The organism is Gemmatimonadota bacterium (assembly GCA_021295815.1).
GTDB lineage: Bacteria > Gemmatimonadota > Gemmatimonadetes > Longimicrobiales > Gaopeijiaceae > JAGWBQ01.
The window spans coordinates 586-58256 of sequence record JAGWBQ010000006.1 but is presented as its reverse complement, the minus strand read 5'-3'; the positions used below and the strand labels follow the sequence as shown (position 1 = coordinate 58256).

General features: G+C 66.0%; 48 protein-coding genes, 2 tRNA genes and 2 rRNA genes (2 of these 52 only partly in view). 7 read left to right on the top strand and 45 right to left on the bottom strand.

All coding sequences use genetic code 11. The features are described 5' to 3' along the window. A protein-coding gene (locus J4G12_03400) for an NAD(P)H-dependent oxidoreductase subunit E (GenBank protein ID MCE2454851.1) crosses the window boundary here: on the bottom strand, positions 1–1654 show its 5' portion. The gene continues 95 nt to the left of window position 1, outside the view; the window shows 1654 of its 1749 coding nt (coding positions 1–1654); the start codon lies at positions 1652–1654; the stop codon falls past the left edge of the window. A gap of 813 nt (positions 1655–2467) precedes the next feature. Continuing rightward, positions 2468–2617 (bottom strand): hypothetical protein, encoded by a 150-nt coding sequence (locus J4G12_03395; protein ID MCE2454850.1) that lies wholly within the window; start codon positions 2615–2617, stop codon positions 2468–2470. Positions 2618–2917: 300 nt separating this feature from the next. Here J4G12_03395 and J4G12_03390 point away from each other — a divergent pair, with 300 nt between their 5' ends. The 4 genes from J4G12_03390 to J4G12_03375 all read left to right on the top strand — a co-directional run bounded on the left by J4G12_03390 (position 2918) and on the right by J4G12_03375 (position 5975). Then, positions 2918–3568, top strand: a complete 651-nt coding sequence (locus tag J4G12_03390) for a hypothetical protein (protein ID MCE2454849.1) — start codon at positions 2918–2920, stop codon at positions 3566–3568. A 147-nt stretch (positions 3569–3715) separates the two neighbouring features. Further along, the gene (locus tag J4G12_03385; protein MCE2454848.1) at positions 3716–4624 is read left to right on the top strand and encodes a formate dehydrogenase accessory sulfurtransferase FdhD; all 909 of its coding nucleotides are present in this window, start codon (positions 3716–3718) and stop codon (positions 4622–4624) included. After that, positions 4621–5370 carry a polyprenol monophosphomannose synthase gene (locus J4G12_03380; protein MCE2454847.1) on the top strand — a complete coding sequence of 250 codons (750 nt, stop codon included), beginning with the start codon at positions 4621–4623 and terminating at the stop codon, positions 5368–5370. The genes J4G12_03385 and J4G12_03380 overlap by 4 nt, the downstream gene beginning before the upstream one ends. After that, positions 5367–5975: a hypothetical protein gene (locus tag J4G12_03375; protein ID MCE2454846.1), complete on the top strand. Its 609-nt coding sequence runs from the start codon at positions 5367–5369 to the stop codon at positions 5973–5975. The genes J4G12_03380 and J4G12_03375 overlap by 4 nt, the downstream gene beginning before the upstream one ends. Positions 5976–6029: 54 nt before the next feature. On the opposite strand, the gene J4G12_03370 is transcribed toward J4G12_03375, so the two are convergent. The 3 genes from J4G12_03370 to J4G12_03360 all read right to left on the bottom strand — a co-directional run bounded on the left by J4G12_03370 (position 6030) and on the right by J4G12_03360 (position 9634). Continuing rightward, positions 6030–7697, bottom strand: a complete 1668-nt coding sequence (locus J4G12_03370) for a formate--tetrahydrofolate ligase (protein MCE2454845.1) — start codon at positions 7695–7697, stop codon at positions 6030–6032. Positions 7698–8421: 724 nt separating this feature from the next. After that, a complete protein-coding gene (locus tag J4G12_03365; protein MCE2454844.1) occupies positions 8422–8706 on the bottom strand; it encodes a TM2 domain-containing protein in 285 nt (94 codons plus the stop codon). Positions 8707–8935: 229 nt separating this feature from the next. Further along, complete coding sequence (locus J4G12_03360; GenBank protein ID MCE2454843.1) at positions 8936–9634, bottom strand: tetratricopeptide repeat protein; 699 nt, start codon at positions 9632–9634, stop codon at positions 8936–8938. 157 nt (positions 9635–9791) lie between these two features. Here J4G12_03360 and J4G12_03355 point away from each other — a divergent pair, with 157 nt between their 5' ends. After that, positions 9792–11780, top strand: coding sequence for an Ig-like domain-containing protein (locus J4G12_03355; protein MCE2454842.1), 1989 nt, complete (start codon positions 9792–9794; stop codon positions 11778–11780). A gap of 5 nt (positions 11781–11785) precedes the next feature. Here J4G12_03355 and J4G12_03350 read toward each other — a convergent pair whose 3' ends face one another. The 3 genes from J4G12_03350 to J4G12_03340 all read right to left on the bottom strand — a co-directional run bounded on the left by J4G12_03350 (position 11786) and on the right by J4G12_03340 (position 16481). Continuing rightward, positions 11786–14095, bottom strand: coding sequence for a HAMP domain-containing protein (locus J4G12_03350; protein ID MCE2454841.1), 2310 nt, complete (start codon positions 14093–14095; stop codon positions 11786–11788). After that, positions 14092–15216 carry an ABC transporter substrate-binding protein gene (locus J4G12_03345; GenBank protein ID MCE2454840.1) on the bottom strand — a complete coding sequence of 375 codons (1125 nt, stop codon included), beginning with the start codon at positions 15214–15216 and terminating at the stop codon, positions 14092–14094. The genes J4G12_03350 and J4G12_03345 overlap by 4 nt, the downstream gene beginning before the upstream one ends. A gap of 113 nt (positions 15217–15329) precedes the next feature. Further along, complete coding sequence (locus J4G12_03340) at positions 15330–16481, bottom strand: SpoIIE family protein phosphatase (GenBank protein MCE2454839.1); 1152 nt, start codon at positions 16479–16481, stop codon at positions 15330–15332. 354 nt (positions 16482–16835) lie between these two features. Here J4G12_03340 and J4G12_03335 point away from each other — a divergent pair, with 354 nt between their 5' ends. Further along, positions 16836–17171, top strand: coding sequence for an STAS domain-containing protein (locus J4G12_03335; GenBank protein MCE2454838.1), 336 nt, complete (start codon positions 16836–16838; stop codon positions 17169–17171). A gap of 45 nt (positions 17172–17216) precedes the next feature. Here the strand turns inward: J4G12_03335 and J4G12_03330 are convergent, their stop codons facing one another. The 11 genes from J4G12_03330 to J4G12_03280 form a co-directional block, all read right to left on the bottom strand. Further along, a complete protein-coding gene (locus J4G12_03330) occupies positions 17217–18317 on the bottom strand; it encodes a hypothetical protein (GenBank protein MCE2454837.1) in 1101 nt (366 codons plus the stop codon). A gap of 35 nt (positions 18318–18352) precedes the next feature. Then, positions 18353–18426: transfer RNA gene (locus J4G12_03325), tRNA-Arg, on the bottom strand. 30 nt (positions 18427–18456) lie between these two features. Continuing rightward, positions 18457–19893: an ammonium transporter gene (locus tag J4G12_03320; protein MCE2454836.1), complete on the bottom strand. Its 1437-nt coding sequence runs from the start codon at positions 19891–19893 to the stop codon at positions 18457–18459. Between the two features lie 25 nt (positions 19894–19918). Continuing rightward, positions 19919–20449 (bottom strand): DedA family protein, encoded by a 531-nt coding sequence (locus tag J4G12_03315; GenBank protein MCE2454835.1) that lies wholly within the window; start codon positions 20447–20449, stop codon positions 19919–19921. Between the two features lie 101 nt (positions 20450–20550). After that, on the bottom strand, positions 20551–21219 hold the full coding sequence (locus J4G12_03310; protein MCE2454834.1) for a protein-L-isoaspartate(D-aspartate) O-methyltransferase: 669 nt from the start codon (positions 21217–21219) through the stop codon (positions 20551–20553). Beyond that, a complete protein-coding gene (surE, locus tag J4G12_03305; protein MCE2454833.1) occupies positions 21201–21959 on the bottom strand; it encodes a 5'/3'-nucleotidase SurE in 759 nt (252 codons plus the stop codon). Before surE ends, J4G12_03310 begins: the two co-directional genes overlap by 19 nt. A gap of 11 nt (positions 21960–21970) precedes the next feature. Further along, positions 21971–22321, bottom strand: coding sequence for a MerR family transcriptional regulator (locus J4G12_03300; protein ID MCE2454832.1), 351 nt, complete (start codon positions 22319–22321; stop codon positions 21971–21973). 3 nt (positions 22322–22324) lie between these two features. Then, a complete protein-coding gene (locus J4G12_03295; GenBank protein MCE2454831.1) occupies positions 22325–23332 on the bottom strand; it encodes an NAD(P)-dependent glycerol-3-phosphate dehydrogenase in 1008 nt (335 codons plus the stop codon). Beyond that, positions 23329–23985 (bottom strand): glycerol-3-phosphate 1-O-acyltransferase PlsY, encoded by a 657-nt coding sequence (gene plsY, locus J4G12_03290; protein MCE2454830.1) that lies wholly within the window; start codon positions 23983–23985, stop codon positions 23329–23331. Before plsY ends, J4G12_03295 begins: the two co-directional genes overlap by 4 nt. A 5-nt stretch (positions 23986–23990) precedes the next feature. After that, positions 23991–25367 carry a ribosome biogenesis GTPase Der gene (der, locus tag J4G12_03285; protein MCE2454829.1) on the bottom strand — a complete coding sequence of 459 codons (1377 nt, stop codon included), beginning with the start codon at positions 25365–25367 and terminating at the stop codon, positions 23991–23993. Beyond that, the gene (locus J4G12_03280) at positions 25367–26671 is read right to left on the bottom strand and encodes a DUF512 domain-containing protein (protein MCE2454828.1); all 1305 of its coding nucleotides are present in this window, start codon (positions 26669–26671) and stop codon (positions 25367–25369) included. The genes der and J4G12_03280 overlap by 1 nt, the downstream gene beginning before the upstream one ends. 100 nt (positions 26672–26771) lie before the next feature. Between J4G12_03280 and J4G12_03275 the strand changes: the two genes are divergently transcribed. After that, on the top strand, positions 26772–27986 hold the full coding sequence (locus tag J4G12_03275; GenBank protein ID MCE2454827.1) for a M23 family metallopeptidase: 1215 nt from the start codon (positions 26772–26774) through the stop codon (positions 27984–27986). A gap of 66 nt (positions 27987–28052) precedes the next feature. Here J4G12_03275 and J4G12_03270 read toward each other — a convergent pair. The 26 genes from J4G12_03270 to J4G12_03145 all read right to left on the bottom strand — a co-directional run. After that, positions 28053–28125: transfer RNA gene (locus J4G12_03270), tRNA-Gly, on the bottom strand. A 70-nt stretch (positions 28126–28195) separates the two neighbouring features. Beyond that, positions 28196–29596, bottom strand: coding sequence for a hypothetical protein (locus tag J4G12_03265; GenBank protein ID MCE2454826.1), 1401 nt, complete (start codon positions 29594–29596; stop codon positions 28196–28198). Positions 29597–29775: 179 nt separating this feature from the next. Then, positions 29776–31245: a glutamate--tRNA ligase gene (locus tag J4G12_03260; protein ID MCE2454825.1), complete on the bottom strand. Its 1470-nt coding sequence runs from the start codon at positions 31243–31245 to the stop codon at positions 29776–29778. A 6-nt stretch (positions 31246–31251) separates the two neighbouring features. Continuing rightward, positions 31252–33087, bottom strand: coding sequence for an excinuclease ABC subunit UvrC (gene uvrC / locus J4G12_03255; GenBank protein ID MCE2454824.1), 1836 nt, complete (start codon positions 33085–33087; stop codon positions 31252–31254). Continuing rightward, positions 33084–34784: a murein biosynthesis integral membrane protein MurJ gene (gene murJ, locus J4G12_03250; protein ID MCE2454823.1), complete on the bottom strand. Its 1701-nt coding sequence runs from the start codon at positions 34782–34784 to the stop codon at positions 33084–33086. The genes uvrC and murJ overlap by 4 nt, the downstream gene beginning before the upstream one ends. Before the next feature lie 107 nt (positions 34785–34891). Next, positions 34892–35152, bottom strand: coding sequence for a hypothetical protein (locus tag J4G12_03245; GenBank protein ID MCE2454822.1), 261 nt, complete (start codon positions 35150–35152; stop codon positions 34892–34894). A gap of 98 nt (positions 35153–35250) precedes the next feature. Beyond that, entirely contained in the window at positions 35251–36855 is a 1605-nt protein-coding gene (gene bshC / locus J4G12_03240; GenBank protein MCE2454821.1) for a bacillithiol biosynthesis cysteine-adding enzyme BshC, read from the bottom strand. After that, a complete protein-coding gene (locus tag J4G12_03235; GenBank protein MCE2454820.1) occupies positions 36852–37328 on the bottom strand; it encodes a 23S rRNA (pseudouridine(1915)-N(3))-methyltransferase RlmH in 477 nt (158 codons plus the stop codon). Before J4G12_03235 ends, bshC begins: the two co-directional genes overlap by 4 nt. Continuing rightward, positions 37325–38434 carry a tetraacyldisaccharide 4'-kinase gene (gene lpxK / locus J4G12_03230; protein MCE2454819.1) on the bottom strand — a complete coding sequence of 370 codons (1110 nt, stop codon included), beginning with the start codon at positions 38432–38434 and terminating at the stop codon, positions 37325–37327. Before lpxK ends, J4G12_03235 begins: the two co-directional genes overlap by 4 nt. Next, positions 38427–39056, bottom strand: coding sequence for a lysophospholipid acyltransferase family protein (locus tag J4G12_03225; GenBank protein MCE2454818.1), 630 nt, complete (start codon positions 39054–39056; stop codon positions 38427–38429). The genes lpxK and J4G12_03225 overlap by 8 nt, the downstream gene beginning before the upstream one ends. Then, a complete protein-coding gene (gene lpxB / locus J4G12_03220; GenBank protein ID MCE2454817.1) occupies positions 39053–40198 on the bottom strand; it encodes a lipid-A-disaccharide synthase in 1146 nt (381 codons plus the stop codon). The genes J4G12_03225 and lpxB overlap by 4 nt, the downstream gene beginning before the upstream one ends. 280 nt (positions 40199–40478) lie before the next feature. After that, complete coding sequence (gene lpxA / locus J4G12_03215) at positions 40479–41243, bottom strand: acyl-ACP--UDP-N-acetylglucosamine O-acyltransferase (GenBank protein MCE2454816.1); 765 nt, start codon at positions 41241–41243, stop codon at positions 40479–40481. A gap of 32 nt (positions 41244–41275) precedes the next feature. Next, entirely contained in the window at positions 41276–42553 is a 1278-nt protein-coding gene (gene lpxC, locus J4G12_03210; protein MCE2454815.1) for a UDP-3-O-[3-hydroxymyristoyl] N-acetylglucosamine deacetylase, read from the bottom strand. After that, complete coding sequence (lpxD, locus tag J4G12_03205) at positions 42546–43643, bottom strand: UDP-3-O-(3-hydroxymyristoyl)glucosamine N-acyltransferase (GenBank protein ID MCE2454814.1); 1098 nt, start codon at positions 43641–43643, stop codon at positions 42546–42548. The genes lpxC and lpxD overlap by 8 nt, the downstream gene beginning before the upstream one ends. A 98-nt stretch (positions 43644–43741) precedes the next feature. After that, positions 43742–44356 (bottom strand): OmpH family outer membrane protein, encoded by a 615-nt coding sequence (locus tag J4G12_03200; GenBank protein MCE2454813.1) that lies wholly within the window; start codon positions 44354–44356, stop codon positions 43742–43744. A 73-nt stretch (positions 44357–44429) separates the two neighbouring features. Further along, positions 44430–46880: an outer membrane protein assembly factor BamA gene (gene bamA / locus J4G12_03195; GenBank protein MCE2454812.1), complete on the bottom strand. Its 2451-nt coding sequence runs from the start codon at positions 46878–46880 to the stop codon at positions 44430–44432. A 1-nt stretch (position 46881) separates the two neighbouring features. Then, positions 46882–49362, bottom strand: a complete 2481-nt coding sequence (locus J4G12_03190) for an ATP-dependent Clp protease ATP-binding subunit (protein MCE2454811.1) — start codon at positions 49360–49362, stop codon at positions 46882–46884. Continuing rightward, positions 49359–50474, bottom strand: a complete 1116-nt coding sequence (locus tag J4G12_03185; GenBank protein ID MCE2454810.1) for a protein arginine kinase — start codon at positions 50472–50474, stop codon at positions 49359–49361. Before J4G12_03185 ends, J4G12_03190 begins: the two co-directional genes overlap by 4 nt. Continuing rightward, the gene (locus J4G12_03180) at positions 50471–50914 is read right to left on the bottom strand and encodes a UvrB/UvrC motif-containing protein (GenBank protein ID MCE2454809.1); all 444 of its coding nucleotides are present in this window, start codon (positions 50912–50914) and stop codon (positions 50471–50473) included. The genes J4G12_03185 and J4G12_03180 overlap by 4 nt, the downstream gene beginning before the upstream one ends. A 98-nt stretch (positions 50915–51012) precedes the next feature. Continuing rightward, complete coding sequence (locus J4G12_03175) at positions 51013–51771, bottom strand: ABC transporter ATP-binding protein (protein ID MCE2454808.1); 759 nt, start codon at positions 51769–51771, stop codon at positions 51013–51015. Continuing rightward, a complete protein-coding gene (locus J4G12_03170; protein MCE2454807.1) occupies positions 51764–53026 on the bottom strand; it encodes an ABC transporter permease in 1263 nt (420 codons plus the stop codon). Before J4G12_03170 ends, J4G12_03175 begins: the two co-directional genes overlap by 8 nt. 10 nt (positions 53027–53036) lie before the next feature. Beyond that, the gene (gene lysS / locus J4G12_03165) at positions 53037–54665 is read right to left on the bottom strand and encodes a lysine--tRNA ligase (GenBank protein MCE2454806.1); all 1629 of its coding nucleotides are present in this window, start codon (positions 54663–54665) and stop codon (positions 53037–53039) included. After that, positions 54658–55771, bottom strand: a protein-coding gene (gene prfB / locus J4G12_03160) for a peptide chain release factor 2 (protein ID MCE2454805.1) whose coding sequence is annotated in 2 segments (ribosomal slippage) — positions 54658–55710 and positions 55712–55771 — 1113 coding nt in all. Because the reading frame shifts where the segments join, the coding sequence is not laid out codon by codon here. The genes lysS and prfB overlap by 8 nt, the downstream gene beginning before the upstream one ends. Positions 55772–55856: 85 nt before the next feature. Further along, positions 55857–56969, bottom strand: coding sequence for a hypothetical protein (locus J4G12_03155; protein ID MCE2454804.1), 1113 nt, complete (start codon positions 56967–56969; stop codon positions 55857–55859). Positions 56970–57090: 121 nt separating this feature from the next. Then, a 5S ribosomal RNA gene (gene rrf, locus J4G12_03150) occupies positions 57091–57207 on the bottom strand. A gap of 114 nt (positions 57208–57321) precedes the next feature. Beyond that, a 23S ribosomal RNA gene (locus J4G12_03145) occupies positions 57322–57671 on the bottom strand; its annotated part runs 585 nt beyond the window's last position; the annotation flags it as partial.

Sequence of the window (57671 nt, the reverse complement as noted above, 5' to 3'; positions counted from 1 at the left end):
CGGCCTGGCCTAGCCCGCAGGCGCTCGTTTCCTTCATAGTCCGATTCAGATCGTCCACCTCTTCGAGCCAGGCGGCGAGGTCGTCGGGCCCGTCGTCGGACAGCCTCTCGACCAGACGCACGGTGCCTATTCTGCAAGGGAAGCACTTGCCGCACGATTCCTCCGCGAAGAACTCCATCGCCCCCCGCGTGACCTCGATCATGTCCCGGGAGTCGTCGAAGAGCATTATGCCGCCGGCGCCCAGAAAGCTACCCTTCGCTCGGATGGAGGGCTCGTCGAGCGTGACCTCCTCGATCTCGTCCCGGGAGAGGAAGCCGCCCGAGAGCCCGGCCATGGTCGCCGCCTGGAACGAACGTCCGGCGGGCGGGCCGCCTGCCTCCTCCAGCAACCGGGCCAGCGGATAGCCGAGCGGAATCTCGTAGTTGCCGGGACGTCGGATGTCGCCCGACAGGCTGATCACCTTCGTGCCGGCATTTCCCGCCCGGCCGAGAGCCCGATACCAAGCGGCGCCGTCGGAGCGCGCGAGGATGGGAGGAACGGAAGCCAGGGTCTCGACGTTGTTCACCACCGTGGGCAGGTCGTTGTAGCCGTGGGTGACGGGGAAGGGAGGACGCTCGCGAGGGAAGGGGCGTTTGCCCTCTATCGAGTTGAGCATGGAGGTCTCTTCGCCGCAGATGTAGGCTCCGGCTCCGCGCCTGACCTCTATGTTGAATCCGCCGCTCCCGGGCGGGCCGGCGTCGCCAGCCGGCGAATCCACCACGGGCGCGCGGCTCAGATAGCCTGCCTCCCGCGCCTCTTCTAGCGCCCGTTCCAGCGTCCCCAAGGTGTCCGGGTATTCGTAGCGCAGGTAGATGATGCCGATGAGGGCGCCGGTGGCGCGGGCCGCTATGGCCATGCCTTCGATGACGGCGTGAGGGTCGAGATCGAGAAGAGCCCGGTCCTTGAAGCAGCCGGGTTCGCCTTCGTCGGCGTTGCAGATCACCGACTTCGGATGTCCCGGCGCATCGGCAACCGCACGCCACTTGCGCCCGGTCGGGAAGCCCGCGCCACCGCGCCCGGCCAGGCCGCTCGAGTCGACGGCGGCGATGATCTCATCCCCCGACATCCCGGATCCGACCCTCTCCAACGCCCGGTAGCCGCCGCTTTCCCGGTATCCGGCAAGGGTCGCGCGTCCCGGTCTTCGGATCTCGGCGAAGACGCACTCGGTCACGCCCTCGACCGGAGGCGGAGGCAGCGGTGAAGGGGAGGGATCTAGCCCGGTCCCGGGCCGACCCTCGAACACCGAGTCTCCTCGAAGCACCGGAACCGGCAGGTCGCACCGGCCCGGACACGCCATCGCCGTCGGACGCTCGTCTCGGGCACGGAGCTCGGTGATGACCCCTTCGGCTCCTCGAAGCGCGCAAACCGGTCCCGTGCACACCCTGGGGCGTGCGTGGCCGCCCGGCTCGCGAGCGAAGTGGTGATAGAAGGTGACGGTGCCGTACAGCTCGGCGATGGGGATTTTCAGCCCCTCGGAGACGGCGGAGAGCGCCGATTCGGACAGATGGCCGTCCCGCGCGTGGAATTCGTGAAGCAGCGGCAGGAGCGGTCCGCTTCTTCCCCTCCAGCGTTCGATCAGCTCGAGATCAGTCGGTCGCGACGGGAGGCTCTGCATCTGGTGGGCGGAGGGGTTCGCGGGTGGAACGGAGGCGCGGTTGCCTAATCTATCTTACATCCATCCCTTCCCGTGCGAAATTCGGGACCGAGCCGGGCCGGGCCAGCTCGAAGGCGGCGTGCTCGGTGGCTTGGTCCCCGTGATCGTCGATGCAGCAACGGGAAAATGGAAGAGCTTGACCCAAGACGTGTGCAACGTCGTACTTCCCGCATTGCGAGGGACGGACTGGAACGCAGACAAGACCGTCACCAAGGATCCACGGTGACCTGACACGCCTCCCCCCTTGGGAGACCGAGAACCCAAGAATCGCCAAGCCAACCATCGCGCCTCGGTGATCGAGCCAACCGGGAAACGGTTCGTGACCACGAGGCCCGCCGCCTAATGAAGGGGCGTGGCTCGATCTGGCAAGACGGAGTTTTCAGGTAAGTGGGGCGAGGCCGGACGGGGCCGTGGTGACAACGTTTTACGACTCAGGCGACATGCGACTCACCTGCGAAGCGACTTCCTAGCTCGATGGCTTATTCCACGATTTCAGACGCCGTGGGCTGTCGTGGATTCCGATTCGTATCAGACTTTGGTGCGGGAGAAGGGGCTTGACCGTTCGCTGGCCGCTTGGGTTGGAAATCGCCTAGGTTTCCAGTCGTGATCCGACTCGGGCGGTTCGTACCTTGTGCGTTGGTGCTGTGGTTCGGGACGACGCTTGCCGCACAGGAACCGGCGCGGGGGCTGCAGATCGTCCGATCCCTCTCGACGGATTCGAGGAATTGTGGCGGGTCGGGGGAACTGTCGGCGACCGGATGGGACGCGTTCGGCTCAGTCAGGACCGTGGCCTTTACTCCCCACGGCGGGGTCGTCGTTCACGACCGCCGAGCCAAGCGGGTCGTCGTCGTGGGCCCCGGCGGCGAGCTGGTCCATGAACTTGCCGACGAAGGCGACGGGCCGGGCGAGTTCCGGTTCATTCATACGGTCCTCGTCGGACATGACGGCGGGCTCACCGTCTACGACGGGTCTCACCAGGCATTCAAGCTGTTCACCGGTACAGGGCAATTTCGGACTGCCGTTCGGGTTGGTGTGGACGCGTCCGCACCATGGATTCGACCGCCCCTGACACCGTCGAATCGTTCGGACGCGGCATTCCTGGCCGTGCCTACCGACTCGGGTCGAACGCGGATGATCGAACGTGTCGTGTTCGAGGACAACTCGGTTAGGACCGAACCATTCTACCAAGCATGGCGGTCGGCGGAGCAAGGGCTTCGCGATGGTGTGACATTCAAGATCACCTATTCCACCATGACCGGCCAGCCGGAGACTGCCGAAGCGTTTTTTCCGCAGTTGCAGATGGACCGGCTGCCGGGCGGGGGTTTGCTCGTCGTGGATTCCTCCGCATACGAGGTCAAGATCCTCGATCCGGCCGGGAGCGTAACCGGAGTCGTGTGCCGTCCGATCGCACCGGTCGTCGTTGACGCACCGATTCGCCGAGAGATGCAGGAACAGCGGCGGAAGAAGGCAGAGGAGGACTTCGGTGGGTCGGAGTTGGTGTTGGACCCGTTAATGAAGGCTATCGAAGACATGAGGTTTTTCGCGGAGGTGCCGGTAGTCACGGACGTCCGGGCCGGTTGGAACGGCGAGATCTGGGTGCGCCGTCACGGCGAGGAGCCCGTGCAGGAGGATGGACCGATCGACGTCTTCTCGTCTGACGGCACGTATGTGGGCACCTTTGACGAAGCCGAGTTTCATTGGCCTGGCGCTCTGGGACCGGATGGACTCGCGGCGTTCATCGAGCGGGACGAGCTTGGCGTACAGGCCGTGTTCGTGGCTCGCCTGCTATCCGCTCTTCGCCGCGCGACGCCCTCTCCCGGTCCCGCGCCCCAGGCGCGCCAGGGTCGCGACAGCTCCTGCTCAGGGCGCCGGTAGCCGACTCACAAAGTCCGAGCGGTGCCGCGAACCTGCGGGAACGTGTCTGCCTGACCTGCAGGGAAGGTGTCTGCCTGACCTATATTTCCTGCGTAGGTTTCCAGGCACCACATCCCAGACCCCTAACGGCGGGCAAGCGGAGACGACATGAAACCAGGGCGGTCCAGACGCGTGCGCGTGAACCGGGTGGAGGAGGGAGCGGTCAGGACGCCGGAGGATCGGGTAGCGACCGAGGAGCCCATGGAGATCAGGCTCGAATGGAGGGAGGGATCGGGCGTGGAGCGCGAAACCCCCGTCGCGGTCACCATGCGCACTCCCGGGGACGACTTCGATCTCGCCGCCGGCTTTCTCCTCACCGAGGGCGTGGTTTCGAGCGCCGCCGCCATAGGGGGCGTACGCTACTGCGCGAAGGTATCGCCCCAGGAGTACAACGTGGTGTCGGTCACGCTCAGCGACCCGGGCGCGTTCGACCCGAGTTCGCTCGCTCGCAATTTCTACATCACCTCTTCGTGCGGCGTCTGCGGCAAGGCGTCGCTGGAAGCGGTCCAGAATCTCGGCTGCGAGAACCTGGACGGCATCGAATTCGACCTGCCCGCCCGGGTCGTCTCCGCTCTGCCCGCCGATCTGCGCGCCTCCCAGCCCGTCTTCCAGGCGACCGGAGGCATCCACGCCGCCGCCGCCTTCGACGCCGACGGAAGGATCCTCGTATCCCGAGAGGACGTGGGCAGACACAACGCTGTGGACAAGGTTGTCGGGGCTCTGGCGATGAGGGGTGACATCGACCTCGCCGAACCGAACAGCTCCACCGGCCTCCGGGAAGGTCCGAACCGACGAAGACCGGTCTTGGGGATCGTCGTCTCCGGCAGGGCCTCGTTCGAAATCATGCAGAAGGCGGCGATGGCGCGCATGCCCGCGGTCGTTGCGGTCGGCGCTCCGTCGAGCCTCGCCGTGGAGTTCGCCAGGGAGTTCGGCATGACCCTCGCCGGATTCACCACCGATCGCTCCTTCAACACCTACTCCCGCCCAGATCGCATCAGCCTTTCGGAGGTTACGTGAGCGCCACCGCCACGCCGCGAAGAGGACCCGCGCGCATACTGATCGTCATCCCTACCTACGACGAGCGCGACAACGTACCGCGCAAGGTGCCGCTCGTTCTGGCTCAGGATCCGCGCATCGACATCCTGGTGGTGGACGATTCGTCGCCGGACGGCACGGGCGAGATCGCCGAGGAAATGGCGGCGGCGGAGCCTAGGCTCAACGTCCTCCACCGGCTCGGCAAGGAAGGGATCGGCAAGGCCTATCTGGCCGGTTTCAAGTGGGGGCTGGCACGCGACTACGACGCGATTTTCGAGATGGACGCGGACATCTCCCACCCGCCGGACTCCCTTCCGGGAATGATCCGTGCGCTTACGGACCACGACTTCGTGGTCGGTTCCCGCTACGCGGAAGGCCGAGTCACCGTCTCCAACTGGCCCATGAGCCGCCTGCTCATCTCGTTCTTCGGCTCGCTCTACGCCCGCACCATCACCGGACTGCCTATCCGCGACGCCACGGGCGGATTCAACGCCTGGAACCGGCGCGTGCTGGAATCCGTGGAGCTCGATCGGGTCCGTTCCAACGGGTATTCGTTCCAGATCGAGCTCAAGTTCCGAGCCTGGCGCAGGGGCTTCACCTGGATCGAAATTCCCATTCTCTTCACGGAGCGGGATTCCGGGGAGTCCAAGCTCTCCAAGAAGATCGTTCGCGAGGCGATATGGCGCGTCTGGTGGCTCAGACTGCGACAGCTCACCGGGCGGTTGTGAAGGCGATGGAGGCTTCGGCTCTTCCCGAGGGGATCGTAATCCGTAAAGATTCCGAAGATACGTCATCGGCCCCGGGGCGTGACGGACTCGAGATCGAGAGGCGCTTTCTCGTCCGCGTCAGCTCGGCGGCCTGGACGAGATTGGGAGAGGGAAGGCTGTTCCGACAGGGCTACGTCCGCTCGGTGGATCCCGTGGTACGCATCCGCGTCGGTGAAGAACGCGGACCGGTCGTGACCAGCAAGTCGGGTGCCGGCGTGCGGCGGACCGAGGCGGAGTCGGTCGTGAACGCTGCGGTGGCCGACGCGCTTTTCGCCGCGGCCGGCCGGGCGGTGATCGAGAAGGTGCGCTGGCGGCTCGGGCGCTGGGAACTGGACCGTTTCCTGGGTTCTCTCGACGGCCTCGAGCTGTTGGAGATCGAACTCGAGGAGGAACTGGAACCGCTTCCGCCCCCGCCGGACGGAATCAAAGTCCTTCGGGAGGTGACCGACGACGGCAGGTTCACGAGCGCGGGGATCGCCCAGATGAAAGCGAAAAAACGCCGGGCCTTCGTGCGAAAGGTCTACCGAAAGGTCAGGGGATGGAAGGACACGCGCACAAGCCGATAGGCCCCGCGGCCACCGCGCGGGAGCTCCGGGGCAGGGACGGGGAAGCCCGCGGCGCTACGCCAACCCGGTGATCTCGCCGTCCGGCGTGAGCGCCATGCGCATGGCCGAGGGCACGGCCGCAAGACCGGGCATGGTCATGACGTCTCCGGTCTTGACCACGACGAAGCCCGCTCCTGCGGACGGGGTCACCTCCCTGACGGTTATGCGGAACCCGCTCGGACGGCCGAGGAGGGCGGGGTTGTCGGAGAAGGAGTACTGCGTCTTGGCGATGCAGACCGGAGCGTCGGCCATGCCGAACGTCTCAAGCCGGTCGAGTTCGTCGGTGACCCCCGGCAGATAGTCCACGCCGTCGGCCCCGTAGACCCTTCCGGCAACGGCTTCGATTTTCGCGGTGAGCGGCTCGTCGTCGGAGTAGGGAAGGTTGAAGTCGCACTCGCCCGAGTGCGCGAGCTCGAAGGCCGCATCGGCCAGGTCCACGCAGCCCGGACCGCCACCGCCGTGGGGATTCGCCTCCACCGCGCGGATGCCGCGGTCGGCAAGCATCCCCAGAAGGGCGGCGACCTCCGCGCCGGTATCCTGGGTGAAGCGGTTCACGGCGACGACGGCGGGAATGCCGAACCGGCGAATGTTGTCCACATGGCCGAGAAGGTTTTCGGCTCCGCGGAGCAGGGCGTCGACGTTCTCGTTCCCGAGATCGGAGTAGGCGACGCCTCCTTGCATCTTCTGCGCTCGAATGGTCGCGACGATCACTGCGGCGTCAGGGACGAGGCCGCCGAGTCGGCACTTGATGTCGCAGAACTTCTCGGCGCCCAGATCGCTCCCGAACCCGGCTTCGGTCACCACCACGTCGCCAAGCTTGAGAGCCGAGCGGGTCGCCGCCAGCGAGTTGCAGCCGTGCGCGATGTTCCCGAAAGGTCCGCCGTGAATGAACGCGGGCACCCCTCCCAAGGTCTGGACCAGATTCGGATTCATCGCATCCCGGAGCAGGATCGCCATCGCGGTGTGAGCGCCGATGTCCCTCGCGTGAACCGGCGTGCGCGCTCTCGTGTACCCGACGATTATCCTGCCCAGCCTCTCCTCGAGGTCCGCCAGATTCCGCGCCAGACAGAGAATGGCCATTACCTCGGAAGCGGCCGTGATCACGAAGCTCTCTTCCCGCGGGATGCCTCCGAGCGGCCCTCCAAGACCCACGACGATCTTGCGCAGTGCGCGGTCATTCATGTCGATCGAACGGGGCCACGTGACCCGCCTGTGGTCGAGCTCGGTGGAGTTGGGACGGAAGAGGTGGTTGTCGAGCATCGCCGAAAGCAGCGAGTGCGCCGAAGTGACGGCGTGGAAGTCACCTGTGAAATGCAGGTTGATGTCCTCCATCGGAACCACCTGCGAGTAACCGCCGCCGGCCGCGCCGCCCTTGATTCCGAAGACCGGCCCCAGCGAGGGTTCGCGAATGCAGAGAACCGGATTCCGATCGCGAAGGGCGAGGGCGTCGGCGAGCCCAACCGCTATGGTCGACTTGCCTTCGCCGGCCATCGTCGGGCTCACACCGGTAACCAGTATGAGCTTGGCGTCCCGGTCGGGGCGCTCGTCCGCGACCTGGAGCGGGACCTTGGCCTTGTAATCGCCGTAGCGAAGGATCTCGTCACCGCCGAGGCCTACTTTTTCGGCGATCTCGGCGATGGGGCGGATAGCGTGGGCCTGGGCGATCTCGATGTCGGGGCGCATGAGGATTGGTGAGAGGGAACGGGGTCCGGAACGTCGCAAGGAAGTCAGGTCACCGGGTTCGTTGGCGAAGCGCTGCCGGGAGAGGGCGAAGGCAACCGGTACAAGATACCGCCGTTACGGGCAGGATATACGAAACATATCCAAACACTTCGAAATCCGACCCCGGACTCCATGACGTCCCGAGGTTCGAGGAGAGAAGCTTGGTTCGCATAAGATGCATTATGTGACTTTCTGTGTTTTTGGCTGGATCCCACGCAGGTCGGATCCCCCCTCCCCTTGAGGGCATCGCCCGTACGCTGATCCTCGACCAACACGGGGTCTGCGATCCGAACGACGACAAGGACCGTCTTCTTCTCGGCTTCAAGGACACGATGGCGAAGTTCGAGGTCCGCAGGACCAGTGCCACGGCTTGTCGGTGGCCGGAAGAGCGCGGCCGTCGTTAAGCGAGATCTGCATGTACTCGCTCACCGCAAGTTGGAGTCGAACCGGCGTGAACCGCACTTTGGCCGACCCCGGCGACCCTGGTAACCCGGTTCAGGCGTACCGGCTGGGCTCCCTGTCCCCGGCACCCGGAAACTTTTCCGGCGAGTCAGTTCGCCGGAAAACCCTCAAGACCGCCCCTGTTCCGGAGAACACCGAATTACCTTCCTGCGGGCCTGCCCAACAGGGCCTCCACCCTCTTGAACCGGGTTTCGTTGGTTCTCTCGGTTTTCAGCGGGAGCGTTCAATGTTGGGCGGCCGTTCCGCTCTCCCTGACCCACCTGGAAAGGGAAAAAACATCTATCAGCTCCCAAACACCAACTGCCGCAAGTACTGCAGCTCCCACGAAGAGAAACGGCAGGAGGCCGACGATACCTAGACCCAGCAGGACAAAGCCGCCGATACCTAGTGCCAGCATGGTCTTGGCGTGTTCCCGCTCCAGATAGAACCTGTGGCCTCCGAACAGACCCGTGAACCACCAAAGCAGGATGGCCACCCCAATAGACTTCGTGGGTTGTGTCGTAGTCATGATGGGCTCCCGGTTGAGTTTACGAGAGATGGAAAGATGGTGGGAAAGCACGAAAAAACACCTGTCGCAATGTAATACTTTCACGTGCGGTGAGAACGTCGACTTCGCATGCAGCCACCAGCTGGTCCGCACACGTTCCTCGGGGTCCCTGATGCGCGTTCACCGGCCACGCGGACATTATCGAGCTGGGGTGGGGTCCCCAAGGAAGGAGTGGGCTCGGGGGCTCCCTTCAGTTCCCCATCGCCGTCCGCAGCCCTTCCAGCCGCATCACGTAGCGGCCGCGGTCAGGGTCGTTATCCTCGAAGCTCGCCAGGATCTCCTCGTAGAGCGCCGCCGCACCGGCGAGGTCGCCGCGTCCGACTCGGAGACGGGCGGCGGCGGCGAACGCGTCGCGCTTCTGGTAAGCCAGCTCCGCGCGATCTGCGATTTCGAGATACAGGGTCTCCGCTTCATCGGGCTCGTTTTCCTGTTCGAGAGCGGCGGCGAGGAGGGCGGCCGCCTGGAGCTCGATGGGCGAACTCGGCGATCTGCCTACCGGATCGAGCACCACGACCGCCTGTTCGGAGTCGTCGGAGTTGAGGTAGAGCTCTCCCAGGACCAAACGAGCTTCCGGCGCGTGGGCGGTGCCGCCGAAGTTTTCAAGCAGCGAGACGAGACTGGCCTTCGCGCCTTCCTCGTCCGCCTGGGCCAACAGAGAGTGCGCGAGAGCGAGCTCGTCCCTGGCCAGGGCCGTTACCTGACGCTCCTGGTCGCGGAAGTAGAACACGCCCGCGACAGCCACGGCGAGTACGATCACCGCCGCCGTCGCCAGATTCTGGTGCGAGCGGATCCAGCCGACGACCGCGGAGGCTTTTTCCACGAAGACTGTGTCCGGGTCCTGCGAGTGGGTGTGCCGGACGCGGCGGGAGCCCGGGTGGCGCTTCGACATGTCGTTCCTCTCGAGGTGCAAGTGATTCCCTGCTGATGCGGTGATGGAATTTACGCCAATACCGGAGGTCGCGGAGGACCGAGACCGGAGGTTGACCGCGACGGCTGTTTCTCCGAAGTTGATCCACATGCAACCTTCAAGGAGCGACCGATACCCGATGACTCGGATCAAACCTCTGCTCTTCACCCTGGTCGGCGTCGCGTCCCTCGCCTGCTCGGGCGACACCACCGAACCGCCTCCCGAGGAGCCGACGCTGACTCGGATCACCATCTCTCCGTCGGACCTCACGCTGGAGATCGGTCAGACGCAGCAGCTCTCCGCCCAAGGCACCTATTCAGACGGCTCCACCGAGAACCTGAACCCGACCTGGTCGAGCTCGGCGGCCGACGTGGCCTCGATCTCGGTTTCCGGCCTGGTGACGGCCGTCGGCGTCGGCGTCGTCACCATCTCGGCAAGTTTCGACGGACTCACCGGCTCCGGTTCGATCACAGTGACCGGCTCTTTCTGCGAGGACCGCACCGAAGTCTCGCTCGCTCCCGGCGAGCACATGGTGACAGGTGGCGACGAATGCCTGCTCCTGCGGTCTCGGACCACCGCCGACTATTACCGCATCGCCGTCACGCGACCGATAGCGACCGAGAACGCGGCCGACGTCCACAGCGTTATCGTCGAAACCAGACGCACGGTCTCGGCGGCCGGCCCGGTCGTCGCGGCCCCGGCCGGTTCGAACCCGTCAGCACGGACGCCCCGCCGCCCGGCGGATCGGTTCGGCGACCTCGACGGCAGCGTCATCGTCGGCAACCTTCGCGTCCAGGCCGCCACTCGTCGGGCGCACATGCGCTCGATGGAGGAAGCTCAAGCGGAGTTCGGACAATGGGCGGGCCGGATCCCGACCTCGCCCGTCGGAGCGCGGACCGACCACCTCCCTGCCCCGCCCGCGCGGCGGGCGATCAACTCGACTCTTCGGTGCTCGGCGAGCTCCGAGCCTCACCTGCTCATCGGTTACAACGACCATATCTCGGTCTACCAGGACAGCGCGAGGTGGGCGGTTTCGCCCATGTCCACCGTCACCGCGAACGAGCTCACCTCCTACTACGAGTCCGCCGTCGCCCCGATGATCGCCGACAACTTCGGCGCCGTCTCCGATATCGACGGGAACGGACGCATCGTCGTGACTACGGCGTCGTCTTTGGGCGACTCGATCTCCGGACTCGTCTGGACCGGACATTTCCTCCCCAAGAGCAGTTGCGCCGGATCGAACGTCGGCGAATACATCTTTCTGAACGACAGCATCGCCAACGCCGTGGACGACAGCGATCCCGGCTGGTTCATACTTGGAACACTGGCCCACGAGGCGCAGCATATCGTGGCGCTCCATCATCGCCTGGCGTCCGGACAGGATCTGCATCCGAATTGGATCGAGGAGGGACGAGCGGAGGTCGCGGCCGAGCTCAGCTCCCGGTACCAGTGGGCTGCGGAAGGAGGGCCGGAAATCGACGCCCGAGTGGACCTCGGCATCCTTGGGGAGCATCTCTGCACACCCATGCCCTGCGAATGGAGGCGTTCGTCCTTCGCTCTCGTCAATCAGCTCGCAGGCGCCATCATCCACCTCTCGACACATCCCAACAGCCTGGTCGTAAATCCCGACGGCGCTCACCAGTGGCATAGCATTTACGCATCCGGGTGGCATGCCACGCGATTCCTGGCCGACGGCTACGGCGAGGGCAATGCGGGCGAGCTCCTCAAGCTGCTCTCCGGTCCCACTCTGGTTACGGGGATACCCGGGATCGAGGCGGCCACGGGCAGAAGATACGACGAGATGCTCACCGACCTGATCGCGGCGATGTCCTTCGACGGATCACACCCTGAGCGGCAGGCCCCTCGAATCACCTCCTACGAACTTTCGAGCATCACTCAGATCTTCGGTTCTCCCGCAGTGCTCGATCCCAGCGGAGAGTACCCCTGGCCCGTGACCGCCGGCGACACGCAGAACCACCTGGAGTTCGGAGACCGACGCATCGAAGGCCGATCCGGGCCGTCGGGATTTCGCTTCCACGACTTCCAAGCGACCGGCATCAACGACGCGATGCTGGTGCGGATCACGGCGCAGGCGCCCACGACGGTGGTGGTGGCGAGGATCAGGTAGGAAGCTTACGCCGCAGCCGGCTTCAGGTGGACCCTCGGCAGGGTGATGCGAAACTCGGTGAACTCGTCGACCTCGGTATCCACCTCCAGCTTGCCGCCGTGCTCCTGGATGATCTCATGCGTGATCGATAGCCCCAGCCCGGTTCCCTCGGTCCCCTTCTTGGTCGTGAAGAACGGATCGAAGATCTTCTCCAGAACCTCGGGAGGCATGCCGGTGCCGTTGTCGCGGATCGCCACCACGACCTCGTCGTCGCGTCCCTCCGTGCAGAGCGTGATGGTCGGCGAATAGCCACCCCCCTTCTCCTGCCGGCGCCGGGAGTCGGTCGCATGGCAGGCGTTGGTGATGATGTTGAGGAAAACCCTGCTCAGGTCGCGCGCGATCGCGGTCATTTCGCCGGCGCTATCGTCGAACTCGCGAACGAGCGTGACGTTGAACTCCGGGTTGGTGGCGCGCAGACCGTGGTAGGCCAGCTTGGCGTATTCGTCCAGAAGTTGGTTCACCTTGACCGGCTCGGGATCGGCAGTCTCCTCCCGGGAGTGGGCGAGCATGCCTTCGACGATCCGGTTCGCCCTCATGCCGTGCTCCCGGACCTTGGTCACGTTCATGGTCAGATCGCCGAAGAGCTCGTCGACATACTCCCAGTCCACCTCCGCTAGCCGTTCGGAGCTTGGAACGTTCGCCCCTTCTTCGCCATCCGTGCCCAGCTCCTCCTGCATTTCTTCGATGAGCTCCCTGGAGAGAGCCGCGAAGTTGTTGACGAAATTGAGCGGATTCCTGATCTCGTGAGCGATACCGGCCGTCAGAGCGCCCAACGAAGCCAGCTTCTCCTGGCGAACCACCTGTTCCTGGGTCTCCTCGAGGTCCAACAGCGTCTGCTCCAGTTCCTTGTTTTTCGCCTGAACCTCCTGCACCAGCTTTTCCACGAGATTCAGACGCTGGACCTCGATAGCGTGTCTGCGGAACACCTCCAGCGCCCCCGCCATGTCGGAGAGCTCGTCGTTGCCGGCAATCCGGACCTCCACATCCAGTTCACCCCCGGACATCCTGGCCATCGACCCTGAGAGGTGCCTGACCCGGTTGAGGAGACGTTCGCCGAAGAACTTCCAGCCGAAGACTATGGCGGCGACGACGGCGACCAGATTGAATGCCAGGATCGTCCAAAAGCCGGTCCGCACCACGAGAGCCGAGCTCGCGGTCGCGGCTTCGGTGGAGGCCTGAGCTTCCGAGCGCAAAGTCTCCACCTGCAGCACCAGCGAATCCGCCGCCGCCAGATTGTCGCTGGTGAGAGTCGCCACCTTCTCGATCTCTTCCAGCTCCAGGATCCGGGTCGAGTAGATGCCTCCCGGCAGAGTGTAGAGGTTGTCCAGCCTCTCCAGGTAGCCGGCCAGATCGTCGGCCAAGGGCCCATCCAGATCCGAGAGATGGCGTTCGACGTCGGCGAGTTCCGTGTTCACCCGTTCCCGGTTCGCGAGCAGATTCTCGGACGTAGGTTCGGTGGCCGCCTGCAGCATGAGGGTGACCATGCTGTTGGTCGAGGCGTCGGCGTTGAGAAGCGCGGAGTAGTTGTCGACTTCGGCCGACGACCGGCGCAGCCCCATGGAAACGGGCGCGACATCGCCGAGGCTCCGCCATCCGGTGACGATGAAGAAGTACTGCCGGTCCTTGGCGTCCTCCATGTAGGATCCGAATTCGAGCAGCTCCTGTTCCACCTCCGCGACCTTTTCCTCGAGCTGGATCCGCTGCGCCATGCGCACCTCGGTCGTCAAACCGATGGCGTCCAGGTTCATCAGGAGGTTAGCGGCCAGATCCGCGATCTTGTCGTTGCGATCCGACTCCGACCCGCTGCTCACCAGCTCGTCGATCCAGAAGCGCAGCTCGTCACCCAAAACCTGAATGTCGCTCTTGACGATGGAAAGGGCCTCCTGGTTGTCGGAGGCGGCGAATCGGGGAGAAACGCCGATCAGTTGCCGACTCAGATCTCTCACCTCGAACGCGGCGACCAGGCCGGGAACCTGGACATCCGCGATCTCCCGGTGGTGCTGGTTCACCGCGAGCATGAAGCCGAGAGCCACGACGCTCGCCGTCAAGGTCAGGAGGACGCCGAGGCCCAGTCCGGTACGCACCTGCGGGCCGATCCCGAACCGTCCGTCCGTCTGCTGCCGCAGCCGCCGTGCCAGGGGTTTGGGAAGACGGTCGAGAACCCAAGTGAACCAAACCTGCAACCGTTCGTCGAGCTTGCGCAAGTTCCGCTCGGAAAATTTCTCCCGATACCACTCCCGCCCTCGGACCACGAGAGAAAGCCGTTCTTCGCTCATCGTCTCAATCTGGAGAGAGGTACGAATCTGCCGCCGCGAATCTCGGTCAGAAACACTCGGTCGGAGCCTTGGTTGTCCTGCGGTCCGTACCTTACCTCGAAGCCGCCCAGGTCGATCGGGCTGGCGGTGCGCAGGGCTTCGACGAAATCCTCTCGCGTCGGATCGAGTCCGGACCTCCTCAGGTTTTCCACGGTGAGCAGGCCCGCCAGGTAGCCCTCGAGCGAGACGAAACCCGGGTTCGCATCCGGGTCCACCGCCGCAAGAGCCTCGTGATAGCGAGCCACCACCGGAATCGAGGTGTCCCAGGGGTAGGGTACGACCTGCGTGACCACGATCCCCTCCCCTTCCCTGCCGAGCTCCTGCAGCAGAGCGTTGCTCCCCACGAAGGAGATGTTCACGAACATCGCGTCCAACCCGACCTTCCGGGCCCATCGGATGAAATCGGCCACCGGCCGGTAGGCCCCGATGACGATGACCGCTTCAGGGTCCGACTCGTCGATCTCCAATAGGGCTCGCCGCACCGCGCTCGTGTTGCGCACGTATGTGCCCTCGCTCACGAGTTGCATGCTGCGCGAGGTCATGGCGCTCCTGACTCCCTGGAGGCCCGCGTTTCCGTAGCTGTCGTCCTGATAGAGGACGGCTATTCGTCGGACGCCGAGGTCGTCGGTGAGGCGCGCGACCATCTCTTCGGTCTCCTGGTAGTAGGAGGCGCGGACATTCACCACCCAAGGCCTGGCCTGCCGGAGAAACTCGGCGCCGGTGAACGGTCCGATGTATGGTGTTTCGGCGGCGGAAGCCATGGGCTCGGCCGCGTTGGAGGTCGGTGTCCCGACCGCGCCGATCAAGGCGAAGACGCCTTCTTCCAGGAGCGCGGCGGTGTTGGTGATCGCACGTTCGGGTTCGTAGCCGTCGTCGGCCACTCTGAGCTTCAGCAGCCTTCCGTTAACCCCCCTGCCCCGATTGGCTTCCTCAAAGGCTGCGAGCACGCCCAGGTGCATGCTCCGGCCGAGATCCCCGGCCGGCCCGCTCAAGGCGGCGGACTGCCCGAAAATGATCGAGTCGGGGAAGATGCCCCTGGTCGTCGCAACGTCCTGAGCCGCCGCCGAGGGCTCCAAGAGCACGTCGGGCGGCGTGACCTCTTCCGCTCCGGAATTCGGTTCGCCCGCACCGCACCCCGCGCCGAAGGCGACTGTCAGGAGGATGGCGGAGCCGGGACGTGTCGTTCCTCTCACCTTCAGTGCCCCAGATACTTGAGCGCCAGGCAGGTGATGTCGTCCGACTGCGGCGCATGTCCCACGTGTTCGTAGAGCTCCTTGATCACATAGCGAACGATCTCCGCCGCACCCTTGCCGGCGGCCTCGGCGAGGATGTCCTCGAGCTCCGCTTCGCCGAGAAGTTCGTCCCGGGCGTTCATTGCCTCCGTGACGCCGTCCGTGAACATGAAGACGGTGTCTCCGGGTTTCAGGTCGATGTGGCCGGTTTGGTATTCGGCCCCTTCGACGATGCCCAGAATGAGACCGGTCTCGCCCACCACCGCCTCGATCTCACCGTTCGCCCGGATGACGTAGGGGAGGTTGTGGCCGCCGTTGGCGAACCGGAACCGACCGCTGCCCTTGTCGAGGTTGGCGAAGAACATCGTGACGAACATCGATTCTTCGTTCGACTCGCAGAGGAGATCGTTCACCTCTCGCAGACAGGTACCGGGGTCGGGGTCCCCGAGCCCGGTACCCTTCACAAGCGTGCGGCTCACCATCATGAAGAGAGCGGCCGGCACTCCCTTGCCGGAGACGTCGGCGACCACCACGGCCTGGCGGCCGTCTTCGACCTCGAAGAAATCGTAGAAGTCGCCGCCCACCTCCTTGGCCGGCGTCATCCACGCGAACAGCTCGAAAGCGGGATCGACCGGGAAGGTGGTGGGCAGGATCGCCTCCTGCATCTTCGCCGCCACTCCGAGCTCCTGACGAAGAGCGACGAGCTCGTCGCGGGACTGGAGGGCGTCCCTCATCACCTGAAGGTTGTTCATGGTACGCTGGATCGTCACGTCCAGATCGTCGAAGTCGATCGGTTTGGTGACGAAGTCGAACGCCCCGCGGTTCATCGCGGTCCGAATGTTGCGCATGTCTCCGTAGGCGGTCACAATGACCGCTCGGAGATCGAGGCTCAACTGGTTGATCTGCTGAAGCAGAGTGAGACCGTCCATCTCCGGCATGTTGATGTCGGAGAGGACAATATCGACATCGGAGTTGGCCTTCAGGACTTCGAGGGCTTCGACTCCGTTACTGGCGAAAAGGAGATCGACCTCCCCCTTGCGTACCTTCCGACGGAATTTCTGACGGAGGAGGAGCTCGAGATCGGGTTCGTCGTCAACTACTAGAATCCTCGTCATGAATTCGCACTCCAAGTGCGGTTGTGATGGTGAAAACGGGCGGCGCTGGTGCGGTGGAGTCGTCGCCCCTCTCGGGAACACAAACGTGGACGAAAGTTCGTTTCTTGCGCCCGGAATGGCAAGGGAAGGACGCTTCGAACACGACAGCCTCTGTACGGAATCCGCTAGGATGGGCTATAATTGGTCGTGCCGACGTCCACCTTGTCGCGGGGCCCGGGTGGATGCCCCGTCCGGAGCGGCCTCCTCGGTCGGACCTCTTCGGTTCAGGGGGTCTGGCGCCGAGGTCGTCATCATCGTATCTTCCGCCCTATCCCTCAGCATCGGGTCCTCCGCTCAACAGAAGGAAGAACCTCCATGAAGGTTGAAGTGACAAACTCCGGCCACGTAGCCATCGTCAACGTAGAGGGTCGCGTGGACTCGAGCACCGCCGCAGCGTTCGACACGTCGTTGGCCGACGCTCTCGTAGGCGATGTCAAGTCACTGGTTCTCGAGTGCTCGCACCTGACGTACCTCAGCTCGGCCGGCCTCCGCGCGATCCTCCTCGCGGTGAAGAGGACCTCGAAGGTCGACGGGAAGGTGGCCGTTTGCGCCGTCCAGTCCCACATTCTGGAGGTTCTGGAAGTGAGCGGCTTCACCCGTCTCGTCAAGGTCGCCGGCAGCGTCACCGAAGCGCGGTCCGCGATCACCTGATCCGAGCGGGCGGGACCGGCGGCCGCATGGAGCCGGCCCCGACAATCAGAACCGGGTGAAGGCCTGGATCTTCAGCGACCAGTCGGTCCCCGGGGTGCTGCCATCGGCATCCGACATGGCGCGATAGATGTCGAGGTTGGCGGCGATCCCGTTGCGCTGGGTCGCGTAGAGCATGAGCCCGGGAGTGAAGGTCAGGCCTCCGGCGGAACGTCCGCGATCATCTTCGGTCGTGGCCCACGAGACCCGCAGCATCGGCTCGAGCGCGGCGAAGCGGCTGTCCGGCGAAAGCTCGCGGTACCAGAGCCAGAGCGCCTGGGCCGTCGTGAAGGGAGCTTCCTCCGACACCTTCCAGTTCGTGCCGCGCACCACCGAGGCGATGAAGTGGGCGCCCGAGTGCCAGCCTCCCGTCTCCCATTCCACCCCGTAGACCGGGTCGCTGGTGGAGGCTCCGTCCGCTCGCACGCGGTCGTCGAGGGAGCCGTAGACGCTGAAGCGGGATTCCCCCGCCACCGCGAAGTTGAGCTGGCTCGTCACCGTCTTGCGCCCGTTCACGTCGCGATTGCCGATGCCTTCGCCGTTGGATAGCCCGAGTCGGTACGACACCCTGTCGCCGAGGTCGCCGACGGCCACCAGCCCGGGCTCGTAGGTGTCGAGCCCGAGCGACCAGGTGAAGTTCCCGAAAGAGCAAACACCTCCGATTCCCGGACACGGATCCACTCCGGGAACTCGCGCGTCTCGCTCGATCACCGGCAGATCGAAATTGGGCACGTACCAGAAGTACGACATGCCGCGCTTGACCTGGCCGATATGCAGCCGGAAGGACTCCGAGAGATTCAGACGCAGCCAGGCTTCGAGAGCCGCGCCGCCGGCCACGTCCAACTGGACCCGGCCGTCCACGAGCTCGTTCACGGTTCCGTCGAGCGTAGCCCACACCCGTCGCAGGAAGAAGGACGAGTTGGCGTCGTCGCTGTTGGCTTCGTACTGGATCTGCACACGTGTCGCGAGTCGCAGGTCGGACCCGGCGCCGGAGGCGACCTCCTGGGCGCGCAGCGGGTCGGCGTCCGGCGAGCCGATCCCCGCAAGGCCGCCGAGCGCGAGCAGGACCACCGGTAACACCGACCTGCGTTCCATCGTGTGAAACAACATGAACTGGCTACCTCCGTGAGTACTTCGTGTTAAGGTGCCCCCGCCAGGACTCGAACCTGGGGCCTACTGCTTAGGAGGCAGTCGCTCTATCCACCTGAGCTACGGGGGCGGAAATCCTAATGGTCGTCACGAGGCGCGCTCAGTCGTCCCCCTCGTCGTCGAACTCTTCCGGATCCGCCATTATGACGAACTCCGGGTAAGCGTCGATACCGAGTTCGGCGGCGTCCTGCCCGATCTGCTCGGCCTGCCTCGACACCCTGACTCCCATGGTGAGGTCCAGGATCTTCCAGACCGCGAACGAGGTCGCGAAGACGAAGGCTCCGATGGAGAGTATGCCGATCACCTGGGCCAGGAAATCGGCTCCGCCCCAAATGGCGGCGGCGATGGTACCCCAGACGCCGGCCATCAGGTGCGCCGGGATCGCTCCGACCACGTCGTCCAGCTTCAGGATCTCGAGCAGCTTGAGACCGGCGGTACAGATCGTGGCTCCGATCGCTCCGATCAGAATGGCCCAGGTCTGGTCGGGAAGGTCGGGCGCCGCCGTGATGGAGACGAGCCCCGCAATCGCCCCATTGAGGACGGCGAAGAGGTCGAGGCGGCCGAGTATGGGGCGGGAAACCAGGATCGCCGTCAGCACGCCCGCGGCCGCCGCCAGGTTGGTGGCGACGATCACGTTGCTCATGCCCACGGCGTCCTGAACCGAGCCGAGAGCGAGCATCGAGCCGCCGTTGAAACCGAACCATCCGAGCCAGAGGATGAATACGCCCAGAGTGACCAGAGGGATGTTGGAGGGAGGGGTCACCCGGACCGAACCGTCCTTGCGGAATTTGACGTGACGGGCACCGACCACCATCACGCCGGCCAGTGCGGCCCAGCCGCCGGTGGAGTGCACGATGGTCGATCCGGCGAAGTCGCTGAACCCGGTCTCGAAGAATTCGCCGGACCCGAGCCCGGCCAACCATCCCCCGCCCCACGTCCACGAGCCGATGATCGGGTAGATGACGGTCGTGAGAACTGCGGTGAAGACGAAGAAGCTCCAGAGCTTGACTCGCTCCGCGAGCGCACCCGAGACGATCGAGGCCGTGGTGGCCACGAAAACCATCTGGAAGAACCAATTCGAGAGCTGCGACGCTCCCTGGGAGGCGACGTCGGCGACGGCTCCCTCGTCGCTTCCCAGCATCCTTTCGGCCTCCGACGGACCGTATCCGAGGCGGATGTCGCCGAGGAATCCGGGGAGGAAGTCGTTGGCGCCGTACATCAGGTTGTAGCCGAGGACGAAGTACGCGATCCCCGCGATCGAATAGAGGCCGATGTTCTTGAGGCAGATGACCGCCGCGTTCTTGGTCTTGACCGATCCCGCCTCCAGAGCGGTGAAGCCTGCGCACATCCACATCACGAGCGCCCCGAGGACGAGGAAGGAGAAGGTGTTGAAGACGAATGTGGTTTCCATGTGAGGCGCCCGAGTGGGATGAACCGGGTATGACCAGGCGAAAGCGGTTGGAAATTTGTGGCCTGGGGTCACAGTCCGCAAGACTCGGGGCTCGAGCCGAAATGTCGAACCGGATCCGGAGACCATGTACGGCTATCTCCGGGACGAGACGCTAGATCAACCGGATCGCGGCGAACCCCGCCACCAGGATGATCCCCAGCGCCCAACTGAGCGGAACGAAGTAGCGGTCGATGAAGGCCTTGATCGGTTGGCCGAAATGGAAAATGAGTATGGCGACGGCGAAGAAGCGCATCCCCCGCCCCACCAGCGAGGCGGCGACGAAGGTCGGAAGGTCGATGGCGAAGACGCCGGCCGCGATGGTGAAGACCTTGTACGGAATAGGCGTCAGGCCGGCGAAAATCACGGCCCCGAAGCTCCACCGGTCGTAGAGCGCCCGCACCCGTTCGAAGGAGTGTTCGTCGACCCCGGCCACGTGTTCGAAGAAGAAGGGGCCGAGCGCGTCCCAGAGCTGAGCGCCGATCCAGTAGCCCATGACTCCTCCGGCGACCGAGGCCAGCGTGGCGACGGCCGCGTAGGTCAAAGCCCTCCTCGACCTCCCGAGCGCGAGCGCGATCAGCAGCGGGTCGGGCGGGATGATGAAGAACGACGATTCCACGAAGGCCAGCGCAGCCAGCGCCGGCATCCCGAACCGGGTCTCCGCCCAGCCGAGAACCCAGTCGTAGAGGCGGCGCACCGCCCCGGGCCGTGGTCCCGAACCCCGCGAGTCTCCCACGTCCGGTGCGCCTACTTCTCGCGCCAGCCGAACTCGCCCTTGAGCGGGACGAAGCGGACCGCGTCCCTCACAACCTCCTCCCGTACCGCTCCGCCCGTCCGCCTCACCATCACGAGCTCCTGGCCCTGTTTGGTTCCCACCGGGATCAGCATGCGTCCGCCGTCGGCCAACTGATCCACGAGCGCCTGGGGCACCGAGGGCGAACCGGCGGAAACCACGATCACCTCGAAGGGCTCGTACTTGCGCCAGCCGATGGTGCCGTCCCCCACGATCAGAGCGGCGTTGCTCACACCGATCCGATCAAGGGCGCGACGGGCTCTTCTGGAGAGATCGCGCACCCGTTCGATGGAGTAGACCCGGTGGGCCATGCCGGCGAGGAGGGCGGTCAGGAAACCGCTGCCGGTCCCGATCTCCAGCACCTTGTCTTCCCGGCCGGGGGCGAGCAGCGAGAGGTAGAACGCCTGGAGCGAAGGCTGCGAGGCCGTCTGCCCGAAGCCGATGGGCACCGCGCTGTCGAGGTAGGCCCGCGGCCACATCGCTTCCGGAAGGAAGAGGTGGCGGGGGGTGTCGTCGAAGAGCCGGAGAATGTCGAGATCCTCGACGCCCATTGCTCGGATCCTCTCGATCAGACGCCCGCGCGCTCCGGCGAAACGGTGGTCGCCTACAGGCTCAGATCCCATCCCTTGATCTCCTCGGTGATCTCATGATCGGTCAGGCTCAGGTGGACGGGGCTCACCGAAATATACCCCTCGTCCAGGGCGCAGAAGTCCGAGGCCTCGTCGTGATCCCAGTGCAGCTCGCCTCCGCCCAACTGGTAGAGTTCGCCCCCCGACGGATCATCCAGCCGTCGGATCGAGCCCTCGTATCGGCGGCGACCGAGCTCGGTCACCCTGCACCCTCGGACTTCGGAGGGCGGGACGGGGGGGAGGTTGACATTGATGAGCGTGCCGGGGAGCTCCTCCCGGGCCACGATGGCGGCGAGCAGCCGGTAGACGATCTCCTCCCAGCCCTCCACGTCGTCGAAGAGCTCGTGACCGGTGCGGGCGCCGTGGGAGACCGCGACCGCTCTGATGTCGTTGATGGTCGCCTCCATCGCCGCCGACACCGTGCCGGAATAGAGCACGTCCTCGCCCATGTTGGGTCCCCGGTTGATCCCGGAGAGACAGAGGTCCGGCGGGCTTTCCATGAACTCGGTCATTCCTAGGATCACGCTGTCGACCGGAGTGCCGCCGACCGCCCACCAACCCGCTGCGGGCCTGCTCACCCGGATCGGTCGATGCAGGGTGAGGGCGTGGGACGTCGTGCTCTGCTCTCCGTCCGGGGCGACCACGCTGACCTCGCCCAGGCGGCTCGCCGCTCGCGCCAACGTTCGGATACCGCGCGACGTGTAGCCGTCGTCGTTGGTGACCAGGATCTTCACACCGGGGTACCCTACCGGGCGTGCGTCTGATCGAGCGCCGCAGCCAGATCTTCCCGGATCGCCTCGATCAGGCCGGATTTCACGGCGGCGCTCACCTTGGAGGCGCTCGCCGGATCCCGCGTGCCCGCTATGATCCCTCTTACATCGTCCATGGTGCGTTTTTCGGTGTAGAGAAGGCGCTTGACGAAGATCACCAGGTAAATTTCCTGCACCTTGTAAATTCGGTGCTTTTGCCGGTTCTTCATGGGACGTATCTCGGGAAACTGGGTCTCCCAGTACCGAAGAACGTGCGCCTTGACACCGACGAGCTCGCAAACCTCTCCTATCGAGTAGTAGACCTTCCGAGGCTTCGTTTCGGTCATTTCCTACCATTCCTCCGGGCGCGGGGATCGCTCCATAAGGGTATCGAGAGCCGCCGCCGGAGCCCGTCCTCGATGAGCCACCCGGTGGACCTGTTCGGAGATGGGCATCTCGACGCCCTGGCGAGCCGCCAGTTCGACGACGGCCTCCACGGTTCGTACTCCCTCGGCCACGGACTTCATCTCTGCGGTGATCGCGGCGAGCGACTCCCCTTCCCCGAGTCGTACCCCCACGCCGCGATTCCGGCTCAGCGGACCAGTGCAGGTCAGGAGCAGATCACCCATGCCGGCGAGTCCGGCAAAGGTAGCGGCATCCGCTCCCATCGACACTCCGAGCCTCGTGATCTCGGCCAGACCGCGCGATACGAGAGCGGCCATGGTATTGTGACCGTATCCGAGCCCGACGACGATCCCGGCTGCGATGGCGATCACGTTCTTGAGAGCGCCGGCCAGTTCGACACCGACGACGTCGGTGCTGGTATAGACCCGAAAGCGATTTGTCTGCATGGAACGCTGGATGCGCGCCGCGAGCTCCGTCGACTCGGAGGCGACGACCACCGCCGTGGGCGTCCCGGAGGCTACCTCGGCGGCGAAAGACGGGCCGGAGATGACGGCGAAGTCGTGCCTAGCCGGGGTGAGCGTCGACGAAAAAAGCTCGCTCATGCGAAGCTGGGTCGAGAGTTCGATGCCCTTGGACGCACCGACTATCCGGGCAGCCGGCGAGAGATGGACCGCCGCCCTCTCCAGCACGCCCCGAACGAACTGGCAAGGCACGGCGGACACAACCAGATCGGCCCCTCGAAGGGCCGGCTCGAACTCCGAAAACGCCTCCATCGCACCGAGCTCCACATCGGGCAGGTATTCGCAGGTGCGATCTCGGTTGATCGAGCGAGCCACCTCCTCCTCGTAGCACCACACGCGCACCTTGTGGCCGGAGCGAGCCATCAGGTCGGCGAGAGCCGTTCCCCAGGCTCCCGCTCCCAGCACGGTGACGCTTTCGGTGTTTGGGTTCAAGTTGCCTTCCGCTTACTGAAACGGTTCTCGGTGCCGTTGAGCAGGCGTCCGATGTTGGCCCGATGTGCCCAGGTCCCGAGGACGGCGACGAGGACGGCGAGACCTAGGGGGCCGATCAGACCGGGAGCGCCGGTCGCGGGGTCGAAGCCGCCCTCCGCCCAGTAGACGAAGAACGGAAGCGAGACGACTGCGGAGATCGATCCTGCGGAGACGTAACGGGTCGTCAGCACGAGCGCGACCCAGACCAGAGCCGCACCGCCCACGCCGAGGGGAGAGAGAGCCAGGAAGACGCCCAGGGCGGTGGCGATCCCCTTCCCGCCCCGGAATCCGACCCAGATCGAGAAGACGTGACCAAGAACGGCGGCGAGCCCGATGGCGAGGGTCCATGCCTCGGGGGTTCCTCCCCCCGACTCGACGCCGGCGATCCCGAGCAGTGAAGTCGCGAACCATGCAGGCGCGAAACCTTTGGCGATGTCGAAGAGAGCCGTGGGAATCGCCCAGGCCCAGCCGAGCACCCGAACCACGTTGGTCGCGCCGAGGTTGCCCGACCCGTGGTCCCGCAGGTCGATGCCCCGGGCGAGTCTTCCGGCGATGTAGCTGGCTGGAATCGATCCCACAAGATAGGCCAGCAGTACGATTCCGACCGGTGCGATCCAGGTCACTTCGTTCCTCGTTCCAAGGCACGTCCGCCGTGCTCGACGCCGGTTCGAGCCCGTCTGCGCCTGCCGTCACGCAGGCGGACGCGAATGGCGCTGCCTCGGAACGGCCACGCCGCTCGGAAGCCGTTCTTCAGGTAACGGACGTAGTGGTCGGGAATCGCCCCCGGGTAATTTGCGAAGACCGCGAAGGTGGGAGGCCGAATCGAAACCTGCGCCGCGTAGCGGATCTTGACGTGCCGGCCCCTGTGCACCGGCGGCGGCTGACGGCCCACGAGCACCTCCAATACCTCGTTTACCTCGCTAGTCGCGATCCGCTTGCCGCGCTCGGCATCGACCTCCAGAGCGAGATCGAGGCATCGGCGAGCGCGCTGCCCGGTCAGAGCCGAGGCGAAGACGACGGGAGCGGCTTTGAGGAAGGGGGCGCGTTCGCACATTTCCCGCTCGATTCGCGGGGCGGTCATGGTGTCCTTCTCGACGAGATCCCACTTGTTCACGATCAGGATCACGCCCTTGCCGGCGTCCCACGCCATCCGGAGCACCCGCACGTCCTGGGCGGCGAGGGGATCGGCGTCGTCGGTCATGACCACGCACACGTCCGAGTCGTGGACGACCCTTTCGGTGCGCACCGCGGAGTAGAACTCGAGATCGTCCTTCACCTTGGCCTTGCGACGGAGCCCGGCGGTGTCGACGAAGACCAGCGTACGTCCGTGGTGGCGGAAACGCGAGTCGACGGGATCCCGTGTCGTACCGGGTTTGTCCGAGACCACGGCTCTGTCCTCGCCGAGAATGCGGTTCACCAGACTGGACTTGCCGACGTTCGGACGACCGACGACGGCGATCCGTACGATTCCCTCGCCCTCCTGGGGCTCCGGAACAACCGGCAGCTCCTCCACCACCCGGTCGAGAAGGTCGCCCGAGCCCTTTCCCGAAAGAGCGCTCACTCCGACGGGTTCGCCGACTCCCAGCTCCCAGAACACCTGGTGGGAGTGATCGAAGGGGAGGTTGTCGAGCTTGTTCGCGGCCAGAATCACGGCGCGCCCGTCGCGACGCAGAATCTCGGCCACATGCGCGTCGAGGGGATGAACTCCCGCCTTGGAATCGACGACGAGTATGATCGTGTCGGCCTCTTCGACCGCCGTGAGGGCCTGGCGACGAACGTAACGCACGATCGAATCGGAGCTCGCCTCGACGATTCCGCCCGTGTCGACGAGCAGAAAGCGCTTCCCCGCCCACTCGGCGCGAGCGAAGAGGCGGTCGCGGGTAACTCCTGGCCGATCGTCGACGATCGCGAGCCGTTTCGCCAGGACCCTGTTGAAGAGGGTGGATTTGCCCACGTTGGGTCGGCCGACGATGGCTACGGTCGGGAGGTGCGCCATCAGTTTGCCGCCAGCGCCGAAGAGAGCAGCCTGCCCCGCCGGACCTCCGCCGCACCGAGTCGGGCGATGAACTCCTCGAGCGGCAGATCGTCGATGAAACGATCGGCGGCGTTGAGCGAATCGGCGGGCAGGACGACGATCTCGCGGTCCCGCACGGCGCCGGTTCGCGTAACGTCCCCGCAGCCTTCGCCGGCACCGAGAGCCTCGAGGATGTCGCGCCCTCCCAGAAGCCCGGCTATGGTCACGGTCTCGCCGAAGTAGCGATTGGCGACCTCGACCACCTCGACCTCCGCCGAGGTCGAGCGAGCCAGTACGGGAGCGCATCCCCGCAGAAACGGCGCCATCGACTTGCCGGTCACGAGCCGAAGCCGCCCGCCGCCAAGCTGCGGAAGGGCGCGCATGCGGTCGAAGTCATCTAGAAAGAGGCGGAGCGCGCCGACGCCGTTCTCTTCCAAAGGCCAGTCGTCGTAGTAGGCCGCTTCCGGGACGCCCCTTCCGGCGATGAGAAAGAGCTCGTCCGCAGCGTAGCACCAGCCGAAGCCGCGCTCGCGGATGGCGCTCTCCCTCGCAACTGAGACCCGGTCGATCGCCGCCCCCGCCTCCGCAGGCGTGAGCAGCCGCACCGGCCTGTTCAGATTGTAGCGCGTGAGCCCCACCGGCACCACGGAGAGCGAGAGGACCGACTCCCCGAGGCCCCAGAGGTCCTCGACCGTGCGCTCCAGGTGACGGCCGTCGTTCCAGCCCGGGCAGAGGACGACCTGGGCGTGCACGTCAACTCCCCCGTCGGCGAGCTCCCGAAGCTGGTTCATGATGAGCCCGGCGCGTCGATTCACCAGAAGCCTCTCGCGCACCTTGGGCTCGGTCGCGTGTACGCTCACGTAGAGCGGGGAGATACCCTGCTCCACCAGGCGACTCAGCCCCTTCGGGCCTACGTTCGTAAGGGTCACGTACGATCCGTAAGTGAACGAGAGCCGAAAGTCGTCATCCCTCAGGGAAAGAGAGCCCCTCGCGTCCGTCGGATTTCCGTCGATGAAACAGAATACGCATTCGTTCGCGCACTCGCGCACCGTGTCGGGTTGCGGCACTATGCCGAAGGATCTTCCGGCCTCGCGCACGACCTCGTGAAGCGAGAGCAGGCCACCAGGCGACTCGCTCTCGATCGCAAGTTCGGAGTCGGCGAGTAGGTAGGTCAGGTCGATGTTGTCACGGACGCGCTCGCCGTTGATCCGCACTATGCGGGAGCCGATCTCGAGCCCCAGGCCTTCGGCGGGGCTGCCAACCTCTATCTCTGCAACTCTGACCATGGCCTGGCCGTTTACCCCCGAGTCCTTTTGTTTCCCGCGAGCTCCGGGCCGGCGGACCGTGCTCGGCGTCGGGCGCAGGTCGCGGGACCGCCGAGCATCGATGACGAGAAATATAACCGTTGCGATCTCGCTTCTTGCGATATCGGGCTGCGAGTCGTTAGAGCAGGTGAGCGATTCGTTTCGAGACGCCACTCCCAGGGAGCGTTATCTCGGGTCGCTGGAAATGGCGGGATTGGCGGACGCCGCGCTGGCCAGGGACTGGAGCGACGCCGGCGAAGCGGCTCTCGAATCTCCGGTCGAGGTCACCCTTCCCTTCAGCGAGGAGACCTTCGTGATGCCGGCTGAGCCGCGAGCCGCCGCCTACCGGGTCACCCTGGAACGAGGACGCAAACTCACCGTGTCGGTGAGAACCTCCGAGAGCGACGGCGGAGAAGCCGCCCGCGTCTTCGTCGACCTCTTCCGAGTCCCAGAGAACGAAGAAGACCCGCATCGTCCGATCGAGAGCGTCGATTCGGTTCCCTGGTCGTACGAGTACGAACCCTGGAGGGGCGGCGAGTTCGTGATCCGGGTGCAGCCGGAGCTCCTGCGTGGAGGCTATTTCACCGTGGAGCTCGGTCAAGAAGCTCAGCTCGCCTTCCCCGTCGGGGGCTCGGACGTCGGATCGATCTTGAGCTTCTTCGGAGACGATAGGGACGCCGGGCGCCGGCGCCACCACGGAGTAGACATCTTCGCGCGGCGCGGAACCCCCGTTCTGGCCGCGTCCGCAGGAGAGACTTACGGAGTGCGCGAAACCGATATCGGCGGCAAGGTGGTCTGGGTCCGCGATTCGGTAAGGCAGGCCCGGGTCTACTACGCGCACCTCGACGGCTGGGCGGTCGGAAACGACGAGTGGGTTGAACCCGGAGACACCTTGGGCTTCGTAGGCAACTCCGGTAACGCGCGCACCACTCCGCCGCACCTCCACTTCGGGCTCTACCGACGAGGTCGCGGTCCGGACCGCGGTCCGACCGACCCCATGCCGTTTCTGGCACGCCCGTCGGGGGAGGTCGAGGCTCAGCCCGACCGCACCCTTCTGGGAGGCTGGGGACGAATTACCACCGACGGTATCAATCTCCGCGCGACGCCTTCCGGGCCCGTGGTGGGCACTGCGGAGGCGAACGAAATCGCTAGGGTGCTCGCCGGCGCGGCGGACCGCGGACGTTCCTCGTACCTTATCGAGCTCGGGACCGGGCTGAGGGGTTACCTGGCGGAGGATTTTCTCGAACTCGGAACGGAAGCGACCGCGCCGGTCCCGGTCGCAGGCGGTTCGGGCTGACCGACGGGGCCTGAAACGCGAAAGGGGCCCCACCGGAAACGCGAATCCGCGGGAGCCCCTCTTCTAAGCGGGAGACGGGACTCGAACCCGCGACCCTCAGCTTGGGAAGCTGATGCTCTACCGGCTGAGCTACTCCCGCATGGTCCGTTCAGCAGGAGGAGCCCGGCCGGGAAGGTCCGGGCTCTCCATATGCCTTTCGTCCCGCCGGTCTATCCTATTCGATATCCGTAGCCGGCGACCTGGTCAGCGGAGTCGAATTCGAAGATGAACGTGGACCTCCGCTCGACCGCCGCAAGCTGCACCATTTCCTCCACCTCGCCAAGCACGCCTCCGTCTTCGCCGTAGAAGGTGAAGATGAGCGTGACCGTGTCGCCCTGATTCATCGAACGGTTGCCGACCGATCCGGCTACTCGAGCTCCGCCGTCGGAGTATCTGGTCAGGCGGAGATCGGCCACGTCGAAGGGCTGTTCCTGCATCCGGTCCGCCGCGGCCCGGAGCTGATCCACCATGTCCAGAGCGTTCAGCGACTGCGCGCGGATCAGAAGCGCGACTGCGCTCTCAGGGTCGAGTTCGAGCCATCGCTCGACCGCCGGAATCACCTGCTCGTAGAGAGAGTCGGTCGCCAGCGTCCTGGACAACATCTCGAGAGCGTCCCGGTCGAAAGGGTTCATCTCGACCGTGCGTCCGAAGGCCTCGATCGCTCCGGCATTGTCGTCGCCGTTGTAGTAACCGACGCCCATGCGATAGAAATCGAGCGATTCGAGCTCGGTGTCGCTCGCCATGAGTTCGTCATAGAGCCGGAAGGCCTCCGCGTCGTTGTCGATCTCGATCAGCAGCCCTGCCAGGTTGAGGATCACCGTCTTGTTGCCGGGGTCTTCCGCGATCAGCGCCTGGTAGGCTTCCACCGCCTCCTCGTTGCGACCCGCCGTGGCCAGAACCTGCGCCCTCAAAACGGGCAGGTCCGCGATGAGCTCGTCCCAGCCGGCCTGCATCGTCGAGTCGGCGTTCATGTAGTCTTCCGTTACCGTGAAGGCTTGCGCCTCGGCGATGAGCTCGATCGACCGATCGGCTTCGGAAATCTGACCGTAGATCTGAGCGAGACGGACCATGACCTCGGGGCGCTGCTTGTAGATGGCGTGGGCGTCCTCGAAGACGGATGCGGCCTGCTCGTAGTCGCCGCTGCTTAGAAGCGGTGCGGCTTCGTTGTAGAGCTGGATCCAGAGCTGTTCCCGAAGGCCCTGATCCTCAAGGCCGTAGACCGGCCAGAGCTCGCCGGCGTGATCGAAGTGCATGCCGGCCATCTCGAAGTCACGGAGTCCGACCGCGGCCAGCGCCGCCTGACGGTGTCCGAGCGGATTCCTCCCGTCCTCGGCGATGGCCAGACCGGCGGCTTCGAACGCCTGTTGGTAGTAGTCCTGCGCGGCACCTTGGTCCTGGGCGTCTTCAGCTTGGTCGAGGAGGCGTTGCGCGGTTCTGGTGTTCTCGGTCTGACGAGGCCTCTCGCCGCCGGCACTTCCACCTATGACCGCGCTGCCGCCGCCTCCCGAGGCGCAAGCACTCGCGACGAGCATGAGAGAGAGGAGAATCGGATACTTGTAGCGAGGGATCATGGCAATCCTGGCGTTTACGTGAGAGCTGGGCGGAGACGCCACAAGCGAGCTGCGGACGATGCCGGAGCCCGGATGCCCCTAAGGTAATGCCTGCGTCGGAATGTCGCCACATCCAACGGTTTTCAAGTGTGGCGAGCATGGGCGAAGGTCGGCGTTCGTTCGCTCTTGCCGCTCGGGTGTCAACCGGGCCGCTCTGCCCGACCGGAGACAGTGCGAGCCGCCGAGGGACCGGCGACCGGCGGTGGCGCAAGCCGCTTCAGAACCTCCTTTCTGCCGAGGGCCAGAAGAAGTTTGATCACGTCGGGTCCGACCTCCCTTCCCGTCAGTCGACGGCGGATCGGATGGAAGAGTCCCGGTCCGCGAGCGCCAACCGATTTGCCGGCCGCGAGCAGCGCGGGCCGCAGCCGTTCGGGACTCCAGTCGGTCTCACTCCGCAACGCCCGGTTCACGGCCTCCACCACGGTTTCCGTCGTCGCCGCCACGCGGCGTTCCTCGCTCTCCGCCTCGGCGGCGCCCGACCCGGCAGGTTCCGTACGCCGTCCGTAGAGCGTCCCCAAGGTGCGCGTCGCGCAGGCGTAAGTCGTGAACCGAGGGCGCAGCGCATCGACTCCCGCCTTCCAGTCGCTCCCTTCCGGCAGCCCTCTCCTGTCATACCAACCCTCGAGAATCCGGGCCAGCTCATCGAGGGGCATGGCGGCGATGTGGCGCCTGGAGAGCCAAAGCATCTTCTTCGGGTCCGTGCGCACCTCGGAGCGGCCCACCCTCTTCAGGCTGATGGAGTCGATGAGTTCGCGACGGCCGAGGAACTCCCGCTGGTCCGGGTGCGACCAGCCCAGGAGCGAAAGGTAGTTGACCACGGCGTCGGCGGGGAATCCTCCAGCCTCGAGCTCGCTGACCGGGGTCGCGCCGCTTCTCTTGGAGAGCTTGCCTCCGTCGGGAGCGAGCAGCGTCGGCAGATGCGCGTACGAGGGCGGCTCCGCCGCCAGGGCCCCGAGCATCAGCGCCTGCTTGGGCGTGTTGGAGAGGTGGCCGGCACCTCTGATCACATGGGTGATATCCATGCGGGCGTCGTCGACGGCGCAGACGAAGTTGTACGTAAAGCCCCCGCGGGCGCGCCTGAGGACGAAGTCGTCGATGTCGGCGGCGGGAAAACGCGCCTCTCCGGCCGCCAGCGAGCTGTCCCGGACGACGACCGTCCCTCGCTCGGGCGAAGCGAACCTTACCGCATGGGCCTCTCCCCTTCCGATCCGCCCCTCCCGCTCCCTCGGGTCCATCTCTCGGCATCGGCCGTTGTAGCGACGATCCGTCGTCGACTCCCCGGGATCGCAGAAACAGGGAAAAGCGGACCCGGCCTCGATCAGATCGGCGAGCGCCCGGACGTAAATTCCACTCCGCTCGCTCTGCCGGTACGGGCCGAACTCCCCTCCTTCCGCCGGACCTTCGTCCGGATCGAGCCCGAGCCAGGCCAGGTCGGCCCGGATGCCATCTTCGGCGCTCTCCCGATGCCTCTCCCGATCGGTGTCTTCGATGCGCAGGATGAAGGCGCCCCCGTGTCTTCTCGCGAAGAGCCAATTGAACACGGCGACCCGGGCGTTTCCCAGATGCAGCCGCCCGGTCGGGCTGGGCGCGAAGCGCACGCGCACGGTCACCGCGGCCTACCTGCCCAGATAGGTGAGAACGCGGAGCGCGAGAGCTCTGCCGATCCCTGGAACACTGGCTATCTCCTCCGAAGTGGCTTCGCGCACGCCCTTCAGCGAACCGAACCTCCTCAGAAGTTCGCGCTGGCGGGCGGCGCCGATTCCCGGAATATCGCCCAAGTCGCTCCTGAGCGTGCGTTTGGAGCGCAGCTTGCGGTTGTAGCGGTGCGCAACCCGGTGGGCCTCGTCGCGCATGCGCTGCAGGAGATGGAGTGCGCGGTTCCTCCTGCTCAAACGAACGGGTGCGGACGTCGGACCGTAGACCAGTTCCTCGCGCTTGGCGAGGGCGAAGAGCGCGGTTTCGGTCCCTTGGGCGGCGAGCGCGTCCTCGGCGGCGCCGAGTTGTCCCGGCCCACCGTCCACCAGGATCAGGTCGGGGACTCGCGCGTCGGATTCCTTCCGATGCCGAACGAACCGGCCCGCGGCCTCCGCCATCGAGGCGAGGTCGTCGTTACCCCAGTCGCCCCGTATTCGGAAGGTTCGGTAATCAGACTTGCGCGGCTCGCCGTTCTCGAACACCACCGCGGAAGCGACGGTCTCGGTTCCCTGCGTGTGGGACACGTCGAGGCAGGCCATAAGCCGGGGCACCACCTTGAGGCCTAGAGCTTCCTGGAGCGCGAAGAGCGGCCGCTCGGCGCGCGCTCCCACTCCGGCGGTCAGCGCTATTCCGTCTTCGAGCGCCTGGCGGGCGTTCTCCTTGGCTAGCTGCACCAAGGCCAGACGTTCGCCGCGCTGCGGTCGGGAGAGTTCGACCTTCCGTCCCATTTCGGAGAGAAGGTCGGCGACGAGCTCCACGTCGTCGACGGCGGTCGGAAGGAGCACGTAGCGAGGCAGGTCGCTCCGTCCCGCGAGCCCGCGCCCGAAGTAGTAGCGGGAGACCAGAGCCGAGACCAGTTCCGATTCCTCTGCTTCGGCGACCCCCTCCAGAGCGTGCGAGCTCCTGCCGAGCAGGAGGCCCTTGCGAATCCGTAACACCACGCCGCTGCCCGCGTCGCCGTCGCGCGCCACCCCGAAGACGTCGAAGTCGCCGCCACGCGAACGGTGCACCCGCTGGCGTCCGACCAGGCCGTCGAGTCCGGCCACCGCATCGCGGAGTCGCGCCGCCTTCTCGAATTCCAGCCGCTCGGCCGCCTCGGTCATCTCGCGCTCGGCCGTCTCCCGCACCGAGAGAATGTCCCCGTCGAGGACCCGCACCACTTCTCCGATCATCGCCCGGTACTCCTCCCTGCTCTGCAGTCCGGTGCACGGCGCGCGGCATTTGCCGATGTGATAGTCGAGACAGGGACGCGCCGGCGCCTCGTAGGGAAGACGGTAGGTGCACGAGCGCACGGTGTGGAGCGAGTTGATCACCTTGAGCGCGGCGCGCATTGGCCCCACCGAGGTGTACGGACCGAAATAGCGCGATCCGTCATCGACCGTACGACGGGTGACGGTCACTCTGGGAAACGGCTCTCCCATTGAGACCCTGACGTAGGGGTAGCTCTTGTCGTCCCTGAGCAGGATGTTGAAATGGGGATGGTGTTCCTTGATGAGGTTGGCTTCCAGTATGAGCGCCTCGGCCTCGGTGTCCACCACGACGGTATCCACGGCGGAAGCCTGCGCCATGAGCTTCCGATTCTTGGCGCTGAGCGATGCGGCGCGGGATCCCACGTAGCTTCTTACGCGAGCTCGGAGCGACTTGGCCTTGCCGACGTAGAGGATCTCGCCGGCCTCGTCCTTGAAGAGGTAGACGCCCGGCCTCGCCGGTAGGGCGTTCAGCACCTCGCTTTCGAAGGGCACCGATCCTTCCGTCACGGTCCGGGTTCCTCGCCCGCGTCGCCTGCCCCGGAGGGTAGATCTTCACCGGCCCGACCGTTTCCAGGTTCCGAGGTCGGTCCGTCCCTTCGGCGTCCGAGCAACCAATCCGCTACGAGGTAGAGGACGCAGTAGGGAACCAGCGTCACCGCGCCGGCGGCCAAGGGGGGGAGAGCCCCGGTCTCGCCACCGGCGCCCTCCCCGACGAGCCACGCGCCGAGCGCTCCCACGGGTACGCCCGCCAGCGTCGGGATCCCCAGCACCACCAACGCGCACCCGAGAGCAAGCGTCGAGGCCGACAGGATCCGGCCCGGCTGCACGCGGCAGCGACCGATTCTCCTCTCCAGCGCTCTTCTGAGCATTGTCCACTCGATCCAGGCCCCGACCGAGGTCCCGAGAGCGATGCCGACCGGTCCCAGAGAGAGCTGGGCTCCGGGTTCGCCGACGAGCCGGCGGTCGAGGGGGAACATGAGGGCGACGCCGATCGCGATCGAGATCGCCACTCTTGCCAGCACGATGCGCGCAGGCGTGCGGTACTCCCGCAGCGCGTAGAAGCTGGAGGTCAGGGTCCGGGAGTTAGCCGACGCGAAGATCCCGAGGGCGTAAGCCGCGAGAGTCAGCCAGGTGACGGTGGTGGCGGTACGTCCGAAGGCTCCGGTCTGGAAAAGGGTGGCGACGACGATGTCGCCGAGAAACAGGAAACCGACGACCGCCGGGATCGTGTAACGGGTCAGCCGGCCCAGCGCGCGCTCGATCCGGAGAACGAACGTCTCCTTCTCCTCCGCCCTCATTCTGGCGAGCTCGGGAAGCTCCGCCGCCGCGATCGAGATGCCGAAGAGCGCGATGGGTATCAGATAGAGCGTCTGAGCGTACCCCATGGCCGCCGCGGCGCCCTCGGCGAGCAGCCCCACCATCACGAGTTCGAGCCAGCCGCCGATATTGGTCGCACCGCGAGCGCCCAGCACGGGGAAGAAGTTGCGCACGGCTTCCCTCACCTCGGCGATCCCCTTTCCCAGAGAGATCCGGATGCCCGGGAGCTGTCTGAGCGCGACGCTTCCCTGGATCGCGAGCTGTAGGGCTCCGCCCGCGAACGCGCCCCATCCGAGGGCGAGCAGGAGATCGTCCTGACCGAGACCGAACCTCACCCCGCCGGCCACGAGGGTGGCGATCATGACCAGGTTCCACAGGCTCGAGCCCGCGTACGAGACGAAAAAGCGGCGGTGGGAGTCGAGCACGGCCATCGCCCAGGCGGAGACGATGGTCAGTCCCACCATGGGAGTGACGACCCGGACAATCGTCGCCGTGGCTCGCTGCTTCTCGGGACTCCACAGAGGAACCACGATCTCGACGATCGCCTGAGCGAGGAACGCGGCGGTGATCGATACGGCTCCCGCGACGAGGGCAAGCAGTCCCAGCACGGCGCCGGCGAACCGGCGGGCATCGGCGTCTCTCCCTTCTTCCAGAAGCCTGGAGTAGACAGGCACCATGGCGGCGGCGAGCGTTCCTTCGCCGAGAAGGTTGCGCAGCACGTTCGGCAGCCGCATCGCCACTCGCCAGACGTCGGCATGAAAACCGGCCCCGAAGAAGTGGGCGATGGCCCGCTCGCGGGCCAGCCCGAGGAGGCGGCTCAGGAATATGCCGCTGAACACCCGCGACGCGCCGATCTTCCAGTAGCCGCGGAGCGAAGCGGGGATCACGGAGCCGGCCTCGTCTTCGTTTCCGAACGTCCCGCCACCTCGTAACCGCCGACGGCCGTCAGGGGGAGTCCGTCGTCACGCACGAAGACGCCGCATCTTCCTCACCGTCAGCGCGGCAGGTCGAGGTCTCCGCGAGCGGGGATCTCCGGCGTCGTCTCCTCCACAAGCCCGGTGAGGAATCGGTTCTGCTCGGCCAGGTCCTCGACTTCACGGCCGAGCCGGTCCACCTCGCCTTCGAGAATCCGGATGCGGTCCTCGGTCTTCGCGGGCAACTCCTCGTTCGGAGGCTGAGTCGGAGCTCTAATCCGCGCCGCCAGGGCCTGCCCCAACGGCGAACCGAGCACGATGGCGGCCAGCGGGATCAACATGAACAACATCCATATCTGCATGGCGACGCCTCAGCCGAAGGGTGAGCGAGGGAGATTGCGGCTGGTAATACGGTTACGGAGCCGCTCGGGTCCAAAATTCATCCGATCTCCGCTTCCAGCGACGCGTACAGACGGTCGATGAAGCTCTCTCCGTAACGGGCGAGATAGTAAAGCGGACTTTGCACCCTCTCCGCTGGAACCCCCTTCGGGAAGAGGTGGAGGGCCGCCTTCTCGACCTGGCCCACGGCGACGGCGTTCTGGCGCTTGACGGCGTGACCGATCTTGCGCTCGAGCTCGCGAACCGCATGGAAGATCTGAGCGCGGGCGTGTTTGACCGAGCCCGAGACCGTGGGGTCGATGGCGCGGACGGTGCGGTCGATCTCGGCCATCCCCGGTGCGACGCCCTGCCTGAACCGGCTCAGGCTGTCCCGGACCCGATCCGGAACCGCTTCGCGCACGAACTTGGCGGTCACCTCGTGGAGGGGACGGGCCAGACCGTCGATGTCGAGGTCGAACTTGTCGAGCACCTTGGCCACCTTGCCCTCCAGGGGTGTGACGCCGGCGCGCGGGTAGACGACCGGCATGGTGAGATCCAGCGAGGCGTAGTAGCTGCGAAGCTGGGCGAAATAGCTGACCTCGCCGGGACCCGCCACATAGGCCAGGGTGGGAAACACCGCGCTCTCCACCAAGGGCCTGAGCAGGACGTTGGGACTGAGGGTCCGCGGATCGGAGCGCTGGTGGGAGAGAAGTTCGTCCGACGAGTATCTGAGCCCCGAACCTCGCAGACGGAAGCTGCCTCCGTCACGGCAGATGCGCTCCCGGCCGGCCGGTCCTTCGAAGAAGAGATTGACCGCGCCTTCGAGCACCGGCACCTGAAGGGGCAGCCCGAGATCGGTAAGACGACGCCCTGTAACTCCGAGCAGCTCTTCACTTTCCATGCTTCTGCCCAACTCACGTGCCAGGAGCGGAGCGCTCGCCTCTTTCACCTGAGCGGACGCCGAATCGACGAACCGAAGGTCGAAGCGGTCCAAGAGGGATCCGAAGAAGTCGAGGCAGGCCTCGGGCAGCGTCCGCCCGGGTGTGAAGCACCGAGCCGTCAGGTCGAGGTAGTCGCGTGCGAATTCGCTAGGCGGAAGTAGATCGTCGAGCCTGGCCACGCACGCCGCGATCTCCGGCCCGAGGGGGATGCGGCCGAGCGAGGGGTTGCCTTCGCCCGGAGGTCGAGGGAGCCTGATCTCGACGAGCTCGTTCTTCGGGCTGGTGATCGAGACGTGATCCGCCTCCGCCCAGTCGTGGTCCTCCGAGGCCATCCAGTAGACCGGGATCACCGGACGCCCCAGCTCGGTTTCGAGCCTCTCGGCGAGCCTGACCGCACCCAACGCCTTCACCAGGCAGTAGAGCGGTCCTCCGAAGAGCGCCGGCTGCTGGCCGGTGGTGACCATGTAGCCTTCGCGCTCGACCCAGTCGAGCATTTCGGGGGAGAGGTCGCCGCCGGGATGGAGCGCCCGGGCCGCCCGCAGCCTCGCCTTCCGGTCGAAGCGTCGGTCCACCTCGTCGGCCTTGGCGCGGTAGGAAGAGAGGGAGCGGTAATCGTACTCGAAGAAGGGAGCGATGGACTCGGCGCCGTCCAGGTAGGCGCGGTGCAGCGCGGAGCCCAAGGCGGGACCGACCATCAGCTCGAGCGAGGAGACGTTTCCGGTCAAGTAGGGACCGCCTTGTGATAGGGTTCTTTGCGGACAATGGTGCCGGCGCGGTAGAGCTGCTCCGCGAGGACGAGGCGGGCGAGCTCGTGCGGCACGGTCAGCGCGGAAAGCGAGATCCTGCGATCCGCTCTCGCGAGCACCGACGGCGCAAGCCCGTACGCCCCTCCGATGACAAAGATCACCCCGGAGAGCGAACGGAGTGCGGCATCCGAGAGCAGACGGGCGAGCGCCGCGGAGGAGAGCTGCGCACCGGTCCTCGTGAGGGCGAGGCATTCGAAGGCGTCCGGGATGCGCCGGAGAAGGCGTTCGGCCTCGGCCTCCGTCACGCGACGGGGCGTCGCCCGTCCCTTGCAGCCCGCCTTGACCTGGACGATCTCGGTCCGCCAGTAGCGGCGGGCGCGCTTCTCGTACTCCTCGACGCCGGCCGCAAGCGGAGGGCCGACGCCGCCGACGGAGAGCGTGACCACCTTCACGGGCATGGGCTCCCGGCGGGTGAACGACCGGGCGTTCCGGCCCGACCGCGCCCATCTGGCCGACCGCCCATCTCCAGGCTACCGCGCTCGAGTCCGACCGCCACGACGGCACGGGCCAGCTCCGTCTCGCCCGTCTCCCAGACCAGTTGCTGGCCGAGCGCCCGGGCCGGGCCCAGGACGGAGCCGAACCGGCACAGCTTGACCGCGTCCTTTTCGGTGGTCACCAAGGTGCGACCGTTCAGGCGATTCCTGATGTCGAGCGCGTCGCGGCGGGTATAGCGGTGGTGGTCGGCGTAGGTGATCGAGGCTGCGGGTGGGTACCCGGCCGCCGCCAGTTGCGCCGCGAAACGATCAGGTCGAGCGATACCCGAAACCGCAAGTACCTGTCCTTCGGGCGCGGGGGCCGGAGCGCCGACGAGATCGAGCCAGGACCCGGGCTCGAAACGGAGCTGCGCCACGGGAGTCTCGGGCGCTTCGGACGCGTCCCACGCCGGGGAGGCGTCTCCCGACTTGACAAGCACGATCCGGTCCGCCCGATTCAGAGCCGAACCCGGTTCCCGTCTCGGGCCTCGGGGCAGGAGCGCGCGATTCTCCCCGGCGCTCACAAGAGCGAGATCGAGGTCGCGCGCGAGCTGCCGGTGCTGGAAACCGTCGTCGAGCACGGCGATTTCGACCCCCCGACGCGCGAGCTCCTCCACGCCCCGGAAGCGATCGCGGTCGACGACGACCGCGACAGCCGGCGTCCACCGCCTGTGAAGCAGGGCCTCGTCGTCGGGCCCGGGGCCGCCGACGCGGCCCGGACGCCCACCGGCCCTTGCGAGCACGGAGGCGACCCAGGAGGTTACCGGCGTCTTCCCGCTCCCCCCGGCGACGAGGCCGCCCACCGAGATCACCGGGATGGCCGCCGACCTCCGGCGGTCGAGCCTGCGCCGCCGATCGTAGGCGAAAAGGGCTCGGTAGCCGAAGGAAAGAGGTGCGGAAAGCTGGAACAGGACGCGAAACGCGAAGGAGGGGCGGTCGTACCACAACCGTCGTGCGAGCCGGTGGCCGCGACCGCGAGCTCCGGCGGCGACGCTCGCTCCGACTCGCCGTCTGCCCTCAGTCATCGCGAACCGCCGCCCGGTCGATCTCGTCCGAAATCCGAGCGGCCAAGGAGGCCAAAGCCGAGCGATCCGCGTCGGCCGGCACCTTCCTGGCTGGAAGATAGGTCACACGGACTCGCGAGAACGGCTTCGGGATCAGAAAACCGTCCCAGCTCGACGCCTCCCAGGCGCGATCGACCGAAACCGCGATCGGAACCACGGCCGTCCCCGAGAGCTTCGCCGCCAGGAACGCACCGGGTTTGAAGATACCTGCCGGTCCGCGGGGTCCGTCGGGGGTCACGGCCAGATCCCTGCCCTCCGAAGCCGCGGCGACCAGAGCCCGCAAGCCGCGCACTCCTCCTCGGGTGCTCGATCCGCGGGCGAGCGCGAATCCGCGTCGGGCGATGACCCGAGCGACAAGCTCTCCGTCCCGGTGCTCCGAAACGAGAACGGCGATTCCCTCGCCGCGATGGACGTGCACCAACGGCAGGAGGTGCCGATGGCGAAAGACGAAAACCGTTCCGCGTCCCTCGCGTCGACGCTGCTGGTAGTGGTGAACGCCGCGCCGCTCGATGCGCGCGGACCGCAACAGGGCCGTGACCAGCCAACCGCCCACGCGAGCCGTCGGACCGAGTGCGCGGGTCATGGCGCCGCCTGAAGCAGATCGGCCGCCATCAGCGCGACCCGTTCGGCGACCGAGGCGCCTGCCGGCGTGGCTGGCGCCTCGAGCAGCTCCCTCACCTCCTCGAATCCGACCAGCTGGGCTTCGCGCTCGGGGCTCGCATCGAGGAGGGGGCGAAGAGCGCGGGCGAACGCGGAAGGTACGCAGGCCGCCTGGATCAGTTCGGGCACGATCTCCCGCCCGGCTATGAGATTCGGGAGAGAGAAGGAGCCCACCGCGAGGCGTTTGCCGATGAAACGCCAACTGATCCTCGACACGCGGTAACCCACCACGTGCGGCAGCCCGGCGAGAGCGCACTCGAGCGTGATGGTGCCGGACTTGGCGATGGCGGCGCGCGCCGAACCGAGGAGGGTCGAGGTGTCGGCCACGAAGGCGGGCTCGATATGCTCCGCTCCAGCCTCGTCCGCCCACTCACGCCACGCCGAGCGATAGACGGCTTCCGGTAACGCCGAGCTCATGCCTACCGCGACCTCCAGTTCCGGAAGAAGCCGACGGAGCTTCGCGGCGACCGAGAGAAAGATGCCCGAGTGGGCGCCGACCTCCCGGGTGCGCGATCCCGGAAAGAGAGCGAGAAGGGGGCGGCCGTCGGCGGCCCGGTCCACGATCGGTTCGGCGCCGTCGAGCAGCGGATTGCCGACGTAGCTGGCCCGGACCCCGTCCCTCCGGAGAAGCGGTTCCTCGAAGGGAAGGATGCAGGCGACCCTGTCGGCGAGTCTGGCGAGCTCCCGGGCTCTCGCGCCCCCCCATGCCCAGGTCTTCGGCGGGATGTAGTGGAGCGTCCTCGTCCGTCGGCCGCGCGGCGAGAGCGAATCCAGCTCGCGGAGAAGGCGCAGGTTGAAACCGGAATAGTCCACGGTCATTACCAGATCGGCATCGAGAGCAAGGCGAGTCAGTCGTTGAAGGAGACCGCGCATGCGCGCAAGGTGCGGGACGATCTCCAGGAACCCCAGCATCGCCATATCTCCGGTTCCCGGGATCACCTCGACCCCGGCGTCGGCGAGACGCTCGCCGCCCGTGCCGATCAACCGTGCTTCGGGGCGGAGTCGGCGCAGCTCCCTCACCGCCGCCGCGGCATGGGCTTCGCCGGACGGGTCTCCCGTCACCACCAGGACCTGCGGCCTTCGCGGCAGGCCCTGCGGCGTCAGGCACCTCAGTAGCGGGTCAGGTACCAGATGACGGCGATCGTGAAGCCGAGCAGCACGAGAAGCCGGACCGGCCCCATCCCCTTCTGGTGGTCGATCCAGTTTCTCTTGCGCCTTCTGCGCTGTTCAATGAGGGACATGGCGTCTCCCGTCGCCGTCGCCGCCGAGCGGCGCCGCGCCGGAGCCCGCCGGCCCGGTCGCGGGCGACATAGGTTGAGTCACGGTCTGGCAGTTCACGAACACTCTAAATGGTAACGCCCCGTTCGCTCTCGCGCACGAAGTCGAGGAGACGCTCGACCTCGGGAATTCGAGGCAGTTCGGCTCTTGCGGCCCGCAAGGTGTCGGCGAGCGGCTCCTTCGAGTTGAAGACGAGGCGATAGGCCTTCTTGAGGGTGGCGCGGACCTCTGGGTCGATCTCCCTCCGAGTCAGACCGATCGAGTTGATGCCGTAGAGGCTCGGCGGATTCCCGGCCGCCCTACAGTATGGCGGCACGTCCTGGGCGATCCTCGATCCTCCGCCGACGAAGGCGTGCTCGCCGATGCGGACGAATTGGTGGATGGGCGTGATCCCGCCTATCACCGCCCAGTCGCCGATCCTGACATGGCCGCCCATGGCCACCGAGTTGGCGATGACGACGTGGTCGCCCAGACGGCAGTCGTGCGCCACATGGGCGTAGGCCATGATCAGGCAGTCGGAGCCGACGGAGGTGACGCCCTCGGCCGCCGTGCCCCGGTTCAGGGTGGCGAACTCCCTCACGACGCTGCGGTCGCCCACCGTCAGCGTGGTGTGCTCGCCCCGGTATTTCATGTCCTGAGGATCGGTCCCGAGCACCGCGCCGGGGTGAAGGCGGCACCCCCGGCCCACGACGGTGTCGCGTTCGATCAGCGCCCGGGGGCCGATCACCGTGCCGTCGCCGATGACCACCCCTGGACCTATGAACGTCCAAGGTCCGACCGTGACGCCCTCTCCCAGTTGGGCGCCGGAATCGATGATCGCGGTCGCGTGGATCCGGGTCGAAGGCTCGGTGGAGCGGGGCGAGCTCACTTGTCGACGATGCGCGCCATCAGTTCCGCCTGCGCCACCATGACGTCGTCCACGAATCCTCGACCCTTCATGCGGCAGTTGCGTCCACGCAGGCTCGTCAGTTCGAGTTCGAAGACCAGGGTGTCGCCCGGCGTCACCGGCCGACGCCATTTCACCTTGTCGAGCGACATGAAGTAGACGACCTTGTCCTGCGGATCCTCCACCTCGTCCATGAGGAGCAGACCGCCCACCTGCGCCATCGCTTCCACGATCAGGACTCCCGGCATCACCGGATGTCCGGGATAGTGGCCCTGGAAGAAAGCCTCGTTGATGGTGACGTTCTTGATCCCGGTGATCTTCCGTCCGGGCTCGTAGTCCGTGATCCGGTCGACGAGCAGCATCGGATAGCGATGCGGCAGAAACTTCATTATCGCGGTCACGTCCAGGACAGGCTTCCGGGAATCCCGGACCAGGGCGAGCCGGAGCCTGCGCGCGAACTCGACGTTGCCCTCGTGACCCGGACGTTCGGCCACGATCTTGGCGTGAAGCCGCCCGCCCAGGAGAGCAAGGTCGCCCAGGAGGTCGCCGGCCTTGTGACGGACGAACTCGTCGGGGAAGCGCAGCTCCGGGGCAGGCTCTCCCTCTTCGCCGATCACGACCGTGTTTTCCGGAGAGGCGCCGAGAGCGCGGCCGGCGGCGTTAAGTTCGGCCGCGTCGGACCTGAATCCGAAGGTGCGCGCGGGCGCTATCGCGTCCGGGAAGTCGGCGCCGGCCCTGAAGTGACCGTACTGCCGTCCGATGAGCGAGTGCGGGTACTCGATGGAAACGGCCACCTCCAGCTCCGGGGCGGGAAGCGCGGCGTAGCTGGTTCCTCCCCTGCCCCTCCAAACGACCGGAGATTCGAGCTCGAGCACGTGCGCATCGGCATCCTGCTCCTCCGACCCGGCGGCGACCACCGCCTCGTGGAAATCGGAAAAGGAGCCGTCGCGAACCGGTACTTCGGGACCGTCCACCTCCACGAGCGCGTTGTCCACCTTGGAGGAAGAGAGGGCCGCGAGCAGATGCTCCACCGTGCCCACCTCGGCGCCGTCCGACCCGAGGCTCGTTCCCCTCCGCAGATCCCGAACGTTGTCGAGGAGTGCGGGAATGGGGCGCGCGCCACCGAGATCGGTGCGCAGGAAGACGACCCCGCTGTTCGCGGGCGCCGGTCCGACCGTCACGCTCGTGGATGCGCCCGTGTGTACGCCGACCCCATCGAGCGTGAACGCCCTCGTGATCGTCCTCTGCTTAATCAAGGTGCGATTCCTCCCGATCCGAATGGTCGCTCCGCGCGTCGGGCGTCTCCTCCGGAGCGCGGGCGGGCGGCTTCGAGCCGCCCCGGAGAGCGAGAACGCGCTCGATCTTCCGCACCCGCCGTTCGAGCTTGCCCACCCGGCGCGCGCCGGCCTGCTGTCGCATCTGTCTTCGGTGGGGTCCGGCGGGATGTCCCGACACGGTGGTTCCGGCGGCCACGTTCTTCATGACCTTGCTGGCGATCGCCAGCCGCGCGCCGTCTCCAATGGTCAGGTGATCGCTCACCCCGACCTTGCCGCCCATCCAGACGTCGCGCCCCACCCTGGTGGAGCCCGCGACGCCGACCAGCGCCGCAAAGAGCGACCGCGCGCCGACGCGTACGTTGTGGGCGATGTGAACGAGGTTGTCGAGCTTCGATCCCGAACCGACCACGGTGTCGCCTATGGATCCGCGGTCCACGGTCGAGTTGGCGCCGATCTCGACGTCGTCGCCGATTATCGCCGCGCCCACCTGCGGGATCTTCCGGTGGCTTCCGTCTCGGAAGACGAAGCCGAAGCCGTCCGAACCGATGCGGACGCCCGAATGGACGATGCAGCGCTCGCCGATCCGGCAGCCGTGGTAGAGGACCACATGCGGGTGGAGCACGCTCCGGCCACCTACGCCGGCCCCCTCGCCCACGACGCAGTGCGCACCGATGCGCGCCCGGTCGCCGATCGTCGCTCCGTCCTCGATCACGGCGTACGGGCCGACGACCACGTCCTCGCCGAGTTCGACCGAACGTCCGACGACTGCGGTGGGGTGGATGCCGGGACGCGCTTCCCGGGCAGGATGAAGCCGATCGAGTACGACCCGGAGCGCAGCGTGGGGTGTCTCCACGACCACCGCGCCGGCCTCGGCCGGGATCCGGCTCGCCAGCTCCTTCGACACCAGGTACGCCGGGGCCGCGCACTTCGACAGCTCGCGCGCGTAGCGACCGCTTGCCAGAAAGGCGAGCTCTCCGGGACCCGCCTCCGCCGTGGGGCGGACGGCGGTCACCGCGAGGCTTCCGTCTCCTCGGAGCTTACCGCCGACCATCTCCGCGACCTCCGCCAAGGTGAGCTCCTCGGTTGAGTTTGGGCCGGAGAGTCGCGCTCTCGGCCCCGGACTCGGGAGCTCGCGCGGGTCGGAGACTCGGTCGTCGCGACCGGCCGTCAGAGACTCCCGCCGGTCGAAGCGCCGTCGGATCCCAAGGAACCGTCATCTTCGGCGTCCCCGGCCTCCGCTTCCATGGCCTCGAGCTGGTCGAGAACGGCCTGGGTCAGATCGAGCTCGGGATCGGCGGAGATGATCGACCCGGCCACCGTATCAAGAATAAGAGCGTATCCACCCTCCTCCCTTATCGCCTCGATCACCTGAGTGACCCGGTCCATGATGGGCTGCACGAGTTCGGCCCTACGCTGTGTCGCCGACGTCTCCAGCTCCTGGAACCTGGAGTTGTATTCCTGCTGGAGCAAGGCGAGCTGCTGCTCCCGCGCCGCGCGGGCCTCCGGGGAGAGTGTGAGCGCCTGCCGCTGGAGATCCTCGGCCCGGTTCTGGAGATCCTGCTCCATGCGCTGAAGCTCGTTCTCGGACTCCTGCATTTCTTCCTCGAACAGCCCCTGCGCCTCCGCGGAGCCCGGAGCTCTGGCAAGGATCTCGGCGGAATTGATGTAACCGATGCGCGTATCCTGCGCACCGCCGACTCCCGGCGTCGTAGCCGACGCGAGGACGGCCAAGGCCAAGGCGACGAACGCGACGTGGCGATTGTGCATTTTCATGTTCTCCATGGTGATAGGGAGGTCGGGCCGAACTCCGGCGTACGGCGAGCCCGAGCGCCATCCGGTCCCTTGGGTCGAGCGGTCAGAAGCCCTGACCCATCTTGAGGTGAAGTTGGAAGCCGGGTACGGTCTTGTCGAATCCATAAGCGTAGTCGATCCCGATCGGACCCAGAGGCGTCACCAGCGAGAGACCGACTCCGGCGCCTCGGTAGAGCCGGGTGAGGTCGAAATCGGACGGACCGCGCCATACGTTGCCGGCGTCGAAGAAGACCGAGACGCCGATCTGTCCGCCGAGCCGGAAGGCGTATTCGGCCGTCATGCTGTAGTAGGCGTCGCCCAGCCTGTCGATGGCGGAGATTCCGGCGGCGCCTTTTCCGTAATAGCCCAAGGGCGTGATCGAGGTCTCGTCGTAGCCGCGCAATTGCTGGCCGAACTGCACGCCTCCCATCCAGAAGCGGTCGAAAGGAAAGGCCTCGGCGTCGCCGAACACCGCGCCCGCCCTGAGGGTGACGCCCAGCGCCATGCGCAATCCGCCGCCGCCGGCCTCCATCATGCCGCCGCCCACCGGCACCCACCAGTTCGCGTCGGTGAGCACGCGGAGGAAGTTGCCGTCGCCCCCGAGCGGTCCTCCGTTGATCTCGGCGCTCACGTTCTGCCGCGAGCCGACCGTTGGGAAGATGGGATGGTCGTGCGTCTGACGGGTCACGCCCAGGGTGAGCTGGCTTTGAATTCCCGGTGGCCGTCCGAAGAGCGAGGTGTCGTCGACGTCCTGGAAGAGCTCGTAACGGGTCCGGGAGAGTCCGTAGCCGGCGAAAACCCGGGTCACGCGCGAATTGGGCCAGGGAAATCCGAAGCGGGTGCTCGCTCCGATCCGACGACGGCGGCCGGAGGCGAACTGGAAGAAGCGGTCTCGGGAGTTGAAGAGGGAGATCGATCCCGACACCAGGCTCTGCAGGAACGCCGGATCGGTATAGGTGGCCTCGAAGCTGTTGATGTACCTGCCGAAATCCCAGCGCAGGTCGCCGGACTTGGCCTGACCGAACAGGTTGGGTTGCTGGTAGCCGATGAAACCCGACAGACCGTAGCCGCCACCCACCGAGGTTCCGAAGTTGATGGAACCGGTGCTCTTTTCGACCACTCGGAAGGTGATGTTGACGTCGCCGTTCTGGTCCTCCTGCATCTCGGGAACGGGCAGCGGGGCCTCGAAGAAGCCGAGCGCCGAGATGTTCTGGTAGCTGCGCAGGAGGCGGTCCTGGCTGTAGACGTCTCCCGGCAGCACGAAGAGCTGGTTGCGAATGACCCACTCGTGCGTGTAGTCGTTGCCGGCGATGGACACCCGGCTGATCACCGCCGGCTGACCCTCGTTGACGATCCAGGACGCGCTGACCGTCGGATCCTCGCCGTTCTCGGCCGGCGCCTTGTCCACGGTGGGAATGACGTTTACGTTCAGGTATCCCTCGTTGCGGTAGAGCTCCTCGACCGTGGCGAGCGCCTCGCCGAAGGCCATGGCGTCGAAGGTCTGTCCGACCACCTCGCCCCCCTCGCCGCCACCGAGACCGATCACCGAGAGTATTCCGCCCTCTGTGGTGCGCAGAAGCCCTTCGAGTTCCTCGGTCGTGAAGGCCCGGTTGCCCTCGACTCTGAACTCGCCGAGCGTGTAGCTGGGGCCTTCTTCCACTTCGACGACCACTCTGGATTTCCCGGTCGCGGGATCGACGACGATGGTGTCGCCGAGCACCCGAAAGTCGAGGTGGCCCATCGATGCGTAGAACTGCGGCAGTCTCTCTTCCAGATCGAGGGCGAAATCCGCCTCCTCGAAGCTCCCCTGTCGGAACCACCAGAAGCCTTCGGGTTTCGATGCCATCGCGTCGACGAGCTCTGCGTCGCTGAAGCGTTCGTTGCCCTCGAAGACCACCTCGGCCACGGTGACGCGCTGTCCCTCGGTGACCTCGATGACCACGCTGAGCTGGGTGGTGTCCTCTCCGACGGAGAGCGTGCGTTCGACTATGCCGGCGAAGGGAATGCCGTCTTCGGCAAGCTCCGCCAGGATGAAGCGCCTGGCGTCGAGAATGCGCTGCGGATTGTAGGCGGCTCCGGGGTTGATGCCGATCGTGTCGCGCACCTCCCTGGCCGATGTGCCGTGTTCGAGCCCGACGATCTGCACGCTCGCGATCACCGGACGCTCGCTCACCTCGATGGTGAGATGGGCGCTGGACGTGCCCGACGCCCGGACGACGATGTCGCGAAAGAGCCCTGTGGCGAGCAAGGCCTTTATCCCACGCCGAACGTCGCGCGCGGTGATCATCTGGCCGGGTTGGACGCCGAAGACGGCCACTACCGACTGGGCCTCGACGCGCTGGCTGTTGCCGGTCACCGATATGGAATCGACCCGCACCGGACTGCGCGCCTCCTGGCCCGAGACCGGCGACGCCGCACCTCCGGCGAAACCCAGGGATGCCAGAAGGAGGGCGACGATCGCCGCCCGTCCACCGGCCGCAGCCACACCGGGACGCCGCACTCGAACGTTCGTCACTTCAGGTCGTCGTCGGCGACGATCGTCGCAGGCGCAGAAGTCCGCCTTCCGGATCGAGATCTACCCTTATCTCGTCACCCTCCGCGAACTCTCCTCTCAGCATCATGTCGGAGAGGGGATCTTCGAGAAGGCGTTGTATGGCCCTCCGCAGCGGGCGGGCTCCGAACTTGCGCCCATGGCCTTCCTCGGCCAGAAAAGCGACCGCTTCCTCGTTGAGCGCGATGCCGACTCCGCTCTCCGCCAGCCGTTCCCGAACCTCGCCCAGGAGGATGTCGACGATCTTGCGAAGGTCCTCCGCGAGGAGAGCGTGGAAGACGATCACGTCGTCGACGCGGTTGAGGAACTCTGGATTGAACACCCGCTCGATCTCCCTGCTCACCTGCGCCTTCATCGTTCCGTAGCCTTCGCCTGCGTCGCTCTTCTGGAAACCGAGTCCCGGTCCCTTCGAGATGTCGCGGGCTCCCAGGTTCGAGGTCATGATGATGACGGTGTTCGCGAAGTTGATCACACGTCCGTAATTGTCCGTCAGGTGACCTTCGTCGAGTACCTGGAGGAGAATGTTGAAGACATCCGGGTGGGCCTTCTCGATCTCGTCGAGGAGCACCACCGAGTAGGGGCGCCGGCGCACGAGCTTGGTGAGGGTTCCGGAATCCTCGTAACCGACGTATCCCGGAGGAGCTCCGATCAGGCGAGACACGGAGAACTTCTCCATGAACTCGCTCATGTCCACCCGGATCAGGGCCTGTTCGTCGTCGAACAGGAATCGAGCTAGTGTGCGCGCCAGCTCGGTCTTCCCCACCCCGGTGGGTCCGGAGAAGATGAACGAGCCTATCGGGCGTAGGGGATCCTTGAGGCCCGCCCTGCTCCGGCGGATCGCCCGGGAGACCGCCGCGATGGCGTCGTCCTGGCCCACGACTCGACGGGCGAGCTCCTCCTCCATTCGCACGAGCCTTTCGGACTCGTCCTGCCCGATGCGCGTGACGGGGATTCCGGTCCATCTTCCCACGATGAAGCCTACGGCCTCCTCCGTAAGCTCGGGCCGGAAGTTCTCCCTCTCCGCCTCCCACGTCTCCGTGAGGGCTCTGATCTCGCCGGCGACCGCTCGCTCGCGGTCCCTGAGCTCGGCGGCCTGCTCGAAATCCTGATCCCCTATCGCCGACTCCTTGCGCCGCGCGATCCTGCCGAGCCGCTCGGTCAGCTCGTCGACCTCCGGCGGGGGCACCTGTCCCGCGATGCGGGCCCTGGCACAGGCCTCGTCGATCACGTCGATCGCCTTGTCGGGCAGGTAACGGTCGGAGATGTAGCGGTCGGAGAGTCTTGCGGCGCTGTGGAGGACATCGTCCGGGATCTTGACCCGATGGTGATCCTCGTAGTGGTGCCGGAGCCCCTTGAGGATCTCCAAGGTCTCCTCCACGCTGGGCGGTTCGACGGTCACCGGCTGGAAACGCCGCTCCAGGGCTCCGTCCCGTTCGACGTACTTGCGATACTCGGTCAGGGTCGAGGCCCCGATGCACTGGAGCTCGCCCCGCGCGAGGGCGGGCTTGAGCATGTTGGAGGCATCGATCGCGCCTTCGGCGGCGCCCGCGCCCACAAGCGTGTGCATCTCGTCGATGAAGAGCACGACGGTCCGCAGTCGTTCGATTTCGCTCATGACCGACTTGAGCCGCTCCTCGAATTGGCCTCGATACTTCGTACCGGCGACCACCGCCGCCATGTCGAGCGCGAGGACGCGATGGTCGCGGAGGCCGTCCGTTATCTCTCCGCGGGCGATCTTCTGCGCGAGCCCTTCGACAATGGCCGTCTTGCCCACGCCCGGTTCGCCGATGAGGACCGGGTTGTTCTTCTTGCGCCGGCAGAGGATCTCCACGATCCTTTCCATCTCGTTCTCGCGACCTATTGTCGGATCGAGCCGTCCGTTGCGAGCGAGCTGGGTGAGGTCGCGGCAGAAATGATCGAGGGCGGGGGTCTTCGTCTTCTTTCCGCTACGCCGCGGGATGTCGAGACCGGGAGCGCCGCCGCCGATCCCCGCCGGGGCCTGTCCCTTTTCCGAGCCCAGAATCTTGCGGGTTTCGGCCCTGGCTTCATCGAGAGCCACGCCGAGCGAGTTGAGGGCCTGAGCCGCCATGCCCTTCTCTTCTCGGAGAAGCCCCAGCAGGATGTGTTCCGTGCCGACATAGTTGTGGGAGAGCGCCCGGGCCTCCGCCATCGAGTACTCGAGCACCTTCTTGGCCCGCGAAGTGTGGAGCAGCTCGCCCGACGGAAGACTCGCCTTGCCCTTGCGCACCGACTCCTCGACCCGGGAATGGACCTGATCGAGATCGACGTTCAGACGACTCAATATGGCGGCGGCCACGCCTTCACCCTCCTGGACGAGCCCCAGCAGGATGTGTTCCGTGCCGACATAGTCGTGACGAAGGCGCATGGCTTCCTCCTTGGCGAGGTCCATCACCTTCCGTACCCTGTCAGTGAAATTGAAGCTCATCGGCTAGGTCGCCTATCCCCCTGCCCCTGGGAGTCACCGTTCAAGTCCGCAGCCAGCGCGGCCCTGACATAGGAGGCGCACTCAGCCTCCATCCGCGATCGTTTCAGACCGGAGCCCGCCGAATACTCCAAGTGCGCGGGCTGCGTCAGGATCATCATCTTGTTGAGCGTATATACACCTATCGGCGGAAGCAGTTCTAGAGAAACGCCGAGCCGCACGCCCGAGAGCAGGCTCATGAGTTCCTCGAACTCCAGGGCGCGGGCGTGGCGCAGAAGACCGAAGGCTCTCCACACCTTGTCTTCGGTGATCGAGCGCGCATCCCTCAGCAATATCTCGCGAGCGTCGCGCTCGCAGCGGATCACGTGGCGGACCCGGCCTTCGAGATCGGCGAGGAGATCTTCCTCGTTTTTTCCCAGGGTGCGCTCGTTGGATATCTGGAAGAAGTTTCCGATCACCTCCGAACCCTCTCCGTAGAGGCCGCGGAAGGCGACGCCGACCTCCATGAGGCCCTTGAGCACCTTGCCTATCTCGCGGGTGAGCACGAGTCCGGGCAGGTGCATGAAGACCGAGGCGCGCATGCCCGTCCCGACGTTGGTCGGGCAAGCGGTCAGGTACCCGAATTCGGAGTCGAAAGCGAAGGGGAGCGCTCCGCCCAGCTCGTCGTCGAGCCTGTCGACCGCCATCCAAGCCCTTCCGACGCGAAATCCCGAAGTGATGCTCTGCAATCGAAGGTGATCCTCCTCGTTGACCATGACGCTGACGGGCGCCCCGGACGCGAGATGGAGGACACGGGCCTCCTCGCTGCCGCCGATCAGCTCCTTGCTGACGAGCCGTCGTTCGAGCAGGACTCTCTGGGTGACCGAGTCCATTCGGTCGATCTCGAAAGCGAGGCCGGCGGCGAACGCCCGAGAATCGGAGACGGCGCGCAGGTACTTCTCGAGGACGTTCCCCAGCTCGGAGACCGCGGCGTGAGCCACGAAGCGGTGACCCTGGATGTTGCGCGCGAGCCTGACCCGGGTCGAGAGAACGATGTCGGCATCGTCGCCGCCGGGGTCGAGCCAGTCGAGTCCGCAGTCGGGATAGGATCGAAAATCGGCGGGGGTGACCGTCATGGGACGATTTCGTGAAGCCGGTCTCGGATTTCGGCGGCTCTTTCGAAGTCCTCGGCGCGCACCGCCGACTCCAGCTTGCGCTTCAGTCCGTCGACGAGCATGACGAGGTCGGGACGCGAAGGATCGGGTGGGAGATGGATCTTGCCCACGTGGCGCGTCGCTCCGTGAACGCGGTCGACGATCGATCGGATGCGATCATCGAAAGTCCGATAGCACTCCGGGCAACCGAGCTGCCCGCTGGATCGGAATCCGCCGAACGAGAGTCCGCAGAAGCGGCAGACCGGAGAAACGCCCGCCTGACCCGCCGGATCGACGCTGAGCAGTTGATCGAGCATCCCTTGGAGGGTGGTCTTGTGGTCGGGCGCCGAAAGCACTCTCATCGCCGCGCACTCCTCGCATAGGAGATGCTTGGAGGACTCGTCGTTGACTATCTGCGTCAAATGGACGAGTTCGTCCTCTGAGCCACACTGTTCGCAACTTCGGTTGGACATGCTCGGAGAAGAAGGGTTCGCAGGCGCTTCCGGCGCGTAATCCCCGGTTACACCCGCTCGCCCGGTTGGAGCCCTCCGCCGCTCACGGTCAGGACCCTGTTCGAGCGCGCGGCGAGCTCCATGTTGTGGGTGGCCACCACCACCGCCAACCTCCGGCCCTCGCGCGCCCGGGAGACGAGTGCGTGTAACCGCCTGCTCGATTCGTCGTCGAGATTGCCCGAAGGCTCGTCGGCGATCAGGAGCGAGGGCTCGTTGACGAGCGCCCTGGCCACCGCCACCCTCTGCTGTTCGCCGCCCGAGAGCTGTCCCGGGAGATGGGACGCGCGCGCGCTTACGCCGACCTCTTCGAGAAGCTCCATGGCCGCTTCGACCGCCTCAGGCCGCGTGCGGCCCGCCACCAGCGCGGGCATCATCACGTTGTCGAGGGCGCTGAAGCCCCGGAGCAGGTGGTGGAACTGGAACACGAAGCCGATCTCGCGGTTGCGCAGCCCGGAGAGCTCGTCGTCCGAGGCGGCCGAGAACGAGATGCCGTTCACCTCGACTTCGCCCGCCGTGGGGCGGTCGAGACCGCCGAGCAGGTGCAGGAGGGTGGATTTGCCGGAACCGCTCGCTCCGATGACCGCGACCATCTCCCCCTCCTCGACCGCAAGATCCACCCCGGCGAGCACGGTCAGCGGCGAACCGTCGCCGCCGACGAAGGTCCGTGCGAGTCCGCGTGCCCACAGCGGAAGCGGGGCGGGCCGGTCGGGAGGCGGCCGGTCCGGAGCCGACCGGAGGACCGGGTGTTCGCTAGGGGGTTCAGTCATGGCGTATGGCGTCGACCGGGGCCATGCGCGCGGCCTGCGTCGCGGGATAGATGGTGGCCAGGATCGAGACGGCGACGCTGGCTCCCACGATCCAGGCCAGGTCCCCCGCCTGGATGGAGACCGGCAGGTGATCCACGAAGTAGACCTCGGGAGGGATGCGGATGAGCTCGAATCGTTCGATCAGCAGGGAGACCGAAACTCCGAGGGCGGCGCCGAGCGCCGTGCCGGTGATCCCGATCCCCAGTCCCTGGATGACGAAGATCCTCGTGACGTCGATCCCGCGCATTCCCATCGCGCGCAGTATGCCGATCTCGCGGCGTCGGTCGGCGACCACCATCACCAGAGTGCTGACGATATTGAAGGCGGCGACGAGCACGATCAGGAAGAGGATGACTCCCATCGCGATCTTCTCGAGCTTGAGGGCGCTGAAGAGGGCGCGATTGGTCTGCTCCCAGGACTGGACCACATAGTCGAAGGGAAGCCGTTCGGCGAGTTCGACCGCCACACCGGCCGCGAGGGCCGGATCGGCGACCTTCACGCCCACGCCGCTCGCCGAGGTCGAGTCGGAAATCCCGATCAGTTCGCGGGCGTCGTCGATCGTGGTGTAGACGTAGCCGACGTCGTAGTCGTACATGCCGGTCGAGAAGGTGCCCGTCACCTCGAACTGCTTCATGGTCGGTCTGAGGAACACCATGAGATCGGTCCGAAGGTTCTCCCACGAGGCCACGATCACGGTATCCCCCGGGAAGAGCTGCATGCGGTCGGCGACGCCCAGGCCCAGGAGGAGAGGGGGCAGCCCGGACTCGGGAGGCGCGAGGTCGTGGATGCCGTCGAGGATGTCCTCTTCGATGCCCGTGGCCGCGCCTCGGATCTCCTCGGGCGAGACCCCGAAGAGAGATGCCGACTGGGAGTAGTTGCCCCTCTCTCCCCTGCGGATCATCGTGACCTCGGAAAGCACGAAAGGGGCCGCTCCGACCACCGACTCGTTCGCCATGGCCGAGTCCGTCACCATGGGCCAGTCTTCGAGGCGGAGCGAGGTGCCGAGCTGGCGCACGAGAACGTGGGGGGCGGCTTCGAGAAGCTTGTTGCGCAAGTCCTGCTGCATGCCGGTCATCACCGCGGTCACCACCACCAGCGACGAGACCCCGAGAGTGACGCCGGCGAGCGTGATCCACGAGATCAGCGAGAGCAGGACGGTGGATCTTCCGCCTGCAAGGTGTCTGCGGGCGACGAACCAGAGCACGGAGGAGGTCAACCGGGGCGCCTCAGTCTCGGAGTATCGGAAAGAGGATCACGTCGCGGATCGAGGGGCGGTCGGAGAGCAGCATGACGAGACGGTCGATTCCGAGGCCGACTCCACCAGTGGGCGGCATCCCCCACTCGAGCGCCCGGAGGTAGTCCTCGTCGAGCTGCTGCGCCTCCTCGTCTCCCGCTTCCCGAAGCGCCGTCTGATCTCGAAAACGCCGTCGCTGTTCGTCGGGGTCGTTGAGCTCCGAGAAGGCGTTGGCAAGCTCGGCTCCGCGGACGTAGAGCTCGAAGCGTTCGGTGAGAGCGTCGTCCGTCCGATGGCGTTTGGCCAGCGGCGAGAGCTCGCGAGGATGGTCCGTCACGAAGGTGGGTTGGGTGAGGTCGGGCTCCACCAACGCGCCGAAGAGCTTGTCGATGATCTTACCGCGGCCCGCCCCCCGGAGTCCGCCGATCCCGGCCCGGATCGCCCGTTCGCGGAGTTCGGAGTCGTCGAGACCGGCCACCTCCTCTCCAAGCCGTTCTCCGAGGGATCCCAGGAGCGGGATCCGTCCGAAAGGAGGCCGGAACGAGATGGTGTCGCCGCCCGTCTCGAATTCGAGCGAACCTTTGACGGCGAGCGCGGTTGACTGGAGCAGGCGCTCCACCATGCGCATCTGGTCGCGGTAGTCGCTGAACGCCTGATACCACTCGAGCATGGTGAACTCCGGGTTGTGCAGGCGCGAAAGGCCCTCGTTCCGAAAGTCCTTCGCGATCTCGTAGACCCGGTCGAGGCCTCCGACCATGAGCCGTTTCAGGTAGAGTTCGTCCGCGATGCGCAGGTACATCCTCCGGTCCAGCGCGTGGTGGCGGGTGACGAAGGGGCGTGCGGAGGCGCCGCCGTAGAGGGGCTGGAGGACCGGGGTCTCGACCTCCAGGAAGCCTTCGCCGTCGAGAAACGAGCGGATCGCGGTGATCGCCCGCGCTCGGATGCGGAAGACCTCTCGCACTTCGGGATGGACGGCGAGATCCGCCGAGCGCAGGCGGAGACGGGTCTCTCTGTCGCTCAGGCCCGAGAAGCGTCTTCGTTCGGCGTGCGGGTCGGCGGGCTCGGAACCTTCTTCGCGGTCCCCTGCGGCGTCCGTTGCGCCGAGGTCCTCCTTACCCTTGCCGCCGACCTTGCCGAGCGGCAGCGGATTCACCGCCTTGGTAAGCAGAGTCCAGTCCTCGGCCCGGACGGAGATTTCCCCCATGCGGGTGCGGAAAACCTGGCCTTCGACGCCGATCCAGTCGCCCGTGTCGAGCAGCGCGAGGAGCGAAAACAGATCCCCATCCCGGTTCGCCCCGGAGTGGAGCCGGGTCGAGAGCAGCTTCTTCTGGAAATAGATCTGGAGGGTGGTCCCGCCGGGGCTCCGCCAGTCGTCGGCGATGTTCATGAAGACGCTGCTTCCGTGATCGCGACGGGCGACCACCCGACCGCCGACGCGGACCCGCCTCCAGCCGAGATCGTCGTCGAGCTCGTCGTTCCGCTCCGCCTCGCGGTATCCGGCCACGATCTCGCCGAGTCCGTGCGTGCGCGAGTAGTTGTAGGCGAAGGGTTCGACGCCGAGCTCCTTCAGGCGATCCAGCTTGGCTCGCCTGGCGTCGCTCAAGGCCGCGCCTCTAGCCACGGGACGCCTCTCGGCCGGCGGTCTTGAGGTACGCCTCGATCAGGCGGTCGAGATCGCCGTCGAGCACGCCGTGCACGTCCGGCACCTTGAGACCGGTTCGGTGGTCGTTAACCATGGTATACGGGTGGAAGACGTAGGAACGGATCTGGCTGCCCCACCCGATATCGGTCTTTTCGGCCTCCAGAGCGGCGCGCTCCTTCTCCTGTGCCTGAACCGCGTGCTGGTAGAGAGCCGCTCGCAGCATCTTCATGGCCGTGGCCTTGTTCTTGTGCTGGGACCTTTCCTGCTGGCAGGCCACGACGATGCCCGTCGGTTCGTGGGTGATCCTCACTGCGGAATCGGTCTTGTTCACGTGCTGTCCTCCCGCTCCTGAAGCCCGGTAGGTGTCGATGCGCAGATCGCGCTCGTCGATGTCGACCCTGATGCTGTCATCGACCTCGGGATAGACGAATACGCTAGCGAACGAGGTGTGACGCCGGGATTGGGCGTCGAAAGGCGAGATCCGCACCAACCGGTGGACGCCGGCCTCGGCCCGGAGGAAGCCGTAAGCGCCGGCGCCGGCGATTTCCAGGCTTGCGCTCTTGATACCCCCTTCGTCTGCGGATTGGACGTCGAGGGGTTCCACCTCGTAGCCGCGACGCTCGGCCCAGCGCGTGTAGGTGCGCATGAGCATCTCGGCCCAGTCCTGAGACTCGAGACCGCCGGCGCCTGGATTGATGGTCACGATGGCGTCGCGGTGGTCGTCGGGACCTCGGAGCATGTTGCGAAGCTCTAGCTCGGAAACGACACGCGACTGCGCGGACAGCCCCTCTTCGAGCTCGGCGGACAGCTCCTCGTCCTCCTCCTCGCCCAGAAGTTCGTCCAGCTCCTCCAGATCGCCGACCGCCTCGTCGAGCTCGTGCCAGGGATCGATCCACTCCGAGAGCGAGCTCGCCTCTCGGGTTACGTCGCGGGCGTGCCGCCGATCGTCCCAGAAACCCGACCTCGACATTTCCTCGCGGAGAGCGGCGAGCTCCGCTTCGAGCTTGTCGAGGTCAAAGATGCCTCCTGAGCGCCGAAACGCGCTCGCGCAGTTCGGAGAGCGTGTGCGTACCTTCCTTGTCCATCATGTCCTTGTGCCTTGTCCTTGGTGTCGCGTGGTGGAAGACCGACCCGGAGATTCCGTAACGGTCGGGGGCCGGCGCGGGGCCTTCAGAAACCGACGGAGAAGGTAACGTGAACCGGCTCGGTTCCGATCCGTACCGCCGAAGTCGCCAGAGATTTCGCGATCGAGAGATCGACCCGGTCATAGCTCAGTCCGAGGCCGACCCGCGCTCCCGCGCGCGCCTGATCCCCTATCACGTACCCCGCCCGGATCGCAAGTGCGTCTTCGCGACCGACAGCCACCTCGCTTCCGACGTAGAGTTCGGCGTTCCCAAGGTCCGCCAGTCTCTCCTGAAGCTCGACGGCCAGCACCCCGGTCACGGCGTCTTCGGCGTCAAACAGTCCGGTCACGTCGAGAGCGGCGGCGACGCGGAGCCTGCCCGGAAGCCGTTCGCGCTCCTCGGTCTCTCCCACCCGCCGATTGCCGCCCACGTGCGCGACCATCGCCGCGAGCCGGAGCGACCGGACCGGGGTACCGCTGACACCCAGGTCGACGGCGAAGCTGCTCGAGGAGCTGCCCACATCCGGACACGAGGCGCCGCGGCATTCGATCTGGAAACGAACCACCTTGAGGTTGGCTCCTACGGCCAGACGGCCGAGCCTGCCCGCAACCGTGGCGATTCCGAGATGGTTCCGGGTGCTGAGTCTGCCTATGTGGTTTCCGCGCTCGTCGGTCAAGTCCTGATCGCCGACGTCGTTCAGATGGTAGGAAAATCCGAGTTGCAACCAGTTCTCCTGGGACCTGACCAAAGACACCGTGGTGCCCTCCCCCGCCACATTGTCGCCCCGATAGAACACGATCTCGGTGCCGTCTTGCGCACGCAGGCCGGCGGGATTCCAAAAAACCGCCTCTCGCCCTTCCATCGCGGTCATGGCTCGGCCGAGCGAGATCGCCCGCGCGCCAACGGGCAGAAGGAGAAAAAGCGCACCTTCGGGAACGTCGGGTGCCTCCTCCTGACCGGTGAGCGGAACCGATCCGAAAGGGCAGACCGAAAGAACGCACGCGACGACGAGAGCGCGGATCGCGCACCCTGTCGCGACGGAGATCGTCCGCCGCCGGTTGCCGCCGGACGCGTACCGACGCCGCTTCCGCAGGGGTTCGAGCCATCGTCGGCCGTCCCTGAGTCCACGCCGCGATCGGTCGCGTCCGGGCGATGCCATTGTCGAATCCGGGGTCATGACCGGAATCTAACAGGTGAAGCCCTGGGTCCGGCAGGTAAGCTCGATCGCAAAAGGCCCGCCTCGGTCGATGGTCAACCGCAGCGGGCCTTCAAGAAAAGGGGGTCGGCGACGACGTACTCTCCCACCGGGCGGCCCCGGCAGTACCATCCGCGCTGTAGAGCTTAACGGGCGTGTTCGAGATGGGAACGTGTGTGTCCTCTACGCTATTGTCGCCGACCTTTTCGAATGCCCAGGCAACGTCGGCGCGAGGCCGCGTCGTCGTAGGCAGATCGAGGTTGAGAGTGTTGACGAGAGCCACGCAAGGTGACGGCTGTTGGTGTGAACGGCGGCGCCGGTCAAGTCTATCGGGCGATTAGTACGGCTCGGCTTCACGTGTCGCCACGCTTCGACCTGCCGCCTATCGACGTACTCGTCTCGTACGGCCCTTCGCTGGGTCCGAAGACCCACGGGAGTATTAATCTCGAAGGGGGCTTCCCGCTTAGATGCTTTCAGCGGTTATCCCGTCCCGACGTAGCTACCCGGCCATGCCGCTGGCGCGACAACCGGTACACTAGTGGTCAGTCCTTCCCGGTCCTCTCGTACTAGGGAAGGCTCTCCTCAATACTCCAACGCCCACGACGGATACAGACCGAACTGTCTCACGACGTTCTGAACCCAGCTCATGTACCGCTTTAACGGGCG

Excerpts from the sequence above, each read along its gene's own strand:
- J4G12_03300 (MCE2454832.1), bottom strand. The coding sequence starts at position 22,321 with ATGACCGAAACGAAGCCTCGGAAGGTCTACTACTCGATAGGAGAGGTT.
- J4G12_03275 (MCE2454827.1), top strand. The coding sequence starts at position 26,772 with ATGACGAGAAATATAACCGTTGCGATCTCGCTTCTTGCGATATCGGGC.
- J4G12_03310 (MCE2454834.1), bottom strand. The coding sequence starts at position 21,219 with ATGGGATCTGAGCCTGTAGGCGACCACCGTTTCGCCGGAGCGCGCGGG.
- J4G12_03350 (MCE2454841.1), bottom strand. The coding sequence starts at position 14,095 with ATGAGCGAAGAACGGCTTTCTCTCGTGGTCCGAGGGCGGGAGTGGTAT.
- lpxK (MCE2454819.1), bottom strand. The coding sequence starts at position 38,434 with ATGACTGAGGGCAGACGGCGAGTCGGAGCGAGCGTCGCCGCCGGAGCT.
- der (MCE2454829.1), bottom strand. The coding sequence starts at position 25,367 with ATGGCGCACCTCCCGACCGTAGCCATCGTCGGCCGACCCAACGTGGGC.
- J4G12_03355 (MCE2454842.1), top strand. The coding sequence starts at position 9,792 with ATGACTCGGATCAAACCTCTGCTCTTCACCCTGGTCGGCGTCGCGTCC.
- J4G12_03385 (MCE2454848.1), top strand. The coding sequence starts at position 3,716 with ATGAAACCAGGGCGGTCCAGACGCGTGCGCGTGAACCGGGTGGAGGAG.
- J4G12_03315 (MCE2454835.1), bottom strand. The coding sequence starts at position 20,449 with ATGCCGGCGCTGGCTGCGCTGGCCTTCGTGGAATCGTCGTTCTTCATC.
- J4G12_03225 (MCE2454818.1), bottom strand. The coding sequence starts at position 39,056 with ATGACCCGCGCACTCGGTCCGACGGCTCGCGTGGGCGGTTGGCTGGTC.
- J4G12_03245 (MCE2454822.1), bottom strand. The coding sequence starts at position 35,152 with ATGTTGATCCCGCTGGCCGCCATCGTGCTCGGTTCGCCGTTGGGGCAG.
- J4G12_03365 (MCE2454844.1), bottom strand. The coding sequence starts at position 8,706 with ATGACTACGACACAACCCACGAAGTCTATTGGGGTGGCCATCCTGCTT.
- J4G12_03185 (MCE2454810.1), bottom strand. The coding sequence starts at position 50,474 with ATGACGGTCACCCCCGCCGATTTTCGATCCTATCCCGACTGCGGACTC.
- J4G12_03175 (MCE2454808.1), bottom strand. The coding sequence starts at position 51,771 with ATGACTGAACCCCCTAGCGAACACCCGGTCCTCCGGTCGGCTCCGGAC.
- J4G12_03335 (MCE2454838.1), top strand. The coding sequence starts at position 16,836 with ATGAAGGTTGAAGTGACAAACTCCGGCCACGTAGCCATCGTCAACGTA.
- J4G12_03155 (MCE2454804.1), bottom strand. The coding sequence starts at position 56,969 with ATGGCATCGCCCGGACGCGACCGATCGCGGCGTGGACTCAGGGACGGC.
- J4G12_03280 (MCE2454828.1), bottom strand. The coding sequence starts at position 26,671 with ATGGTCAGAGTTGCAGAGATAGAGGTTGGCAGCCCCGCCGAAGGCCTG.
- J4G12_03340 (MCE2454839.1), bottom strand. The coding sequence starts at position 16,481 with ATGACGAGGATTCTAGTAGTTGACGACGAACCCGATCTCGAGCTCCTC.
- J4G12_03320 (MCE2454836.1), bottom strand. The coding sequence starts at position 19,893 with ATGGTCTCCGGATCCGGTTCGACATTTCGGCTCGAGCCCCGAGTCTTG.
- J4G12_03395 (MCE2454850.1), bottom strand. The coding sequence starts at position 2,617 with ATGAATGAACCGGAACTCGCCCGGCCCGTCGCCTTCGTCGGCAAGTTC.
- J4G12_03360 (MCE2454843.1), bottom strand. The coding sequence starts at position 9,634 with ATGTCGAAGCGCCACCCGGGCTCCCGCCGCGTCCGGCACACCCACTCG.
- J4G12_03330 (MCE2454837.1), bottom strand. The coding sequence starts at position 18,317 with ATGTTGTTTCACACGATGGAACGCAGGTCGGTGTTACCGGTGGTCCTG.
- J4G12_03190 (MCE2454811.1), bottom strand. The coding sequence starts at position 49,362 with ATGAGCTTCAATTTCACTGACAGGGTACGGAAGGTGATGGACCTCGCC.
- J4G12_03370 (MCE2454845.1), bottom strand. The coding sequence starts at position 7,697 with ATGCGCCCCGACATCGAGATCGCCCAGGCCCACGCTATCCGCCCCATC.
- J4G12_03200 (MCE2454813.1), bottom strand. The coding sequence starts at position 44,356 with ATGGAGAACATGAAAATGCACAATCGCCACGTCGCGTTCGTCGCCTTG.
- J4G12_03265 (MCE2454826.1), bottom strand. The coding sequence starts at position 29,596 with ATGATCCCTCGCTACAAGTATCCGATTCTCCTCTCTCTCATGCTCGTC.